The sequence below is a fragment of the Flavobacterium sp. W21_SRS_FM6 genome (assembly GCF_052119645.1).
In the GTDB taxonomy this organism is placed as follows: domain Bacteria; phylum Pseudomonadota; class Gammaproteobacteria; order Enterobacterales; family Alteromonadaceae; genus Paraglaciecola.
Genome location: NZ_JBGQOM010000009.1, coordinates 1 through 57,671, shown reverse-complemented (window position 1 = coordinate 57,671; position 57,671 = coordinate 1). Strand labels below are relative to the sequence as shown.

48 protein-coding genes, 1 tRNA gene and 1 pseudogene (1 of these 50 running past the window's edge) are annotated in these 57,671 nt (G+C 43.4%); 28 read left to right on the top strand and 22 right to left on the bottom strand.

Features of this window, described 5'->3' with window-relative positions; genetic code table 11:
* The 3 genes from betA to ACEN2L_RS15085 form a co-directional block, all read left to right on the top strand.
* Window positions 1-1,094 carry the 3' portion of a choline dehydrogenase gene (gene betA / locus ACEN2L_RS15095; protein ID WP_441744890.1) on the top strand. Its footprint begins 598 nt before the window's first position, so only the last 1,094 of its 1,692 coding nucleotides appear in the window; its start codon lies beyond the left edge, outside the window; its stop codon occupies window positions 1,092-1,094.
* Window positions 1,091-2,290 (top strand): BCCT family transporter, encoded by a 1,200-nt coding sequence (locus tag ACEN2L_RS15090; RefSeq protein ID WP_441744888.1) that lies wholly within the window; start codon window positions 1,091-1,093, stop codon window positions 2,288-2,290. Before betA ends, ACEN2L_RS15090 begins: the two co-directional genes overlap by 4 nt.
* Before the next feature lie 258 nt (window positions 2,291-2,548).
* Window positions 2,549-3,664, top strand: a complete 1,116-nt coding sequence (locus ACEN2L_RS15085) for a c-type cytochrome (RefSeq protein WP_441744886.1) — start codon at window positions 2,549-2,551, stop codon at window positions 3,662-3,664.
* A gap of 111 nt (window positions 3,665-3,775) precedes the next feature.
* Here the strand turns inward: ACEN2L_RS15085 and ACEN2L_RS15080 are convergent, their stop codons facing one another.
* Together ACEN2L_RS15080 and ACEN2L_RS15075 are read right to left on the bottom strand one after the other, a co-directional pair.
* The gene (locus ACEN2L_RS15080; protein WP_441744884.1) at window positions 3,776-5,005 is read right to left on the bottom strand and encodes a dipeptidase; all 1,230 of its coding nucleotides are present in this window, start codon (window positions 5,003-5,005) and stop codon (window positions 3,776-3,778) included.
* A 2-nt stretch (window positions 5,006-5,007) separates the two neighbouring features.
* Window positions 5,008-7,350, bottom strand: coding sequence for a TonB-dependent receptor (locus ACEN2L_RS15075; protein ID WP_441744882.1), 2,343 nt, complete (start codon window positions 7,348-7,350; stop codon window positions 5,008-5,010).
* 461 nt (window positions 7,351-7,811) lie between these two features.
* Between ACEN2L_RS15075 and ACEN2L_RS15070 the strand changes: the two genes are divergently transcribed.
* Together ACEN2L_RS15070 and ACEN2L_RS15065 are read left to right on the top strand one after the other, a co-directional pair.
* Complete coding sequence (locus ACEN2L_RS15070; protein ID WP_441744880.1) at window positions 7,812-8,363, top strand: hypothetical protein; 552 nt, start codon at window positions 7,812-7,814, stop codon at window positions 8,361-8,363.
* Window positions 8,333-9,142 carry a hypothetical protein gene (locus tag ACEN2L_RS15065; RefSeq protein WP_441744879.1) on the top strand — a complete coding sequence of 270 codons (810 nt, stop codon included), beginning with the start codon at window positions 8,333-8,335 and terminating at the stop codon, window positions 9,140-9,142. Before ACEN2L_RS15070 ends, ACEN2L_RS15065 begins: the two co-directional genes overlap by 31 nt.
* A 31-nt stretch (window positions 9,143-9,173) precedes the next feature.
* Here the strand turns inward: ACEN2L_RS15065 and ACEN2L_RS15060 are convergent, their stop codons facing one another.
* Complete coding sequence (locus tag ACEN2L_RS15060; RefSeq protein ID WP_441744877.1) at window positions 9,174-10,334, bottom strand: PQQ-dependent sugar dehydrogenase; 1,161 nt, start codon at window positions 10,332-10,334, stop codon at window positions 9,174-9,176.
* A gap of 232 nt (window positions 10,335-10,566) precedes the next feature.
* Between ACEN2L_RS15060 and ACEN2L_RS15055 the strand changes: the two genes are divergently transcribed.
* The 4 genes and pseudogenes from ACEN2L_RS15055 (at window position 10,567) to msrA (ending at window position 12,709) form a co-directional block, all read left to right on the top strand.
* Window positions 10,567-10,809 (top strand): hypothetical protein, encoded by a 243-nt coding sequence (locus tag ACEN2L_RS15055; RefSeq protein ID WP_306024009.1) that lies wholly within the window; start codon window positions 10,567-10,569, stop codon window positions 10,807-10,809.
* An 83-nt stretch (window positions 10,810-10,892) separates the two neighbouring features.
* The gene (locus tag ACEN2L_RS15050; protein ID WP_441744875.1) at window positions 10,893-11,627 is read left to right on the top strand and encodes a MauE/DoxX family redox-associated membrane protein; all 735 of its coding nucleotides are present in this window, start codon (window positions 10,893-10,895) and stop codon (window positions 11,625-11,627) included.
* A gap of 156 nt (window positions 11,628-11,783) precedes the next feature.
* A pseudogene (gene msrB, locus ACEN2L_RS15045) lies at window positions 11,784-12,206 on the top strand (peptide-methionine (R)-S-oxide reductase MsrB); the annotation flags it as partial.
* A 2-nt stretch (window positions 12,207-12,208) separates the two neighbouring features.
* Window positions 12,209-12,709: a peptide-methionine (S)-S-oxide reductase MsrA gene (msrA, locus tag ACEN2L_RS15040; RefSeq protein WP_306024006.1), complete on the top strand. Its 501-nt coding sequence runs from the start codon at window positions 12,209-12,211 to the stop codon at window positions 12,707-12,709.
* Between the two features lie 102 nt (window positions 12,710-12,811).
* Here msrA and ACEN2L_RS15035 read toward each other — a convergent pair whose 3' ends face one another.
* Window positions 12,812-14,038: an MFS transporter gene (locus ACEN2L_RS15035; RefSeq protein WP_441744873.1), complete on the bottom strand. Its 1,227-nt coding sequence runs from the start codon at window positions 14,036-14,038 to the stop codon at window positions 12,812-12,814.
* A 485-nt stretch (window positions 14,039-14,523) separates the two neighbouring features.
* On the opposite strand from ACEN2L_RS15035, the gene ACEN2L_RS15030 reads away from it, so the two are divergent.
* Window positions 14,524-15,645 carry a hypothetical protein gene (locus ACEN2L_RS15030; protein WP_441744871.1) on the top strand — a complete coding sequence of 374 codons (1,122 nt, stop codon included), beginning with the start codon at window positions 14,524-14,526 and terminating at the stop codon, window positions 15,643-15,645.
* A gap of 71 nt (window positions 15,646-15,716) precedes the next feature.
* Here the strand turns inward: ACEN2L_RS15030 and ACEN2L_RS15025 are convergent, their stop codons facing one another.
* Together ACEN2L_RS15025 and ACEN2L_RS15020 are read right to left on the bottom strand one after the other, a co-directional pair.
* Window positions 15,717-17,870, bottom strand: coding sequence for a tetratricopeptide repeat protein (locus tag ACEN2L_RS15025; protein WP_441744869.1), 2,154 nt, complete (start codon window positions 17,868-17,870; stop codon window positions 15,717-15,719).
* 348 nt (window positions 17,871-18,218) lie between these two features.
* A complete protein-coding gene (locus ACEN2L_RS15020; RefSeq protein ID WP_441744867.1) occupies window positions 18,219-19,196 on the bottom strand; it encodes an aldo/keto reductase in 978 nt (325 codons plus the stop codon).
* 135 nt (window positions 19,197-19,331) lie between these two features.
* Here ACEN2L_RS15020 and ACEN2L_RS15015 point away from each other — a divergent pair, with 135 nt between their 5' ends.
* The 4 genes from ACEN2L_RS15015 (at window position 19,332) to ACEN2L_RS15000 (ending at window position 22,355) form a co-directional block, all read left to right on the top strand.
* Window positions 19,332-20,204: a LysR family transcriptional regulator gene (locus tag ACEN2L_RS15015; protein WP_441744865.1), complete on the top strand. Its 873-nt coding sequence runs from the start codon at window positions 19,332-19,334 to the stop codon at window positions 20,202-20,204.
* A 334-nt stretch (window positions 20,205-20,538) separates the two neighbouring features.
* The gene (locus ACEN2L_RS15010) at window positions 20,539-21,093 is read left to right on the top strand and encodes a type 1 glutamine amidotransferase domain-containing protein (protein ID WP_441744863.1); all 555 of its coding nucleotides are present in this window, start codon (window positions 20,539-20,541) and stop codon (window positions 21,091-21,093) included.
* 27 nt (window positions 21,094-21,120) lie between these two features.
* The gene (locus ACEN2L_RS15005) at window positions 21,121-21,801 is read left to right on the top strand and encodes an SDR family oxidoreductase (protein ID WP_441744862.1); all 681 of its coding nucleotides are present in this window, start codon (window positions 21,121-21,123) and stop codon (window positions 21,799-21,801) included.
* Between the two features lie 95 nt (window positions 21,802-21,896).
* A complete protein-coding gene (locus ACEN2L_RS15000) occupies window positions 21,897-22,355 on the top strand; it encodes a hypothetical protein (protein WP_441744860.1) in 459 nt (152 codons plus the stop codon).
* Window positions 22,356-22,447: 92 nt separating this feature from the next.
* Here ACEN2L_RS15000 and ACEN2L_RS14995 read toward each other — a convergent pair whose 3' ends face one another.
* On the bottom strand, window positions 22,448-22,930 hold the full coding sequence (locus tag ACEN2L_RS14995; RefSeq protein WP_441744858.1) for an immunity 22 family protein: 483 nt from the start codon (window positions 22,928-22,930) through the stop codon (window positions 22,448-22,450).
* Between the two features lie 103 nt (window positions 22,931-23,033).
* Window positions 23,034-24,215 (bottom strand): DEAD/DEAH box helicase, encoded by a 1,182-nt coding sequence (locus tag ACEN2L_RS14990; RefSeq protein ID WP_441744856.1) that lies wholly within the window; start codon window positions 24,213-24,215, stop codon window positions 23,034-23,036.
* 322 nt (window positions 24,216-24,537) lie between these two features.
* Between ACEN2L_RS14990 and ACEN2L_RS14985 the strand changes: the two genes are divergently transcribed.
* Window positions 24,538-24,708, top strand: coding sequence for a hypothetical protein (locus ACEN2L_RS14985; RefSeq protein WP_441744854.1), 171 nt, complete (start codon window positions 24,538-24,540; stop codon window positions 24,706-24,708).
* 417 nt (window positions 24,709-25,125) lie between these two features.
* Window positions 25,126-27,072, top strand: a complete 1,947-nt coding sequence (locus ACEN2L_RS14980) for a hybrid sensor histidine kinase/response regulator (protein ID WP_441744852.1) — start codon at window positions 25,126-25,128, stop codon at window positions 27,070-27,072.
* Window positions 27,073-27,348: 276 nt separating this feature from the next.
* Here ACEN2L_RS14980 and ACEN2L_RS14975 read toward each other — a convergent pair whose 3' ends face one another.
* Both ACEN2L_RS14975 and ACEN2L_RS14970 read right to left on the bottom strand, forming a co-directional pair.
* The gene (locus ACEN2L_RS14975; RefSeq protein ID WP_441744850.1) at window positions 27,349-28,740 is read right to left on the bottom strand and encodes a sensor histidine kinase; all 1,392 of its coding nucleotides are present in this window, start codon (window positions 28,738-28,740) and stop codon (window positions 27,349-27,351) included.
* Window positions 28,741-28,870: 130 nt separating this feature from the next.
* Entirely contained in the window at window positions 28,871-30,631 is a 1,761-nt protein-coding gene (locus ACEN2L_RS14970; RefSeq protein WP_441744848.1) for an EAL domain-containing protein, read from the bottom strand.
* A gap of 401 nt (window positions 30,632-31,032) precedes the next feature.
* Here ACEN2L_RS14970 and ACEN2L_RS14965 point away from each other — a divergent pair, with 401 nt between their 5' ends.
* The gene (locus ACEN2L_RS14965) at window positions 31,033-31,617 is read left to right on the top strand and encodes a response regulator (protein ID WP_306020130.1); all 585 of its coding nucleotides are present in this window, start codon (window positions 31,033-31,035) and stop codon (window positions 31,615-31,617) included.
* A gap of 82 nt (window positions 31,618-31,699) precedes the next feature.
* Here the strand turns inward: ACEN2L_RS14965 and ACEN2L_RS14960 are convergent, their stop codons facing one another.
* Window positions 31,700-31,921 carry an RNA-binding S4 domain-containing protein gene (locus ACEN2L_RS14960; protein ID WP_306020131.1) on the bottom strand — a complete coding sequence of 74 codons (222 nt, stop codon included), beginning with the start codon at window positions 31,919-31,921 and terminating at the stop codon, window positions 31,700-31,702.
* A gap of 272 nt (window positions 31,922-32,193) precedes the next feature.
* Here ACEN2L_RS14960 and ACEN2L_RS14955 point away from each other — a divergent pair, with 272 nt between their 5' ends.
* On the top strand, window positions 32,194-33,243 hold the full coding sequence (locus ACEN2L_RS14955; RefSeq protein ID WP_441744846.1) for an MBL fold metallo-hydrolase: 1,050 nt from the start codon (window positions 32,194-32,196) through the stop codon (window positions 33,241-33,243).
* 58 nt (window positions 33,244-33,301) lie between these two features.
* Here ACEN2L_RS14955 and ACEN2L_RS14950 read toward each other — a convergent pair whose 3' ends face one another.
* Window positions 33,302-34,477 (bottom strand): aminotransferase class I/II-fold pyridoxal phosphate-dependent enzyme, encoded by a 1,176-nt coding sequence (locus tag ACEN2L_RS14950; protein WP_441744844.1) that lies wholly within the window; start codon window positions 34,475-34,477, stop codon window positions 33,302-33,304.
* Window positions 34,478-34,705: 228 nt separating this feature from the next.
* On the opposite strand from ACEN2L_RS14950, the gene ACEN2L_RS14945 reads away from it, so the two are divergent.
* Complete coding sequence (locus tag ACEN2L_RS14945) at window positions 34,706-34,834, top strand: hypothetical protein (protein WP_441744842.1); 129 nt, start codon at window positions 34,706-34,708, stop codon at window positions 34,832-34,834.
* 35 nt (window positions 34,835-34,869) lie between these two features.
* On the opposite strand, the gene ACEN2L_RS14940 is transcribed toward ACEN2L_RS14945, so the two are convergent.
* Both ACEN2L_RS14940 and ACEN2L_RS14935 read right to left on the bottom strand, forming a co-directional pair.
* On the bottom strand, window positions 34,870-37,602 hold the full coding sequence (locus tag ACEN2L_RS14940) for a M16 family metallopeptidase (protein WP_441744840.1): 2,733 nt from the start codon (window positions 37,600-37,602) through the stop codon (window positions 34,870-34,872).
* Window positions 37,603-37,807: 205 nt separating this feature from the next.
* Window positions 37,808-38,074: a DksA/TraR family C4-type zinc finger protein gene (locus ACEN2L_RS14935; protein WP_441744838.1), complete on the bottom strand. Its 267-nt coding sequence runs from the start codon at window positions 38,072-38,074 to the stop codon at window positions 37,808-37,810.
* A gap of 390 nt (window positions 38,075-38,464) precedes the next feature.
* Here ACEN2L_RS14935 and ACEN2L_RS14930 point away from each other — a divergent pair, with 390 nt between their 5' ends.
* Together ACEN2L_RS14930 and ACEN2L_RS14925 are read left to right on the top strand one after the other, a co-directional pair.
* Window positions 38,465-39,511 (top strand): NAD(P)-dependent alcohol dehydrogenase, encoded by a 1,047-nt coding sequence (locus tag ACEN2L_RS14930; protein ID WP_441744836.1) that lies wholly within the window; start codon window positions 38,465-38,467, stop codon window positions 39,509-39,511.
* 74 nt (window positions 39,512-39,585) lie between these two features.
* The gene (locus tag ACEN2L_RS14925; RefSeq protein WP_441744834.1) at window positions 39,586-40,614 is read left to right on the top strand and encodes an NADP-dependent oxidoreductase; all 1,029 of its coding nucleotides are present in this window, start codon (window positions 39,586-39,588) and stop codon (window positions 40,612-40,614) included.
* 89 nt (window positions 40,615-40,703) lie between these two features.
* Here the strand turns inward: ACEN2L_RS14925 and ACEN2L_RS14920 are convergent, their stop codons facing one another.
* Both ACEN2L_RS14920 and ACEN2L_RS14915 read right to left on the bottom strand, forming a co-directional pair.
* Window positions 40,704-41,183: an FKBP-type peptidyl-prolyl cis-trans isomerase gene (locus ACEN2L_RS14920; RefSeq protein WP_441744832.1), complete on the bottom strand. Its 480-nt coding sequence runs from the start codon at window positions 41,181-41,183 to the stop codon at window positions 40,704-40,706.
* Window positions 41,184-41,788: 605 nt separating this feature from the next.
* On the bottom strand, window positions 41,789-43,309 hold the full coding sequence (locus ACEN2L_RS14915) for an AMP-binding protein (RefSeq protein ID WP_441744830.1): 1,521 nt from the start codon (window positions 43,307-43,309) through the stop codon (window positions 41,789-41,791).
* A 246-nt stretch (window positions 43,310-43,555) separates the two neighbouring features.
* On the opposite strand from ACEN2L_RS14915, the gene ACEN2L_RS14910 reads away from it, so the two are divergent.
* The 4 genes from ACEN2L_RS14910 to ACEN2L_RS14895 all read left to right on the top strand — a co-directional run bounded on the left by ACEN2L_RS14910 (window position 43,556) and on the right by ACEN2L_RS14895 (window position 47,678).
* Complete coding sequence (locus ACEN2L_RS14910; protein WP_441744829.1) at window positions 43,556-44,191, top strand: 3'-5' exonuclease; 636 nt, start codon at window positions 43,556-43,558, stop codon at window positions 44,189-44,191.
* Window positions 44,192-44,361: 170 nt separating this feature from the next.
* Window positions 44,362-45,987: an FAD-dependent oxidoreductase gene (locus ACEN2L_RS14905; protein WP_441744827.1), complete on the top strand. Its 1,626-nt coding sequence runs from the start codon at window positions 44,362-44,364 to the stop codon at window positions 45,985-45,987.
* A gap of 454 nt (window positions 45,988-46,441) precedes the next feature.
* Window positions 46,442-46,834 (top strand): GntR family transcriptional regulator, encoded by a 393-nt coding sequence (locus ACEN2L_RS14900; RefSeq protein WP_441744825.1) that lies wholly within the window; start codon window positions 46,442-46,444, stop codon window positions 46,832-46,834.
* Between the two features lie 10 nt (window positions 46,835-46,844).
* Window positions 46,845-47,678 (top strand): hypothetical protein, encoded by an 834-nt coding sequence (locus tag ACEN2L_RS14895; RefSeq protein WP_441744823.1) that lies wholly within the window; start codon window positions 46,845-46,847, stop codon window positions 47,676-47,678.
* Window positions 47,679-47,771: 93 nt separating this feature from the next.
* Here ACEN2L_RS14895 and ACEN2L_RS14890 read toward each other — a convergent pair whose 3' ends face one another.
* Complete coding sequence (locus ACEN2L_RS14890; RefSeq protein WP_441744821.1) at window positions 47,772-48,635, bottom strand: hypothetical protein; 864 nt, start codon at window positions 48,633-48,635, stop codon at window positions 47,772-47,774.
* A gap of 23 nt (window positions 48,636-48,658) precedes the next feature.
* On the bottom strand, window positions 48,659-49,357 hold the full coding sequence (locus ACEN2L_RS14885) for a hypothetical protein (protein WP_441744820.1): 699 nt from the start codon (window positions 49,355-49,357) through the stop codon (window positions 48,659-48,661).
* Window positions 49,358-49,925: 568 nt separating this feature from the next.
* On the opposite strand from ACEN2L_RS14885, the gene ACEN2L_RS14880 reads away from it, so the two are divergent.
* Complete coding sequence (locus ACEN2L_RS14880; protein WP_441744818.1) at window positions 49,926-50,717, top strand: glucosaminidase domain-containing protein; 792 nt, start codon at window positions 49,926-49,928, stop codon at window positions 50,715-50,717.
* A 123-nt stretch (window positions 50,718-50,840) separates the two neighbouring features.
* Here ACEN2L_RS14880 and ACEN2L_RS14875 read toward each other — a convergent pair whose 3' ends face one another.
* Genes ACEN2L_RS14875 through ACEN2L_RS14865 form a run of 3 tightly spaced genes read right to left on the bottom strand, consistent with a single transcriptional unit; the run spans window position 50,841 to window position 54,003 of the window.
* Window positions 50,841-51,560, bottom strand: coding sequence for a LytR/AlgR family response regulator transcription factor (locus tag ACEN2L_RS14875; protein ID WP_441744816.1), 720 nt, complete (start codon window positions 51,558-51,560; stop codon window positions 50,841-50,843).
* Window positions 51,545-52,588, bottom strand: a complete 1,044-nt coding sequence (locus ACEN2L_RS14870; protein WP_441744814.1) for a sensor histidine kinase — start codon at window positions 52,586-52,588, stop codon at window positions 51,545-51,547. The genes ACEN2L_RS14875 and ACEN2L_RS14870 overlap by 16 nt, the downstream gene beginning before the upstream one ends.
* Window positions 52,585-54,003 carry an alpha/beta hydrolase gene (locus tag ACEN2L_RS14865; protein WP_441744812.1) on the bottom strand — a complete coding sequence of 473 codons (1,419 nt, stop codon included), beginning with the start codon at window positions 54,001-54,003 and terminating at the stop codon, window positions 52,585-52,587. The genes ACEN2L_RS14870 and ACEN2L_RS14865 overlap by 4 nt, the downstream gene beginning before the upstream one ends.
* Window positions 54,004-54,523: 520 nt before the next feature.
* On the opposite strand from ACEN2L_RS14865, the gene ACEN2L_RS14860 reads away from it, so the two are divergent.
* Both ACEN2L_RS14860 and ACEN2L_RS14855 read left to right on the top strand, forming a co-directional pair.
* Window positions 54,524-55,291, top strand: coding sequence for a DNA/RNA non-specific endonuclease (locus ACEN2L_RS14860; RefSeq protein WP_306023404.1), 768 nt, complete (start codon window positions 54,524-54,526; stop codon window positions 55,289-55,291).
* Between the two features lie 718 nt (window positions 55,292-56,009).
* Window positions 56,010-56,522, top strand: a complete 513-nt coding sequence (locus tag ACEN2L_RS14855) for a hypothetical protein (RefSeq protein WP_441744810.1) — start codon at window positions 56,010-56,012, stop codon at window positions 56,520-56,522.
* A gap of 992 nt (window positions 56,523-57,514) precedes the next feature.
* On the opposite strand, the gene ACEN2L_RS14850 is transcribed toward ACEN2L_RS14855, so the two are convergent.
* Window positions 57,515-57,604 (bottom strand) — tRNA-Ser (locus ACEN2L_RS14850).
* Window positions 57,605-57,671: the final 67 nt, after the last annotated feature.

Below are 57,671 nucleotides of genomic sequence, written 5' to 3'. Positions count from 1 at the left end.
CCGCTAACGCCTATTTAAGACCCGCCATGCAGCGTCCTAACCTTGTGGTAAAAACCGGTGTGCAAGTCAGCCGAGTGTTACTGCAAGATAAACAAGCTATTGGTGTAGAGCTTTACCACAACAAAAGCAAATCGCAGTTTTTTGTCAATAAAGAAGTTATCTTAAGCGCAGGCTCTATCGGTTCGCCGCACATACTGCAACTCTCAGGTATTGGTAAGCCCGACACCTTGCTGGCTGCGGGCATCAATTTACATCATGAGTTGCCCGGCGTAGGCGAAAACCTGCAAGATCACTTAGAGTTTTATTTTCAATACCAGTGCAAGGAGCCTCTGAGTTTAAACAGTAAACTTGGCCCCTTGAGTAAGCTCGCCATTGGTGTGCGCTGGATTTTGTTTAAAACGGGTTTAGGCGCAACCAACCATTTTGAATCATGTGGTTTTATTCGTTCAAAAGCGGGGGTTGAATGGCCTGACTTGCAGTACCACTTTTTACCCGCAGCGATGCGTTATGACGGCAAATCTGCTTTTGACGGTCACGGTTTTCAACTGCATATTGGGCACAATAAACCCAAAAGCCGAGGCTGGGTCAGAGCGACAAGTGCAGATCCTTTTAGCCCACCTAAAATTCAATTTAATTATTTACACCATCAAGAAGACATCGAAGCGTTTCGCGCTTGTGTCAGGCTGTCTCGTGAAATCATCGCTCAACCCGCGATGGATGCGTATCGAGGTGAAGAAATTCAACCAGGGAGCGATATTATCAGCGATGAGCAAATCGATACCTTTGTACGCAGTGCAGTAGAAAGCGCTTATCATCCTTGTGGAAGTTGCCGTATGGGAGCAGCTGATGATCCCAACGCAGTGGTTGACCCACAGTTGCGAGTGAGAGGGTTAACAGGTCTACGGGTTGTTGACTCCTCGGTGTTTCCAACCATCCCTAACGGTAACCTCAATGCCCCCACCATGATGGTGGCAGAACGAGCCGCAGATATCATTAAACAAGACTTATTAGCTGGCGCAACGGCCAAGGTGCATCAGGATCCACTTTGGCAAACACGTCAACGCATGCATAGTGCTAAACGAGTAACGTTATGATAACCCTCGTCAGCTTTGGCATGCTATTTTTTATGGCATTGGTGGTATTTATTTTAGTGCGCTGGGGCCGACTCAGGCTCAATGGTCGCTACCCTGTATCCACTCTGACCTTTATCGCTATTTTATTTACCTCTGGTTTAGATGTGGGATTAATAATGTTTCCGCTGACCGAATTTCCCGTCTATGCCAACTTGAAAGAAAACAGCGAATATACGTTTACCAACCCACTAGCCATTGAGTTTGGCTTTTGGGGTTTTTTAGTTTGGGCCATCTACTTTGTAACCTGTTTTTACTTTTGCGCCATTGAGCCTAAAGTAAAATTTTTTGAAATTACGTGGGTTAAGTGGATCAACAACTTAGTTATCATTGGTACCTGCGCGTTTACTGCGCATTTACTGTATGCCAACCTAAGTTGGTATTTACCCAGCATTGCGGTTGAGAATAGCTTTCCGTGGTATTACGCCCTCATCGTAGGCGCCACCATTTTATGCGCGGTGTACTCAAGCACTGATCTGAAATACGTAAAAATTCTGAGCCTGTCTTCTGGCTCGCTATTTTTTGCCTTAATCATAGGCTTAGGCGCGATTGCCCTGATGTCTACTAAGGTTTCAGCGCCTGACTATTTTGATACCTTGCCCTTGCTGACAGACTACTTTGCTCACTTAGACCGCTTTATCTTACCCATTAATGACTACCATGCGTTTTACTTATTTTGGTGGTTTGCGTGGAGCATTATGATCGGCCAATTTACCTCACGGTTTGTGGGTAATATGCGCACCGTGTGGTTGTTTTTATCCATGTTGATTTGGCCTTCTTTAGCCATTGGCTTGTGGTTTAGTGTGTTGTATTTATTTTACAACAATGGCCTTAAAACCTCCGGTCTGATCAACTTAACTATGGTCTTTGTTGGTGTAGTGTTTGTGATTAATTCACTCGACTCTTTAATCCGCCTTTACTCAGACAACCTGAATTTAACCGTGGCGCGATTTGGCAAACAAAAGTACATCGCCTTGCATGGCTTTTTGATGATGCTACTGACCGTGTTATTCAGCTTACAATTTATTCAGATTCAGTGGGTGGGTGCTTTGGTTATTGGCTTAGGTTTGTGCTGTTTTGTGTATATTTTGCTTGGAAAACAACGTTATCCTTTGCCCAAAGCGGATGCCCTAATGCCCCTGCAAACGAAAGACAAATAAACCGTTTAACCTCAATTCTTAATTTGAAATGTCGTTTAAACTTCGTATTTTTATCTAAATCAATGTGTTGGCCCTGTTTACTCTTCATGGGTAAGCGGAGGTTTTATCAGTTACACCTAGCTAATGCTTCTTTTTAATTGGCTATCGATAACATAAGGTATTGATAGCCAGTTAGAAGTAGCTGCCTAAAGAGAGAATTGTCTATTTCGTTGCGGTAGCGCTAATATTGAACAAACGATAGACAAAGGGAATTTTCAAATGAAAGGCATGATTTACCTATCGGTAATTTTGGCTATGTGTTTAGGTGCAGCCTCTAAGGTGAGTGCAGAACGTCACTACGAAAAACAAGAGCCTCCTCGTCAACTTACCGCACAACAAGCCAAAACCGCCGCCAGTAATTATCAAAAGTATTGTTCATTGTGTCATGGCGACGATCGCGAAGGTCATAAAAACGACCACGCCCCTTCGTTACGCAGTAAAAGTCTGTTTGAGTCGGGTGTGCCCCATTCCATATTACGCCCGTTGTCATACGGACGTCAGGGTACTGCAATGGGTGGTTACCTAGATGAAATTGGCGGCCCAATGACCTTAGATGAAACGTGGGATCTCACCTATTGGCTATTTTGGCAATCAGGTGCCGAGCGAGTCAAACTGACTGAAAACCCAATAGCAGGCGACATCGTTCGAGGTGAGTCAGTTTATCAGCAATTTTGTAGTGGTTGTCATGGTCAAAAGGGAGAGGGTATTACCGCACCAGCCTTAGCCAATCCGTCATTTTTGGCCCACAACAAAGATGATTTTATTCGCTACGCCATCGAACAAGGCCGCCAAGGTACGCCTATGGCATCTTTTGCCAATACCTTATCCGCTGAGGATATCGATAACGTCACCGCGTTTATTCGCAGTAAAGCCAGTGATGCCAAAATCACGCAGGTACAACTGCGTACCCTGCCTACACCCGATGAATACGTGATTAATCCACAAGGTGAGGATCCACATTTTGATTTGCAAGACGGGAAATTTGTTTCATCGGCTGATTTGTATCGCGCCATGCAAGCCAAACAACGAATGGTATTACTTGATACCCGAGTAAGCTCGGTATGGCAACGCGCGCACTTGGCTGGCTCCATCCCTTTTCCATATTACTCAGATTTACAACAACGCGTAGCTGAACTACCTAAAGATGTACAAATTGTAGCCTATTGCTCATGTCCAAGGGCCGCTGCCGAATACGTCACAAAGCAATTAACTGAGCTGGGTTTTGATAATACTGCAGTACTTTACGAGGGCATTTTTGGTTGGATGAATCTGGGATATCCGGTTGTCAGAGCAGAAGGTTTATTGGCACAAGAAAATCAAGAAGCCCAACACTAAACTTGAGCGCCGGTGCTTTTATAGACTCACCCTCTACCATGACTCGCCTCGTTACAGGCAAGTCATGGTTGAAGCTAAGGATGTATTGATTGATAACTGTTATCTCAAAAATTACTTCTTTACACTCGCGGCATAGTCTTGTGCTTGTTGTAAAACTCGCAGCGCATTCGCCCCCCAAATATCAACCAAATCGTCTTTGCTATAACCTTCTTTCAGTAAACGTTGGGTAATCATCGGTAAGTTAACCACATCCATCATTTCATTTACCCCACCGCCACCATCCCAATCAGCACCAATTCCTACGTGTTTGGGCCCAACGATTTTTAGTGCGTGTAAAAAGTGCTGCATATACACATCAAATGATGCTTTTACTGCGGGATGTTCATGTTCAATTTCGCGACGTTTCTCGAGTAAAACGTCATGATCACTGCCTTGCTTGTATAAAGCCATCAAGCCTTTTACCGCTGATTGACGGGCTGGATCTACCGGCAAAGCTTCAAGGTATTCGCTGTACGCATTCATTTGAATCACGCCGCCCGATGCAGCCAATTGTTTAAGTAAGGCATCGTCTATATTACGAGGATGATCATAAATAGCCTTGCAACCCGTGTGCGACAAAATAATTGGTGTTTTAGACAAACGGATCATGTCTTTTACTGTTTCGTCGTGAGCATGAGAGCCATCGAGCACAATGCCTAAACGGTTCGCCTCAGCCACCAGCTCTTCACCTAAGGGCGATAAGCCATCCCATTGGCTACCACTGGGGTCGGTTGAACTGTCACCAAACTGATTATTTTTAAAATGTACCGGTCCTGCCATGCGCAGCCCAAATTTATAAAAAGTTTCCAGTAGACTGATATCAGTGCCCAGCGGATACGAGTTTTCCATGCTCATATACACTATATGCTTAGCCTGCTTTTTAATTTCCTGAGCATCGCTGGCCTGCGTAGCGAACTCAAAAATGTCAGGGTTTGCCGATACCATTGTTCGAATGGCCAAAGCTCGCAGCAACGCGGTGTCTCGGCTTTGCTCATAGCCTGTTTTACTGAGCTCTCCTTGAGGGGTATAGATGGCCCAAAAGCCCCCGTCTAAGGCACCGTCTTTCATTCTAGGCACATCGACCTGTGTAAAATCGTGACCATAAGAATGACGTTCAAGAATATTAAACCCAGGTACAAGCAAATTGGCCGGCGTATCTAGGTGGGTATCGAGCGTGATCAGGGTGCGCTGTAGCGCCGTTGCCTCTTCAAGCGTTACTGCTCCTGCACTGTGCCAAAGTACTAAACTTAGGGCGATGGTGCTCAGTTTTTTATTGCGTTGATGCCATATGTTTTTTGTCATTATTAGAATGCCACCGTTAAGGACGCTTGAAAATTACGCGGGTTTAAAGGGCGATAAAAAGCCGAGCCGACAAAAGCAAAAGACAGGACTTCTTTGTCAAAAAGATTGTCTACGTTAAAACGTAAACTCACATTTTCAGGCATGCCAAAGGGATTAACGCCGCCCAAATCGATATAGGCACTTACAATGGTGTAGCTGTCCATTTCGTAGGTTTCGGCGTAGTCGGTAAAACGGCTACTGGTGTACTTTGCTGAAACGTTAGCAACCAACCATTCTGTTGGCTCATACGTAATGCCACCGGTCATGATCCAATCTGGGCTATCGGCGAGTTTGCTTCCTTCTGGGTTAGCACCAAAACCGTCAATCAAGGTAGCATGTTTGTATGAAATATTAGCGTTAAGATAGAGGGCTTTTTCAAACATTTCAGGCTGATATACACCACTCAATTCAAAACCATAGGCCTCTGACGCCCCGCCATTAATATAAAAGGCTTCTGGTTGTTGCGTAGCGGGATTAAGCACGTTACTCGCGAATAAGCGGTTGTCAAAGCGAGTGTAAAATAAGGCCAAGGCCGCGTTAAAGGTTTCTTGGTTAGTTCGATAACCTAATTCAACATTATCCGCCTCTTCACCCTCGGGTGTTTCCGGCTCAAAGCTAATCGCAAGACTGTAAATATCATCTGTACCTTGAGGCAAGGCGTAATTTTGAGAAAACGAGGCAAAAAGCTGATCAGTCTCATTTACGCTATAAACTGCGCCTATTGAAGGTAAAAAATGCTTACTAAACTTACCGCCGACAGACTGCGGACCATAACCCACTTGGCTATTGATTTCGTAATCGTTGTAGTCACGGTAGCCGTCTAAGCGGTAATCAACGCTCAGCGATTTAAGACCCACTTCAAGTTTTAACGCGTCATCTAACAGGCTAATGGTATCTTTTAAATACAGTTGAGTGGTTTCACGCACTGAGGTGTAATCGCGGCGGTAGTAAGCCACTTCATCAGAAATAACTTCACCATCAGCACTGCCACCGGTTTTGTTCAGCCGTTTCTGGGTACGGTTATAGGTGTCTTTTTCACGCCACGCGCCAAACTCAATATGGTTGTTATCAAGCTCCAAACTAAAGCCAGCAACAAGACCTTTGCGATCCCCGCCTACAGACGATAGACCATACTGCACACCGCGAGGATGCACTACGTCTAAGCCTGCAGCGGCTTGTCTTTGGTAAATGCCCAAAGTATTGGTGTATGAATCGGGCGATACCCCATACCCGGCTTTATCTTCGAAATAATACGTGCCAGTAAACTGCAAATTATCGGTTATGTAGGTATCAAACTGCAGTGAGTATAAAGTGTCATCACGCACATTCACTCTGTCTTCGTAATAACTCGTGCAGTTACTACCTGTAAAAATAGGGGTAAAATCGCTGTCGTCGATGCTGCCGTCTTGATTAAAATCATACACTTGGGGTTGAGCTGAAACACAACCCTCAGGAATTGACTCGGCATAGCCATAATAATAATCGTTGGCAAACGTGGCAGCCGTTGCTGAAGGCGAGTCATAATCAAAAAAGTCATTTGACACGTAACTAAATTCTAGCGATGTCTCTGCGCTAAATGCATAAACGGCTTTGCCTTCAATGTGTTCTCGGTCAATCGTTCCTGGGCCTCGCCATAAATCACTGTCGGTTTTTGACCGGCTAACATAAGCTTTAAAGCCATCAATATCACCCGTTTCTAATTTAACAAAAGAGCGTTGAAGATCATCATCACCAACCGTTAATGACATCATGCCGCCCATTTGGCCTGAGGGATCAATCGAATAATAAGAAGCTATCGGCCCTAAGGTTGAATAGCTAGGCGCGGATACATCTCCGGCCCCTGGAGACGCGACCACTGAGGCTAAATTTTCGTTGTCCACATAGCGAAAAATAGGGCTACCGCCAAAGGCATCAGAACGTCCCATAGGCACGCCATTTAATACAAAGCCCATTTGGCTTAAATTAAAGGCCCGCACATTAACTGAGTTACCAAATTCATAAAGACCTAAGGCACCGTCAGTTTGCACGTTAAAGCCGGGCAAACTTTCGAGCATTTTTAAACCGGAAATGCCGCCCGGCGCAGACAATAAAGCTTCTCTGGTTACGGCTAGGGTATTGGTCACTTCACCGGTGCCGATGGCTATTTCGGTTTCCGAAATTCGGCGACCTACGACTTGAATTTTTTCTGCTGACTCTGATGTATCTACACTGGCTGCTTCTTGTGAAAAAGCAGGAACTACGGTGAACATGGTAGCAAGCGACACACTGAGTAAAGTAGGTCGAAATATCGTTTTAGTTACGTGCATGAGTAGTATTCCTAATAGGTTTACGCTGGTGATTTGCTTGTTCAAATGCATCCTTTTTTAAGGACTCGATTTTTACATCACAATAAACGTACCAGTCTCACGCTTGTTACTTAATAAACCGCAATATTCTGCAGTAACTTAATAATTTTCAGAAGGTTACAAACTTACCTAAACGGAATAACTGGCATAATATATTGAGCTAGTTGGCATAATCGAAGGTAACAAACGTCAAGTTGCACCATAAAGAATAAATACGCACTATTTTTGACATATAAAAGAATAATAAATTCACAAAAATTTAACACCTGCTAATCGTCATGCTAAAAATGTCTCTGCTGGCACGGTTATCATGCCAAGGGAACTTATCAACCCTATGATTTATATCTACTTTCTATTTTTAAAAAGTGTGATAAATTCGCTCACCAACACGCTCTATGCGCTGACTTAAACAGGGCTCACCCATGTGGCAAAAATTTATAAAGAACCAACAAATTATCGTCAGTATTGCCGAACTCATGGCGTCGTTTGTGACCATCATCGGCATCATAGGGATTTATTTTGTTTATCAGCAACTCAAGATGAACGAAGACGAAATTGCGCTCAATACCGTGGGCCAGGTTTATAGCCAAATGGTTGATATCGATAAAGAGTTTATGAACCACCCCGATGCGCGTTTATACATCTACGGTAATTTACGACCCGAAGATGTTTATCCTGATGCCACGCCTCATGAATTACGTATGCATCAGTCGCGGGCTGAAGCCAGTGCTGAAATGATGATGGACTTCTTTTCACAACTTACCCTCGTGCAAGACAAGCTCGGGCCTGCGGCGCAAAACTGGGTTGATTTTATTAAAGATATTTATAAATGCAGCCCCGTAGTGCGTGAGCGTTATGCCAGGAAAGAAGCGTGGTATAAAGATGAAAATGCCGCCACCATTATCAATCAAGCAAAAGCAGAGATCAGTGAAGGAGGCTACACGTGCGACGCCATGGTCATCCCCAAAACCTAACTACGCATATTATTTCACGCAGTGACGATGAACTTTTTGAACCTGCGTACACCGTATTAAACGACTATTTTGGCAGCCGCAACGAAATGGAAAGCAAGGCCGTTATTAGCGCCCGTTTTAATTGGCGCACTAATGAAGTCATTGATGGCTATTCGATGCTGTATCAGTTGGCCTATATTACTGACGAAAACGATGCATTGGCGGCAGTGGGCGATTACAGCGTTGTGATTAACCACAAGGCCTGTGAAAGCGGTCAGGCCGTTGTGGTGCATTTGTCGCATATTTGGGTTAACCCACAAAAACCAGGGCGTGGCATTGTCAAACACTTGATGCATAGCCTCACCACTGAGGCGGCCGAATTAGCCATCAAAACCGCGCAACTTGCTCCAAACACCCCTATCACCCTCGTGGGTGAAATGGAGCCTTATGAGGCGGGCAATGAAGAGCGCGTCAGGCGTATCAAAGTCTTTTTATACAATGGCCTGCGCTTGGTGGACCCAGCAAGTATTCCCTACTGTCAGCCTGATTTCAGATCATCAAAGGAGATTGCTGCAGCGCAACATTCTAGCCCAGTGCCTCTGTCTTTGATGATCAGGCGGGTCAACCGGGAAGAACAACAAAACACCAATGCCAAAGAAATAAAACATATTGTAGCGTGCCTGTACCACATGTACGCCCAAGGGCTCAGCCCTAAAGCCATTGAAGATGCCAATCTAACCTTAGAGACTTATCCAAGTGATGGGGAATCAGTCGCACTGCTTTCGCGTTTACCAGCATAAAAAGAAGGCATCGCGCCTTCTTTTATTAATTTTATTGCTTCATCGCTTCGAGTTTTAATAAACGCCCGCCCGTCGCGTCTTCTAATACATAGATTGCACCTTCAGGCCCTTGTTCAATTTCTCGAACGCGCTTACCCCACTCATAACGTGCCGCTTCTTTAGGCTTTTTATCCGCGCCTTGGGCGTTTTCACCTAAGTCGACTCTGATCAATGCTTGTGATGATAGACCCCCAATAAACGCATGGCCTTGCCAATCGGCAAATTGCTCACCTTGATAAATAATTAAACCTGCGGGGCTTATAGCAGGAACCCAAGCAAGATCAGGTGCTTGAAATATCGGCATTGAGGCATGGCTTGGGATCGTCGTGCCGTTGTAATGCTCACCCTCTGATACAAAGGGGTAACCATAGTTAGTGGCTCGCATAATACGATTTAGCTCATCACCATGACGCGGTCCCATCTCATGAGTCCATAAATTGCCCTGTTGATCAAACGCGATCCCTAAGGGATTACGATGCCCTAAAGACCAAACCTCAGAGGCAACCCCACCACTACCAACAAAAGGGTTGTCAGAAGGAATACTGCCATCGAGATTTAGGCGAATTACCTTACCTAAGTTCATCGCCATATTTTGTGCAGGATTAAATTTTTGTCTGTCGCCTGAGGTGATAAACAAATAGCCGTCAGGGGAAATTGCTAAACGATGACTGTAATGCCCGTTGCCAGTTACTTTAGGGCTCTGCGTCCACACAATAGTGCGATCTGACAAGCTAGCGCTATCTTGACTTAAGGTGAGTTTTGCTCGCTCAACCACCGCACCACTTAAGCTATCATCTTTGGCATCGCGCTCAACATACGACAAATACACCCTGCCTGAGGAGGTAAAATCATTGGCTAAAATGATGTCACCCATACCGCCTTGTCCGCGGGGAGTGACATTGGGTGACTGAGATACTTTTGCTATCTTTTCACCCCTTTGGCTAAGCAACCAAATATCACCGCTTTTTTCACTGACGAGCGCTCTTGCGTCAGGTAAAAATGTCATGGCCCAAGCGCTATCAAAAACAGCTAAGGGACTGGCTTTTATTTTGCTGCCATCGTTGCCCTCAATAACGAAACTATCGCTTTGGGCTGAAGCGCTTTGAGTGGCTAGCCACATGCTTAAAAAAAGGATGTTCACGACTGTTTTCATTTCTCAGATTCCTTATGATTTTTATTGCCTTTAATTACGCACAATCTCTATATTCGATCAAGCTGTGCTGTGCTTCACTTAGCCATGTAAATATTACACTACCCCTCCGTATGAAGTACAAAAAGCCAACAACAATTACTAAAAAACAATTTATATTCATATAGTTAGCTAATGGCATATTTTTAGCTTTGTCTTGAGTCTATCTTTTAATTTACGCAAATGGAAAACGACTATGCTAGCCAATAATAATTCGAATGTGCCAAACGAAGCCGTCACAGCATGTGTTTATGATGAAAACCAATCAGGAGTATGGTTGCTTTTTACCAAAAACTTACCTGAATTTGTGCCTGATATCGACAAACAGGCTTATTCACAGACCCTCAACTATATGAATACCTATTCTTCAATGCGCAGCAATATTCATCGTTTTTTCGATGCTCTCAAAGCCGGCCACTCCCAAGGTTTGACAATGTGAGGTCTTTTACGTTGGCTAGCCAACTGACCACCTTGCAGCCCTAATGTAGAATATGTGCTTACGCTTTGATAGGAGTAACCATAATGAGTAGACGCGCTATTTTGTATCGTATGGACAGTGAGCAACATATTTGCCCCTTTGGTTTGCGCTCAAAAGATTTATTGCAGCGCAATGGCTATAAAGTAGAAGATCATAAATTGACGTCTCGGGCAGAAACCGACAACTTTAAGCAACTACACCACGTTAAAACGACACCACAGACCTTCATCAACGATGAACGCATTGGAGGTTACGAAGACTTGCGTCAATACTTCGGAATGAGTCAAGCAGGTCAAAATGGCACAACCTATACACCGGTTATTGCGCTTTTTAGCTTAGCCGCTTTGATGGCTCTTGCTGTGCAAAACACCTATCATGCAGCGCTTTTTTCCATGCACACGCTGCTGTTATTTATTGCGATATCGATGGTATTGCTTGCCTTACAAAAACTGAAAGATTTATACAGTTTTACTAACTCGTTTATTACCTACGACTTACTGGCCATGCGCCACTTGCGCTATGCTTATGTCTATCCGTTTTTAGAAGCTTATGCCGGTCTTGGTATGTTAGCGGGTTTGCCAGCTATTTACGTTGCTCCCATCTCATTATTCATCGGTACTGTGGGAGGCATATCAGTTATCAAAGCAGTGTATATCGATAAGCGTGAATTAACATGCGCCTGCGTTGGTGGTGACAGTCAAGTCCCCTTAGGATTTGTTTCACTGACAGAGAATCTATTCATGATTGGCGCTGCAATATTGATGCTTTTACTGATGTAGCATCGCCCTTTGCCAGTATAAGCCACGACTAAAACACCAAAAGTGATCTTTATCTCACGCTTGCAATAAAACACTATGAGCAGGTCTGTTACACTTAAATCTGCACCTCTTATTCATAACACAGAGGAAATAATGAATAGATATCAAAAATCGCAAGACGTCATCGCAGCCTTAACACCTGAGCAGTTTCGCGTAACCCAAGAAAATGGTACAGAGCGTCCGGGTACGGGTGCATTATTAGATAACAAACAAGCAGGCATCTACGTTGATGTAGTATCTGGTGAGCCTTTATTTGCCTCTTCAGCCAAATACGAGTCAGGCTGTGGCTGGCCGAGTTTTACTAAACCTATCGAGCCAACACACATCAACGAAATTACCGACACCACCCATGGCATGGTGCGTACGGAAGTGCGCTCTGCCCATGGCGACAGCCATTTAGGTCATGTTTTTCCTGATGGACCTAAAGATCAAGGGGGACTGCGGTATTGTATTAATTCGGCTTCCTTGCGTTTTATTCCTCTTGAAGAAATGAAATCCCAAGGTTACGAAGACTATATCAAGCAAGTTGGGGAGCGTTAATCATGGCAATTGAACGAGCGGTGCTGGCGGGTGGGTGTTTCTGGGGAATGCAGGACTTGATCCGCAAGCGCCACGGTATCGTGTCAACTCGCGTGGGATATACCGGTGGTGAAGTACCCAACGCCACCTATCGTAATCATGGTAATCACGCCGAAGGAATTGAAATCATGTTCGATAACGAGATAACAAGCTATCGGCTGATATTAGAATTCTTTTTTCAAATTCACGATCCTAGTACGCCCAATAGGCAGGGAAACGATAGGGGCGCCTCTTATCGCTCGGCTATCTACTATATTGATGAAGCGCAAAAAGCAGTTGCATTACAGACTATCGCTGACGTTAACGCCTCGGGCTTATGGCCCGGTAAAGTGGTTACTGAAGTCGAGCCGGTAGGTGATTTTTGGCAAGCTGAGCCTGAGCATCAAGATTATTTAGAAAAACGACCCAACGGTTATACCTGTCATTTTCCAAGGCCAGATTGGACGCTCTCCCCTACCCAGTAAAACACTTGATATTGATTTACCCGATAATCGACGCTAACACCAATTAGGGTTGCCAAGATTCATGGGCATGACGACTAATAGGCCCCCAAAGCATCGGGGTCTTTAAGCAAGGGGCTTAGACTCTTCTTCAAGCCCTACCTCAACAATTTCTTGGGTGGTATTGCGCATAGCAACAAAAGGTTCGTAGTGATCTCGTGCCACATCGTGAAACTTGATTCGATATAATGTCCAAGCCGCTAAAAGTGATAACACAATGGCTGAGACAATAAACAAGGCATGATGGGTATAACCAATTAAAATCGAAACCAGCAAAGGGCCGAGAATACTGCCAAAGCTATTCATCATCAGCACGCCACTACCCACTTCCATCATCGATAAATCAGTATTGTCATTTGCATGGGCTAAACACAAAGAATACAGCGGAAACGTTAGCCCGCCAAAAGCAAACATAGTGATGTAAATAAACCATGGATTAATGCCATTGAGTAAAATAGCCCCAATACTGGCCAACACACCAAACCCAGCTAAGCCAGTGATGACGTAACGTCGGTCAATTAAATCAGATAAGCGACCCACCGGAAATTGCAAGGCCGTACCACCTAATATGGTAACCGCCATAAAAATTCCCACCTGACCGGCGCTTAAGTCATTGGCATTGGCGACCACAGGCCCTAAGGCCCAAAAACCACCAGTGACTAAACCGCCTAAAAAGGCACCAACCATGGCCACCTGCGATACCGCAAAAATCCGACGAAAACTAAAGCGTACTGCTGGAATAGGTTTAGGTTCAGAGCTTGATGTGAGGCCAATGGGTACAATGCCAAGTACCAGCAACGCTGCCGCCAGCATAAATAAGCCTTGATAGCCCAGCTCAAAGCCCACTAACAACTGCCCTACACAAATAGCTAACAGCGTAATAATGATATAAACCGATAAAATTCTGCCCCGGTGCTCCGCAGAGGTCCGTTCGTTCAACCAGCTTTCAATCACCATGTAAATACCCGCCAATGCCCAGCCTGTTAAGCACCGTGCCACTAGCCAAAGCGCTAGATTATCAACCAAGCCAATCATTAACATTGAGGCCGTTGTCAGGGCAATAAGTACGGTAAAGACCCTGATATGCCCGACCCGAGCAACCAAGCGCGGTACCGTTAAGCAACCCAATACAAAACCAGCAAAATAACTCGAACCAATGTATCCGATTAAAGCAGGAGCCCACGCTAAGCTCACCGCATAAAGCGGCACAAGAGTGAGTTGTAAGCCATGCCCCACAAGTAAGATGGCTGCTGAAGACAGCAAAGCGAGCATGGACCGCAATAGGATACGCATAAGACTTTCCGGTTTAATCAAGGCAACAGCTGTTATTGCTATCGCCTATGTAAAAATTAAAAAAAGAACCGCTTAGGCTCATCAACTCCGTGATTATACGCAGCTGTTTCTTGATGTCAGTAACAGTGACTACAAACCCACTATTAATGCATCCACTTCCACCACATGCAGCAAAGCCATCACGTTGAAAACCTACATTAACAGTCGATATGAATATGAATACGTCGCCTACCTACTCATAAAAAAAAAGACGACCACTTAATCTTAAAGCAGCCAATAACTGTCATTATTTTTTACACTTCGACGATTAGCTCACTGGTCTGGCCAAACAACACCCTGATTATTAGAGCTAAAGTTTAGTTGGACTGTTACTTGCTGTCTTTTTTAGATATCAAACACATTGATTTCACTCCCTAACTTTTTGCTTAGTTGTATCGTTCGTCAGTGAATGTCACGTTCAGTGCATTAGTACCTAAGGAATCTTTATGTCAGTTAAAATTCACCCTATCGCTTTACTTTTTTTAGCCCAGTTTTTATATGTTCAAGTTGCAGAAGCGGGTTTACTCAGAAGTTCGGGTCGTGGCTCACAGAGTAGTCAAGTCGAAACACATTACTATTTTGTAAAAAACCAAGATCTTGTTCAGTTTTCAGACTCTTCATTTGGCATCAGTGTCGAGGCTTACGCTGCTAATTCCATCCTAGGATTTGAATTTACCAATACCATAGGCGGTGGCGGGCGTGGTATTTCAGCGGTACCGACTTCAGGCCCAACTGCAAGCAACTGTAATGGCGCCTACAACCAAGATCAGGTCGACACGATTCAAGATGATATTGATTATTGGGCCAGCAGCAGTGACGCTAACGCACCTGCCGAGCTAGCTAATGCGCAAAATGCGTTAGACTTTCTCATCAATGGCTCTCCCTGCGTTTGGGAATTTGAGCAGGGAGAAGATCTTTTGGCATTTGGCGCTTTTAGCATGTTTTTTGATACCGCCTTGATCGAGCACCAAGTATTGTGGGAAATCACAGGAAATGGCCTAAACGAAACGCTAGCAGGTAGCATAAACGAAGGAGGCGACATCATGACTCCCGATGGCATAATATCAACGGGACAGGTGATGCTTAATACTACGGCTCCTGCCAACCTGTTGGTGGGTGATTACGAAATAACTGCGGTTGCAAATTTAACCAGCAGTGCCGGTCAGTTTTTCTTTGAACGCACTAATACAGGTTCAGGTAGTTCTGCAGAAGTGGTTACCTTAGGGTTTTATGAAGAGTACAATCCTGCGTGGGATGTTTGGCGAATTGCTTATGAAGAATGGCAAAATAACGTGTTGTATCCTTGGCAGGATGACCCAAACAGAACGGGAAGCGAACCGGTATTCACGGTGCCTGAACCCGCGCAAACTATTAGTGGATATCGTAGCGTTAATGGTCAAGACGAAGTGAGAACAGCGGAGACCTATTTTCGCTCAGAGCCCGAAATGTTAAGAATTGTCGCTGCAAACAATACTAGTAACCCAACGTCGGTCAATGCGCCATTCTCCGCGTTGCTACTCTTGTTTGGACTTGTTGGTGTGTGGCTGCGGAAACGCCAATATTCATAATAAGGTAAATACCATTTGCGATATAAGAAGGAGGTAGGGTACCTCCTTTTTTATTGAGTGATAATCAATGATTACCTCAAAAATAGGCGTTTCGCCTCTTGTCTTTGTCTTGCTAAGTCGTCGTCAATAATTTTTATTTGAATCTGGTATTCGTCCATGCCTCTCAGGCTTTCAAGTAAGGGGTCATATTGAGTCCACCATTCGCGCCAGCCTTTATTGATCGCCTCAGATAGTGCTTCTAAGGCTTCAACTGATTTACCTTCTAGGGCAAAAATACGTGCGGCCAAATAATAGAGTTCAGAATATATTATAGAAGCCTTTAGTTGCTCTTCCATCAAGGCTTTGCACGTAGTCAAATTACGCACATAATTTTCGTCGGCACCCAGTTCTTTTTGCGCCCACGCTATCTCAATCGCCGGTGAACAATAAGGCATACCAAACATTTCTATTTCTTCAATCAAACTAAGTTTTTCAGTCAAGAGGCGAAGTGCCTTTTTTTTATCACCAAACATCGCATTATACCAACCTGCCTCAAAGGCAACCCAGTAATCATCTGGATTCGCTGCGACTTTAAAATTCATTCGTTCAAATAAAGTATCGTAATTTTTCTCAAAAATTAAGATATTTTCAAAATAGTATTCATATGCACCAACCCAAGACGGTTCTGACGCTTTTTCTCGCACAACCTCGGTTAAGCCTAATTGAAGTAGTGGACCTATCATTCTGAAAGCTAGATCTTGATTATCGGGAGAAAGTTTTACTGCTTTTTGACCTTCGCGAATGGCGCCCACAAAGTCGCCAGTGCTAAAGTATATATCTGCTAATCCTTCATGAGGAAAGGTAGACTTCGGAAAATCAGTCTGCAGTTGAGTAAAAATATTTTTCGCTTCTTCAAAACGGCCTCTTCCGGCTAAAACAACACCTAAATTATAACTATTGGTTTGAAACAATGGATCAAGTTCCCGTGCTTTTCTAAGCGCAGTTAAAGATTCATCGAAACGTTGTAATGCTTCGAGTGCAAGGTTCTTCCACATGTATGCAATAGCCAAACTTGGATTTAACTCAATCGCTTTGTTGTAGTCTGTTATGGCATTGTCAAAATCGTCTTGCATAAAAGCAATATAGCCTTTTACTGCAAATGCCTCAGCCATATCAGGCTGCCGTACCAAAGCTTTGTCGATATTCTGCTGAGCTAAGGCAGCAGCTATGTCAGTTTTTAGGACGCCAAAGCGCGTATCTCCCTCAGCTAATAACACCAAAGTATCTGCTAACCCAACATAGCCTTGGGCATATTCAGGGTCCAGTGCCACTGCTTGCTCGAAAAATTTACGCGCGGCTTTCAACGACTCGGTAGTTTGTTTGCGATATTCCTCGCGACCTTTAAGGTACATAACATAGGCATCGGTGCTACTTGTTGCCGAAAAGCTGGTTAAATCGCCGGTCTCGGTATATTTGTCTTGTAATAGATTCACCACTGAACGGCCAATTTCGCTTTCTATGGCAAAGATGTCTTTGAGTTCGCGAGAAAAAGTCTCGGTCCATAAGGTATGGCCGTTTTCGGTGTCTAATAGTTCGACCCGAATTTTTAAGCGCTCGCCCGTCACTTTTACCGTGCCGGTCAGCACGGTAGCAACGGCTAAGCGACGACCTATCTCTATGGGAGCCAGACCTTTTTCAGTCAAAATCTGGCTAGAGCGTGAGGCGGATACTTTAAAGTTATTCGAACGACCCAGTAAACTGGTAATTTCTTCTGATAGACCCAAGGCTAAGTAACGTTGGTTTTTACTCGGACTTTGGTCAATAAAGGGTAATACCGCGATAGAATCGGCTTTTTTAATCGCAGCTAAACGCTGTTGTGCGGCCACCTGCTCACTTTTAATAACACTAAAATACTGTATACCAACAAAACCACTGACGACCACAATTGATAACAGGCCTAGCCAATTCCACAGTCCAAATTTTTTTAGCGTGGGATTATCGTCTTTATCGAGACTTGGCGTGCGTGAAATGCCCTTAAAACTGATGTCAAAATGCCAGCTAATATAGGCAGTAACAGGAAAAGCGCAGACCAATAACAACAATACTCCCGGAGCCACCATGGAATGAACAGGCATCACGCTTGATACCACCGCCACCACCTGTAACAGCAGCCACGTTAGTCCTGCATAAGCAATCATAGTGCTGATCACATTGCGTCGTATTAGTTCACTGAAAAGCCATTTCACAATTGCTTAGTTCCTAGATTTTAACGGTATATAAGTCCGCTTTTTTCTTACAATGACACACAAAAAGCACCTTAGTTGACTGTTTGGGTATCGTTAAACAAATATGTTCAAAAAGCATACAACATGAAGAGTAGTTATAAGTACTTTAATCGCACTTTTTCGAGACCACTTATGCAAAAACAGCGATTGGGTCCTAAGCAGAAAATGAAGGCACAAGTGAGATATTAGCTATTGAGTAAATGAAAAGCGGCTTGCTTTGATAATGAAGGCCGACCGCTTAACACGGTAAACCTCATTCTCAAAATGAGTGACAGGATAAATAAGCCTAAGAGAAAATTTGAACACTGTTTAGGGTAATTCATTACCTCGTGCAGCAACATAAAGTGCATACCAATGTTCACGACTTAAGGTAATTTTCTGAGCTTGTGCGCAGGCTTTTATTCGGTCTGGTTGAGTTGTACCGATCACAGGTTGAATATTCGCGGGGTGACGCATTAGCCAAGCAAGTATAACGGCTTCTCGACTGACCTCATATTCAGCAGAGAGGGTTGCAACCAAATGCGCGGTTTGTTGCACGGCGGGGTTTTCTTGACTCACATCACGGCCTGAAAACAGACCTTGACTCAAACTACCCCAAGATTGTAATTGCACATGGTTTGATTGGCAGTATTCAATAGTACCCGAAACAAAATTAGTAGCGCCATAGCCAGAACAACCACCACTGACACCTTGTTCAAGCCAAGCCAAATGACTCAAGCTTAATTCAAGTTGATTACACACTAAAGGTTGCGAAAGAGCTGACTGCAAAAATGCCATTTGCTGATGCTGCATATTTGACACACCAAAATGCGCCACCTTTCCACTGGCATGCAGTGATTCGAACACAGTGGCCACTTCTTCAATGTCCATCAAGGGATCGGGGCGGTGCAACATCAGAATATCTAATTGTTCTATACCTAGGCGCTGCAAACTATTGTTTACTGAATACTCTATCCATTGCTTGGAAAAATCATAACGTTTAGGCATGGCTTGCTCTTCAAAACGAATGCCGCATTTGGATTGGATCGTCATCTGATTACGTAGCTCTGGGCGCTGCTTTAACACCTCTCCAAAGACCTGCTCAGCCTTGCCAAAGGTGTAAATATCGGCGTGATCAAATATGGCAATGTTAGCGTCTAATGCTGCATCAACTACCTCATGTGCTTGCTGAATATCGCTAGCAGTGATGGTGTGCTTATTCCAGCCGCCACCTAATCCCATGCAGCCATAAATTAAGGGGCTACTGTGTTTAACGATACTGGCCAATGGATAAGACGTTGATTGCATATTAACTCCAAATTCTATTTGCTTCGATAAGGTAAATAACCTCTACAGGGGGCCGTATTATAGGCATTTTCATAGCTCTGAAAATATGACAAAATTAAATTAATTATTTGATATACCAAACAATAAGCGTAACCGATGTTAAAAGTACATAAAAAGCTAGAGCGGCTTATGTTGTTTAGTGAGGTGGCTCAAACTCTAAGCTTTACCCTTGCAGCAAATAATCTGGGCATTTCTCGCGGCCACTTATCCACGCAAATAAAGCAACTTGAAAAAGATATGGGGCTGCCCTTATTGATTCGTTCAACTCGAAATGTACGTTTAACCGCTACGGGTGAACGCGTAATGCAAGGCATGGATAAAATCCAACTATCGGTACTTGAACTCGAACGAAGTGCAGAACATGAGGGGCACGCCATTGATGGGCTAATCAATCTGACTGCCCCGAATCAGTTTACTCAGCGGTTTTTATTAGACATTTGTGCCGAATTCAAGCATTTGCACCCTGGCATAAAATTCACTATCGACAGTAGCTCAACCCAATATGATCTTAACCGCTGTCACTATGAACTGGCCTTCCGGGCTACCGAACTACCACCTGAAAACATGGTGGCCAAACCGATCCTGACTTACCGGCATTGTTGTGTGGCTTCGCCCCGTTATATTGAGCAGTTTGGTATACCTTTTGTTCCTGAAGATATTATTCAGCACCAATGTTTACGCAGCCAGAATCAGGACTATTGGCAGTTTGACCACCAACAAGTGAGCGCCGAAGGCTGGTTACAAGTCAACGATAATAATATGTTGAAACACCAAGCACTGTCAGGGCAAGGCTTAATTAGAGTGCCTCTATACTTAGTGGATAAAGAAATAGCCGAGGGCACACTAATTCAAGTCCTTGAACCCTACATGCAACGCGAACGAAAAATTTATATGGTTTATCCGCCATCCTTACACCATTCAAAACGTGTCAGCGCCTTTATTCATTTTATTCGCGCAAAGTTTGCTTAGCGCCAAGCGCCTTGCCTAACATATAACAATGGCTATATTTTTTAAGTAAAAAGAAGAGTACTTATTACTCGGCTAGGTACGATAAATCAGTCAACAGTAGCAGATACGCTCCCCAACCGCCTTCACCATGAAAATTTTACAAACTGCCTAAAAGATCTATCTTGTTGTGTATGCAGGTACCCGACTCACTCTTTGGTTTCCTCCGTTTTTATTGGCCTGCGCGCTTATTTGTCATGTGGTATGGCTGTTGCTTTCATTACGTTAAGCAACATCGCAGCGAGTCAATTTAAGGTGAATCGCTGTTCACTCACTTGACGCAAATAATGGAGGAAATATGTCAAATTCCACAGCATTAAAAAATAAGAGGCTGGCGATTATTGCCACCAATGGTTTTGAGCAAAGCGAATTACTCAAGCCCAAACAAGAGCTGGAAGCGCGGGGAGCCACCACTCATGTTATTTCTATCAACGGTAACGACTCTATCCGTGGTTGGGATGAAAAAGAATGGGGCGAGACAGTCAAGGTAGACAAACAAATAGAAGAGGCAGATCTTGCAGACTATGATGCGATTGTGCTTCCTGGTGGACAAATGAACCCCGATATCCTACGTACAAATGAAAACGTGGTGGCGTTTATTAAAGCGGCGGCAGAGCAACGTAACGTGAAGGCTATCGCAGCAATTTGTCATGCGCCTTGGTTATTGGTTGAGGCCGGTTTGGTCAAAGGTAAGAAGGTAACCTCTTACCCCAGCATTAGCACCGATATGAAAAATGCAGGCGGTGATTGGCAAGACATTTCGGTGGTGACAGACGGTAAATTGATCACCAGCCGAAACCCTGATGATATCCCTAACTTTGTTGATGCTATAGCCCAAAAGTTAAGTAGTTAACCTAGCGCTGACCTAAGGATGAACTTCATGAAAGACGAAAAAATAGTCCTCATAACAGGTGCCTCTAGCGGCATCGGCGCGGCCACCGTTGATAAGGTAGTCGAAGCGGGCCACAAAGCCGTTATTACGGCACGAAGCACCGACAAACTTAACGAAATAGTGAAACGCTGGGGCTCAGAGAAGGTATTCGCGGTCACCGCTGATGTCTCTGTTTTAAGTGAAGTGCAGCACGTTGTCGCGCAGGCTCAAGATAAGTTTGGTCGTATTGACGTTGTCTTCGCTAACGCAGGTACAGGAGCCAATACGCCAGGTATTGAAAAAGGCGATCCTGAGGAATGGAAAACCATGCTTGACGTTAACATCAACGCTTTACTTTACACAGCCAAAGCCAGCTTATCAGCCTTAAAAGCCAGTAAAGGGCATTTTATCATCACCAGCTCAGTTGCCGGCAAAATCACTTTGAAAGGCTCGGTTTACGGTGCTTCCAAATGGTTTGCCTATGGTTTTGGCCAAAACTTAGCCGCCGAAATGGCTGAATGGGACGGGCGCTGCACCACTATTTGCCCTGGTATGGTCAACACCCCGTTTTTTGATGAAGCCAAGCCCGATAAATTGGACCCAAGCGATATTGCTGAGGCGGTGCTCTTTGCTATGTCAGCAAATAAACGCTGCGATGTCCGCGAAATCACCCTTATGCCAACCAAATAATCGACATAATGCATGGCGGCCTTTCGTTACCAACAAGACTGCCAAGCACAAACCTAGCAGACTGCTAGCAGCACGTTGAAAACCGGAGATATACCATGAATAATTTCTCTACTGTCTATGATTTTTTGCTACACAATCAGAAACTACATGCTCGTATTGCAGAGTTTTACCGCGCTTTGCAATTAGAAACCAGTGACGAACGCGTCAATATGTTACTGACAATTTTAGTGAAACATGAGCTCGCTTTACTTAATTCAATGCGCAACTACATTGAGCAAGCAAACAACAATATCCTTGATACTTATGTGCAATTTGATCGAGAAAAAAGCGTTGAAAACCTATTTTCAGTAGACTTTGACCGCAGTGACATCAGCACTGACAATGTTGAACACCTTGCTCATCGTTTCGATCAGTATTTCAGTGAATTGTATGACGGCATGTCAACGGCGACTGAAAATGAGCAAGTGACAGAGTTATTCGATAACTTATGCCAATACATCAGTGAAGAGAAAAAGCGTGTTTCCAAGGATCTTAACTCGGTTCAAGACATGTAGATCGCAAGCGTAAGCAAAGCACTATCGTCCTCTAACACAGAGCTGTTAATAAATACGTTCGCAACAGCCCTGTGTCTATCTCATATTTTGGCTTATTCGGGGTCATCAGATTCAAATAAACTATCGCTTAGGGCATCATAATTAAACGCGCCTAAAAATGTTGTGTATTCGTCTTTATCCACACCGCTGAGCTTTACGCTGTATTCCTGTTCAAACAACAAAATGACCCATGTCACCTGTTCCATTTTATTTTTCTTGGCTTTACTCATCAAATTAACAATATACGAGCTTGAACAAGAACACTGACCAGCGGCGGTACGAATATCAATGGTGCCGGTATGCGCTCCATTGGTTTCCATTTGGCTTGGCACAAAATAACGAATGTTATAATTATCGGCCCAGCGATTTCTGGCTCGGGTGCCATTTTTGAAAAACGTTTCGGCAAAGTACTCATCAGGAATATCAGCGTAAGGATATTGAGAAGCCCACACCGACACTTTATTTTTTTTATTAAACAACAAAGCCTTCTCAGGCACTGGGTGATTGTCTTGCATGACTGGATTCTTTTGATTCATTTTAACGACTGCCTTTAGTTAATAACCTGCATTGTACATGAGACTCCAAAATCACGCCTCAGCCTTGCATTTAAATAAAAACTTACTCCCTTTATCGCGCATATCAACGCTTGTTTTTAGGCACATAATTTAGGATTGACACCGGTACCGTTTTTCTGACTTCAAAACCATCGAAGGTTTTACGTGTAATAACATGACCAAGATGACTTTCAATTGCGCATAGGTTTCTAAAATTATCTTTGGCAACAAATGAAATTGCTTCACCGGCAGCGCCCGCACGGCCTGTTCGGCCTATGCGGTGCACATACTCTTCAACGTGGTCCGGCAAGTCATAATTCACTACCCGCGAAAGGTTTTGAATATCAATACCTCGGGCGGCCACACCAGTTGCCACCAAAAATCGAATCTTACCTGACTTAAAGTCTGCTAGGATTTTTTCGCGTACCGCTTGTGTTCTATCGCCATGAATACTGTCTGCAATAATGTTACGTTTGGCTAATTGACTAACTAGCTTTGCCGCTCCCTGTTTGGTTTCAATAAAAATAAGTGCCTGATCCCACTCTAAGTATGTAATCAAATGACTCAACAAGGCCGATTTGGTGTCTTTGTCTACCGTGACTAACCACTGTGCTATTTTCGGGCCATCAGCAGCATCGTGCTGAATGGCGATTGAAACAGGATTGTGGATAGAGCGTTTTGCTAAGTTGCGCACTTCATCAGACATTGTCGCTGAAAATAATAGGGTTTGCCGCGACTCAGGCAGGCGCTCAATGATTTTATTGATATCTGCAATAAACCCCATGTCCAACATTCTATCGGCTTCGTCTAATACCAACACCTCAAGCTCATCAAAGTGCAGAGCCCGTTGATGGGCCATATCGAGTAATCGCCCCGGCGTAGCAATCAATATATCGATCCCGCCAATTAAACGCTGCTTTTGTTCTTCTGCGTCAATCCCGCCATACATGGCCATTGAACTGAGGGATAAATACTGTCCATAGGATTTAACACTTTGTTCTACTTGCAGCGCGAGCTCTCGCGTCGGCACGAGTATCAGAGCACGAATACGTTTGCCCCGTAACGTATGCTCGGTATTCAGTTTTTGTAAAATAGGTAAGACAAAGCTGGCGGTTTTACCGGTGCCCGTTTGCGCCGCAGCGATGACGTTATTACCTGCTAAAATCACCGGAATGGCTTTTTCTTGAATCGTAGTTGCTTGGGTGTAATTCAAGTCGCTTAGCGCTTGTAGAATCGGACTGGATAAATTTAACGCTGAAAATGACATAGTTTGCCTTATGAAGGAATTCAATTGAACGCAATCGAAAAACGCTCAATCGCTATTTTAGTTTTGCTAACGACAGTGAAGCGTCCACCGCCAATCAATATTCATGGCGGCATTCTATTCTAGTGGCACATTAATAGCGAAAAAGAGTACGAAAAAATGCCAATAAGGGCAGCAAGGTCCAAAACAGCAGCACTATGTTTAATACAGCAAAAAACAATTTTTTCGGCTTATCTATTGTTATTCGCCATCCAAAATGATGTGAAAATCTTTACGCTAATACGGTATATTGCGACCATTAAACGTCACAACATGCGAGCGGGCCATGGCTGAAAAGAAAGTAAGATTTGAGTTTGAAAAAGAAAACAAAAATAGCGTGCGGTATAACGAAATCCCAGAAGAGGGTATGCCACCGGTTATTGGCAGTATTTACGTTCAAAAATGGTTTGCGGGTAACAGTAAAAAGATTGAAATAACCATTGCTAAGGTCGACTAAAACTTGAATTTAAACCGCTAGTGATATTTGTAGCATTGCTGCGGGATCATTCCAATGGCCGTTATCATTTTTTGAGATGATCAAAAAATAAAGATGGCTTGGTCACATTAAGCAACTAAGGGCCTAAATTAATGGGCGTTTTGGCCCTAACTAGATGGATATAAAAGCGGCAGTCTGCTTATTTACAATAAGGCTTTAGTCGAGGGACGCATTTGTATAAGATAAGGTTTTACGCAGCGGCGAAATATCACTTAGGCGAAGTTTGACTTCGCTCTACCAGAATGTGGAACTCGCTGATACAACCATTATTGTGAATCCATGGACCAATATTGGTACCTTCGCCAAGTTGGATAATAGTCAATGTCAGTAGAGTTTACGTCTAATACACAGTTAAATTTCCTTTCAGACGGAGGGGAAATGGGTGCACTTATACGCGCCTACGACTGGAGCTCAACGCCATTAGGCCCAGCTGAAACATGGCCTCAGCCATTAAAAACCAGTCTTCGTTTATTGTTATCAACTGGCCACCCGATGTTGATTTGGTGGGGCCCTGACCTGATTCAATTTTATAATAATGCCTATGCACGTACCTTAGGTCCGGAGCGTCATCCCAGTTCTTTAGGCCAAAGAGGTCAAGAATGCTGGAGCGAAATATGGTCTGACGTCGAGCCACAAATTACGCAAGTTTTAACCGGCAAAGGGCATACTTGGCATGAAAATCAGTTACTGCGCATTACTCGTAATGGTATTCGAGAAGAAATGTATTGGACCTATAGCTATAGTCCAATTGATGATCCCAACGCGCCCCTTGGCGTGGGTGGAGTATTGGTTATCTGCTCAGAAACAACGCAACAAGTATTAGCTGAGCAACATATGAAAGCGGCGGAAGCTCGGTGGCGTGCCCTGTTTGACCAGGCTCCGAGTTTTATGTGTATATTAAAAGGCCCTGAGCATCGTTTTGAGTACGCTAACTACAACTATTTAGCGATCCTTGATCAAGAAAACATCTTGGGTAAAACGGTACTGGAGGTGATTCCAGAAGTTCGAAATCAAGGTTTTATCAATCTTCTAGATAAGGTGTATCAAACCGGCGATACTCATCATGGCGTCGCAACCCCCTTAAAAATAGGGTCAGGTCAGGCTAAATATTTAGACTTTATTTACCAGCCAATACTTGAACCTGACGGACAGATCACTGGCGTAATGGTCATTGGTTACGATGTATCTGAACTTGTTTACACCAGCCAATCTTTACGTGAAGAACATCGCCGCAAAGATGAGTTTTTAGCGATGCTAGCCCATGAGCTACGCAATCCTTTGGCACCTATCCGTAACCTAAGTGAAATGTTGACTCAGTCTGTGCAGCAAGACAGTAAAATGCAAAACATTGGCAATATTTTGTCACGCCAATGTACGCAATTGACTCGTTTACTTGATGACTTATTGGATATTTCACGCATCAGTCATAATCGAATTACGCTGCAATTCGAAGCACTCAATATTGCTCATGTTCTGAGGCTGGCCATAGAAACGCTAGAAGATAAAATAACGCATAAAGAACATACCATTCAATTTATTGATTCCCCAGCCCCATTATTCGTGAAAGGCGATATGACGCGCTTGATGCAGTGTTTTACTAACGTATTGAGCAATGCGATAAAATACACCGCCAAGGGCGGGAAAATAGTGATTCAGCTTTATGATATGGGCGATACTGTGGATATCACCATAGCCGACAACGGCTGTGGCATAAGCCTTGAGATGCAAGAAAAAGTGTTTGAGTTATTTGTGCAATCTGAACAAACCTTGGATCGCTCTCAAGGTGGCTTAGGCATAGGCTTAAATATTGTTCAACGTTTAGTGCAAATGCATGACGGCAAGGTCAGTGTAAGTAGCGATGGTTTAGACTGCGGCTCAACGTTCAGTATTAGTTTGCCAAAAATCGCTTTGCCTCTCAATGTTGAGCAGCCTACACACAGTGTTAAAAATCCCAATAAACGTGTATTAATGGTGGATGACAATAAGGATGCCGCTGATACCATGGCTGAATTATTAAAACTGCAAGGCCATGAGGTTATCACCGCCTACACGGCAAGGGATGCCCTAGACTATGCAGAAAGTTTTACGCCAGAAATTATCTTATTAGATATTGGCTTGCCAGATATGACAGGTTATGAAGTAGCCCAGGCCATTCTTAACAAAAACATGCAGACGAGCTTAACCTTAGTGGCATTAACTGGCTATGGTCAACCTGAAGACGTTCAACGAGCCAAAGAAGCCGGTTTTGATTTTCACTTCACTAAACCCGTCGCCTTTGGCGATTTAAAAGAGGTTTTTAGTGTCCCTGAGACAGAGTCTGAATAAACGTTTTAATGCTGTTCTAATGCACCAAGCATTTGTGGCTAAGGCGCTTACAGCTTATTCAGAGCCGCTTTTGCCCCACGTAGTCAGAGCGTAAACCCACTGCGTATTGTGTGTTTTCATGAGCGCTTAGCACACCTCATCAAATGCCCCAACAACGTTTATGCTACGTTATCGCTATTTAACATTTCTGCTTAACAAAGTCGTGGTCCAAAGACGCTGGATGCATTCTGAATGCGCAATTATCGATACTAAACGGCATTACAACACGTAAACAAACTACAACAGTTTGAACTTTAAGTGAAATTGCGTGCCGCTGCCTAACTCTGATTTAACGCTTATGGTGGCGTTATGCGCCTCTAAAATAGAATGGGTGATACTCAAACCCAAACCAGTGCCAGAACCTACGGGTTTAGTGGTAAAAAAAGGAGTAAAAATTTGACTTAAATGCTCTGGTGCTATACCACAGCCTGTATCGCTTATAATCAAAGTCAGTGACGTTTCGTCAAGGGCATGAGCAAAGGTCAAAGTGCCCCCTTCAGGCATGGCATGCATCGCATTTACCATAAGAATAACAAATACTTGCTGGAGTTGACCGACGTTACCGTGAATGGCAGGCAATACCTCAGGCAATGTATTTTCCACTACATGCAAATATTTAAGTTGATTGGCAACTAACTGCAGTGAAATTTTAATGCAGTCAGCTAAACAAACAGGGCCCTTTTTTAACTCGCCAGGATGAGAAAAAGTACTAAGACCAGAAACAATATCTTTAATTCGACCAAGACCATCGTGATTGGCTGCCAATATGTCATGCATATCTGACAGGATATAATCCAATTCATATTGTTGATAGATACGCGTAAACGCCTCGCTACTTGATGATCTATCAAGGCATACATCGCGCAGTTTTTTTACACACTGTTCTAAATCACTGACGTACTCTTTTAAAATATCAGAGTTGGCACTGATAAAACCAACTGGATTATTGATTTCATGAGCAACCCCCGCCGCTAATTGCCCTAGGGACGCCATCTTTTCTGAATGAATGAGCTTTGCTTGCAAACGTTCTAAGTCAGCCATGCTATCTTGCAATAACTGATTGCGCTTCACCACTTTTACCTCAAACAAACGTCGCTTTAAGCCACTGATAACTAAGTCCCTAGCCGTGTTTAAAATGGTTAAAAAATCCATATTCAACTCGGTTCGAGCTAGATCAAAACACACTAAATGCCCTCTTACGTGGTTGTCGCTTAAGTGAATAAATAGACGTCCTACTTGGCGCTTTCCATCTGATGACAGATAAGGCTTCAATTGCCATTCATTGTCTTGTTGTATGACTACGGTACTTAAAAAAGCGATAGCTTCCTTACCCTCTTGTATACAATCATTGGCTTGTTGTGATTGACACCATGTATGGGTTGGATTGGAAATTATCTTTCTTTCATGGGTCAGTAGGACCAAAGCAAACGTGGCTTTAAAAGTGCTCGCAAATAAATCCAACAGTTTTACAAGGACTTCTTCGTAGGTGCTGTCCGACACGATTTGATGAGCTAATACGTTTAGAAATTCGAGCTCTTCTTTACGACGTTCAGCCATTTTAAGCGAATTAGCGATAGCAACATTTGCGTGATACAGTGCAATGGCTTGTTCTTTTAATTGAGTATCCATACTCTGCCTGACATTTACTTCTCTTTGAGCTAAGTGCAACATCCCACTAAGCTTTTTATCCAAAAAAGACATATTAAACCGTGACTTTTTGACTTAAGGTCTGCATTTTTGATTACCTATGCAATATGTTTCAACACAAGAGCAATCCTGAGTCTTTCCCTTCCTCATTCTGAGGTTTTACTTTTCGAGCAAAGGGCTGCATAACGATTAATTTTTCAAAATCTTTCGGCTGTAAGGCCCGACTAAATATAAAACCTTGCACCTTGTTGCAAGCCATTGACTCTAAAATGTCTAAGGTTTTTTGATCCTCGACACCTTCAGCAACCACGTCGATATTTAATGAATGGCAAATATCGATCAGGCTTGCTACCAATTTGCACTTACTCTTGGAAAAAGACAGATCCTCAACCAAACATTTGTCTAACTTTAGTGTGTCAATGGGCAAGGTAGTTAAGAAGCTGTAAGCCGTGCCACCCGCGCCAAAATCATCAATACTGATATGCACGCCGAGCATTTTCACTTGCCACAACACGGTTTGAATATAATTAGGATCTTCGGCAATACAACTTTCTGTAATTTCAATCTCTAAAGCGCAAGCATCAACATGGTGTTTTTTTAGCAAACGTTGCAGGTCTTCAACAAAGTCAGGTTGATACAACTGCCTGGCTGACACATTAATCGACAGCGATTTGATATCGGGACTAAAGCGCGTTAAGCGTGATATTTGCTGAATGCCGTTTTCGAGTACCCAACTGCCAACACGGTTAATTTGACCATCAAGTTCGGCTAAACGAATAAACTCTGTGGGTGATATCCAACCTAACGTAGTATGTTGCCACCTCAACAGAACTTCAGCGCTTTCTATTAGCTTGGTAGCAAGGGTCACCTTGGGTTGGAGCACCAGTGTAAATTGACCGCTGTCTAATTCAGGTGAAATCGAAGCTTTAATTTGCTGTTCACGGCTAAGCTTAGTTTTTAGCGCTTCATCAAGGTATATTAAGGGGCGCAGCGCATTGGCCGATTGAATGGTTTCCTTTAATTGTTCAACCAATAATTCTGGTGAAAGTAAGAAATCATCCACTACATAAAAGGCAGCCTTGAGTTCAAGGCGACAAGAGTTAACCAAACCAGCTACTTTTTCAATCATGGCAGCCATGCCACCAGTGAGCATTAAGGTGAGTTGGTCTTTTTCGAGACATGCTGGTGACGTGATTAATAATAAGCCTGGTTCATGATAAACAAACTCCGTACCCGGTGGTAATGCTGCGGCAATGACATTTACCAGCTTGATCTGAATTTTTTCACATTCTTGCTGACCAACAATTCTGGATAATGCAGCGATGTTTACATATTTGATAGCCGCCACAAAATGAGCTTTGCTACGAATTTTATAGCGATAAACAATGCTTGCAAAATCTTGGTCATCTTCAAAGCCTGCAGCACGATTGATTCGTTTTAACCATGTACTATGGCTACTGGTTTCATACAGGTTAAACGCTTTCTCAATGGTCTCCACGATTTCGTGGTTTGACCAAGGTTTTTTGATAAAGCGCATGGCAGATTTATCGTTGAGCAATCGAATGATCTGGTCAAAATCAGCTTGCCCGCTGAGCATAATTGAAATGACATTGGGGTATGAATGCCGAACGGTTTCAATCAGCTCTGCTCCTGTCATCTGAGGCATTTTGTGATCGGTTAGCATCACTTGCACATCGTTTTTAGACAAAATATCTAGGGCCTCAAGAGCCGTATTGGCAGACAAAATTTCACACTCTTTTTTACGCAGTAAACGCTGCAGAGCCTGTAAAATGTGAGGTTCGTCATCAACCAGCAAAATTTTCGGTTTATGTAGTGAAACAGCAACTTTTGGCTCTGCCGTGTAGATACCCATACCCTTTCCTCAAAACTAAAATGAATCGCTAAGATTTATCACCTACTACTTAATCAGGTCCTTGCCTAGTCGTGTCTCGAGCTCACATCAACAACAAGTGCGCTATATAGAGAACACAATACGGACGCTACCTGGTGACTGCCCATGTATCCTGACAACAATGGTATGAACACAGTACTCGAACTGAGTCAAAAACCTTCGTTTTTGACAAATTTCAATGTATGCACTTGAAAACAGCGTCAAGACCTGCGCCCGACAAAGCGGTTTTCACAGCAGGTGAAGCAAGCGTATTTGCAGTATACACAATGTCGCAATTGTCGCAAGTGATTCATATGCCTTATTTGCTGTAAAATCAATTGTGCGGTAATATTCTGGCTCAGTTAGTTATGGATTAAATTGTCATGGGTTCAGAACTTCGTTCACTCACTTCCGGTGAGATAGCCAAATATTGTAATGTTAACCTTCGCACGGTTATTCGCTGGTTAGAGTCAGGCAAGTTAAAAGGTTACAAGTTACCTGGTCGAGGTAATAATCGCGTTTTGATCACTGATTTTATTGATTTTCTTAAACATCATAAAATGCCCATCCCCAATGAGCTAGGAGACTCTGAAGACCCTGCTGTGTTGATAGTCGATGACGAATTATCCATGGCTAAGGCCATTCAGCGCTTAGCACGTAAGGCAGGTGTGAGAAGTATCATTGCTGACAATGGCTTTCATGCAGGCCTTATGCTCAGCGCCCATAAACCCCAAATGATGACGCTAGATTTAAGCATGCCGGGCTTAGATGGCTTTGGCGTCATTAGTTACACACGCTCACAAGAAGCCTTTAAGGATATGAAGATCATTGTGGTATCCGCCCTAGACCAAGCTAGCCTAGATAAAGCCATTAGTATGGGCGCAAATAAAGCCTACTCTAAACCTTTTGAACCTACGGATTTAATGGCAGAGTTTGAAGCGCTGGTTGGTAATAATAGACAGTCGTGACGAGTTGCCAAAGTAGTTGAGCTTGACACTGTTACCTTGGGCGTTTTTTACACATCGAAAGTAGACGCCTTCGTAAGTGCTGTTAGGGATTGTGCTTCAGCACAATCTCAAACTGTTGATTTTCGAATTCAATAACATCACCCGATACCATTTTTTTACGCCGTCTGGTTTCTACTTCGTTATTCACTGATACCTGGCCTTCATCGATAAGTACTTTTGCTTGACCGCCACTGGATACTAGGGATGCAAGTTTTAACAGCTGATACAAGGCGATAGGCTCTTGATAAATTTCAATATACTTCATCTAGTCGATTTTTCTTCTTGGTGTTTGACTGGTGTGGCAATGGCAAGTGTAGCTCATAAGCCCTTTTAACAAACAAGATAAGCGTTTTTACCGGGTATATCCTGTGCGTTTCGGCAACAGGATAATCATAATGACTTGATATTACTACTCAGCAAAGTCTAAGGCCTGTTGTTATTCAAAATGTTGATAGTTAATGATTCATCGTTGTGGGTGGTGCTTTGACTAAAAGTTGATTGTAATACAACAAAGCAGTTTGTGGAGTATGCCCAACGATGGTTGAATTTATTGATGTAGCGATACCTGAGCCGGGTGATTGGCAGCAAGTATCACCGGGCATATTATGGTTACGTATGCCATTGCCATTCGATCTTGATCATATCAATTTATATTTAATCGCTGATGTCGACCCCGAAACCCAAACCCACGGCTATGCCTTGATTGATACAGGCATTGGTTTACCGAACACTCAAAGTTTATGGGATACGTTGCTAGCTAAACTTGATGCCCCGCTGACCAAGGTCATCGTGACGCATATGCACCCCGACCACATTGGTATGGCTGGCTACTTAGTTGATAAATATCGTGTGCCTTTTTACATCAGTCATTCAGAATATTTTGTTGCCAGAGCAATGTGCGCAGGCAGCAGAGGTGCATCAGATTGGCAAGACAACGAATATTTGGTGCGCTGTGGTATGTCGGCAGAGTATGTAGAAACAGCGAGCGCAAAACGCAAAAACAATAAAGGCGTAGGGCAAGTTATTCTGCCAATTCCTCTGCAACATGAAAGATTACAAGAGGGTGATACGTTAAAGATTGGCAACGACTATTGGCAGGTCATGATTGGCCGAGGCCACTCGCCTGAGCATGTTTGTTTGTATAACCAACAAAGTGGCGTATTGATATCGGGCGATCATATCTTACCGGTGATCACGCCCAACATTGGCGTTTATAGCACTGAGCCAAATGCCAACTCCTTAAAAATGTATTTAGATACCTTGCCGCAATTTAAATCTTTACCAGCAAACACTCTAGTGCTGCCCTCTCATAAACAACCTTTTACAGGTTTGCATACACGGGTTGATGAATTAATTGCCCATCATCACGAGCACCTAGAACATCTAAAAGCGTTTTGTAAAGAGGGCAAAACCATCAAGGCTTGCTTACCAATATTGTTCAAGCGAGAGTTAAATGAACACAATCAATTTTTTGCTATTGCCGAGGCCTTCGCACACTTAAATTACTTGTATTTTTCTAAACAAATGAGCCGTGAAGTAAACGATGAAGGCCATTATATCTTTACCCTAATCACCGACACAGAGTAGAAAGGCACGAACGTTTCAGTGTGGCTGGTTTACCTTAACAGCTTATAGGGTATGGCAACTAGCTCATTAAGCGCTGCATAAATTGTGCTAAGCGCGCCAAGCCTTCTTCAAGCTCCGCCTCTGCAGAGGCAAAAGACAAACGCACGTATTGATCGCCTTGGTATTCACCAAAATCGTTGCCGGGCGTCAACGCAACATAGACTTCTTGTAATACTCTTTCACAAAAATTCATGGCTGATAGACCCGTTGAGCTCACATCAATGTACACATAAAATGCACCATCAGGCTGGACAGGCACGGGCAAGCCGCACTTGCTTAATCCAATCAGTACTAATTTTTTACGCGCTATCAACGTAGCGCGCCGAGACTCACACACTGCAAGTGAGCTTGGGGTAAAGCATTGTAAAGCAGCTTTTTGCGCGAGCGTCGAGGGGCAAATATAATAATTCTGCGCCAAGCGTTCCATTACATCCACCGCTTGCTCAGGCACCACACACCAACCTAATCGCCAACCTGTCATGCCAAAATATTTTGAGAAACTGTTAATGACAAAAGCGTCATCATCAAAGGCCAAAGCACTCTTTGGCCTTGAACCAGCGTCGCCATGGTGTAAATTTAGATATATCTCATCCACCATGCGCCAAGCACCTTTACTTCGGGCAAATTCACACATGGCAGCAAGTTCTTCTGGTGCAACCGCCGTGCCTGTAGGGTTAGACGGAGTGGCTAACATTAATCCTCGTGTACCACTTTGCCAATGCTGTTTAAGCAGTGCTAAATTAAGTTGAAAACGAGAATCTGCTTGGGTCGCAACTAATTGCACCTTACCACCAAACCCTTTGATAAATTGCCTATTGCAGGGGTATGAAGGGTCCGCCATGATGACATTATCACCTTCATCTACAAAGGCAGCGGCCAGCAGTAACAAAGCAGCGGATGCCCCTGCCGTAACCACTACGCGCCTTGGGTCTATGTCTATTTGATGCGCACTTTGATAAAAGTCGGCAATAGCGCTTCGTAATGCTGGCAGACCTAAAGCCGAGGTATATGGCATGGTTGCCGTCGTTGCAAGCCCTTGCATTGCCAATAGCACTTCGGGCGGCGCACCAAAATCAGGCTCGCCGATATTAAGTTTTATCACGTGTTTGCCCTGCGCTGTTAAACGAGCGGCTTTTTCACTAAAAGCCATGGCAAAAAAGGGAGAAATAGCGTTGGCGCGTTGTGAATACTTCAAATGATACAACTCAACTTTGTGGAAAAATGTGGAAACGATCTACGGTTATTTTGCCATTTGTCATCCAGTAACTCACCTACTAAAGCAAAGATACAAGCACAACGCCTAAGTTAGTTTATAAAAAGCCGTTAAGTTAGCACCAACTGATGTGGGGTAAGCGGTGCTTCTTGAAACAAAGCTTGTTTGGCTTAGCTGCTGATCAGAGTGAATGAAAAAGAGCTGGCGAATATGCAATTGAGCATGATTAATGTTGGCGAAGATAAAGACTTAGAAAAAGCCTTTAAAAACGGCGCAAAGAAGCCAAATAACCCCTCTACTGCGCAGCTAATAATAAAAAATGATGGCGTAACGCGATAAGCTCAGTTGGATTATCGTGCCGCCATCTCTATGGCTTATTGCGCTTTTGCCTTAGTCATATCCCCTGCACTGATTAGGGTAAAGGCATCAACTGTGAAGTATTTTTTCATGGCTTTATGTACATCTTCGGCACTTAAGGCGGCAAGACGATTTTCATAAGCCTCATACCATTGCATATCACGCTCAAGACGGATATTTGATTTGAGTGTGCTCACTAACTCTGGATCCTGAGCGCGGCTGACTTTCTTCTCTTGCAACATGCCCGATTTAGCAGCTGCGATTTCCTCGTCAGTGAAGCCGTCTTTTAGTACTCTGGCTAATTCTTCTCTAAAGCCCACTTCAACCGCGGCCAAGTTTTGTGGCGCGCAAATAGCGTAGGCGCCAAAGGTTGATTTTTCATCTTCGCCACTTTGACTAATAAAAGACCCAGCCCCATAACTTAAGCCATCTTGTTGGCGTAATCTGGTGGCTAAACGGCTGTTGAGAAATCCGCCTCCAAAAATATAGTTGCCCAGTTCTACGGCTGCGGCATCGGCATGATTTTGACCAATGGGTAGCATTAACGCGGCAACAAAGGTGGCATTTTCCTTATCCGGCGTATCAAAGGTAAGTGTTTGAGGCTTCACCTTTTTATAGGGGTCCGCAATGTCAGCATAAGGTGTTTGGTTGTCCCAACCGGTAAATAAGCGCTGGAAGGTAGCAGTCACCTCTTCTTGTGAAAAATCACCGACGATGGCCACATTTAAATGGCTAGTGCCATAAAAGCGTGTATGAAAATCACTTAATTCGGCTAATTTAAGATTTGCTAGATCTTCTAAGTACTCTGCAAATGTGGGCGTGTAGAAAGGATGGCCTCGTTCATAGGGATATTGGGCACGGCTATAAGCTGTAAAAGCTAAACTTTGTGGGTCTTGCATGCTCTGCTCCATATCCACTTTCTGAGTACTTTTAAACTGCTCAAATTCTTTCGCATCAAAACTGGGCTGTTTGAATACTTTAGACATCAATTCAAGTACCGCAGGCAAGTTTTCTTTGGTGGTGTTGATTCTTGCGGTCACATTAGTGGGTGTGCTTGATACCCTTACTTGTGCTTTAAGCTTGTCAAATTGGTCTTGCAACTGTTGACGAGTAAAGCCCGCTGCACCCCGCATCAACATGTCACCAGTCGCCTCGGCAATAATTTGCTTACCCTGTAGGCTTGCAAGATCGCCCATGTACATACTCATGTTAACCGAAACAGATTCACCGCGGGTAAGCTTGGGTAATAAAGACAAAATAGCACCGTTTTCGAGTACTACTTTTTGGGTGCGCTTATCAATGTTATCAAATGATGGTTCAAACAACTCCCCTTGCGCTATGGCAGCACGGCCCTGATAATTTTTTACCATATTCTCAACGCCTAATACCTGCGGAATATCCACTCGAGCAGGGGTATCACTTGGAATAAATTGGCCTAAGGTGCGGTTATTTCTAACTAAATAGGCTTCAGCAACGCGTTGTACATCTGCCACGCTTACCTTTTCAATACGATCGCGGTGCAAAAAGAACAAGCGCCAGTCACCCATGGCTAACCATTCGCTAAGCTCTAAGGCTATTCTTTCTGAAGAATTAAACGACAAATCAATATCTTTAAGTAAGCTACGTTTAACTCTGTCAACTTCATCTTGCGTAATGGGATGCGTTTTTAAACTTTCAACCACAGATAATAATGCATCTTTGGTCGCAATCAGGTCCGAGTTTTTATCTACCTCTGCAAAATACATCGACAAAGTAGGCTCTTGCCATTGAAAGTTAAATCCGTAGGTACGACTCGCCAACTTGCCCTCAACAAGGCTTTTGTGCAAACGCCCACTAGGCGTATCACCCAACACCTGGCTCAATACGGTTACCGCGGCAAAGTCTGGATGTGAACCCGCAGGAACATGATAAGCGGCACCCACTATTTGCGCATCACCCACTCTGCGCACAGTAACACTGCGCTCACCTGCTTTTGCTGGCTCAGAGGTGTACAGGGTTGGCAAAATGCGTTGGGGTTTTGGGATCGCGCCAAAAGTGCTTTGAATACGTTCAAGCATGTCTTGTGGCTCAAACTTTCCTGCAACAATTAGGGTCGCGTTGTCTGGCTGATAATATTGCTTATAAAAAGCTTGTAGACGGTCGATTGGCACATTTTCTAAATCAGAACGTGACCCAATGGTCGATTTACCATAATTGTGCCAATCGTAAGCCACACTCGCCATTTGCTGTAAGGTCACTCTAAACGGGCTGTTTTCACCCATTTCAAACTCATTTCGCACAACGGTCATTTCACTATCGAGGTCTTTTTTGGCAATGAAGGAGTCCACCATACGACTCGATTCCATGGACAATGCCCAATTGATATTTTTATCGGTCGCGGCAAACGTCTCAAAGTAATTCGTACGGTCGGTCCACGTTGTGCCATTAGGACGCGCCCCTGCAGCACTTAATTCAGCGGGAATATCTTTGTGCTTGGGTGTCCCCTTAAACACCAAGTGCTCAAGCAAATGTGCCATCCCTGTTTCGCCGTAGTTTTCGTGTTTCGACCCCACATGGTAGGTTACATTAACCGTCACCGTTTCTTTGGTTTGATCAGGAAAAAGTAATACTTGCAAGCCGTTGTCTAAGCGATATTCGCTAATGCCCTCAACGCTATTTAGTACGGGTAAATCTGTTGCGGCTAGGGCATTTTGACTTGAGAAAAGTGCAGCACTTATTAACAGACTGATCCTTATCGTTTTGTTTAACATGCAGTGTCCTTGTTTTAGTAGCTTATTGAGTTAAAACCATGTTGCGAAACAATGTTATAACAAGCTTCATCGACTAAAACAACGACTAAGATTTGGGGATTAAATTTATACCAATTTAAGAGTTTAAAAGCGACTAAAACACCAACTCAAAAGCACTGTTCAAACAAAGTATTAGCCCCAATAAATAGCTAAAGCATTTGTGTCACTATCTTAATTGGCTATCTTTACTGCCACGTCGATTGATACTCGATTGCGCTACTGCATGTTTTTCTAACTCGACTTGGCAGTTAATACACAGTTGCACACCCGGCACTGCAATACGCCTTGCTTCAGGAATAGGTGCATTACATTCTTCACAGGTTTGTGCACTTTTGCCCTTGGGTATTCGACTTTTCGCCCGTGCGATGGCTTCATCAACACTTGCATCGATTTGATCCTGCACCGCGCCATCTTTTGCCCAGCCACCAGCCATGGATATCTCCTAGTTATCTTTAATTGGATATCACAAAGCTAAAATCACACCAGTTTTTGTCAGCCCCTTTTTTACCACGCCTTAGGTACTGAAACTGAGGTTGTGTCTATGTTGCAGCACAATGAGGTAAAGCAAGTTAACACTTAGCAGCAAAGGCTTTTTGGCTGTCATAAGTAAGCCTTACAAAAGCCATTGAAAATATTTCATCAACAGGGTGGCCCATATCTAGCAAACTTTTATCTTTTATATGTCTATCAATACCTTAGGTAAGTGGCATGAAATTCGGATTAACACTTCAACGATAAGATGAAGGCAATAGCTGAGACAGATTTTATCGAATCGAGTTTAGATACCAAACACTCAGATTAACTAACACGCTAAGGAGTTCTAGTGACGACTATTTCGGCTTATGCCGCCAAATCCAGCGATGGTAAAATGCAGCCTCATTCAATTGAACGTCGGGCCCTAAAAGCCAACGATGTTTCAATCGAAATTTTACACTGTGGTGTGTGCCACAGTGACTTACATGCCGTAAAGAATGACTGGGGCAATTCGCAGTATCCCTTAGTGCCTGGCCATGAAATTATTGGCGTAGTCAAGGAAGTGGGTAAAGATGTGTCGAAGTATAAACAAGGTGACACGGTGGGAGTAGGCTGTATGGTTGATGCGTGCCTAAGCTGCGAAGCCTGTGATGATCACCTCGAGCAACACTGTTTACAGCAGCCGACTATGACCTACAACAGCGAAACCGACGATCCCGGCGGCATGACTTACGGTGGTTACGCTAAACGCATTGTTGTCAGAGAAGAGTTTGTATTAAAAATCCCCGAAAACCTAGACAAAGCCGGTGCAGCCCCCTTACTGTGCGCGGGCATTACCACCTACTCACCTTTGCATCAGTACGGGGTCAAAAAAGGCATGACCGTGGGTATTATTGGCCTAGGCGGATTAGGTCATATGGGCATAAAATTGTCTGCCGCTATGGGAGCGCACACCGTTATGATCACCACTTCTGAAGGTAAGGCCAAAGATGCCAAAGACTTAGGAGCTGATGAAGTATTGATTTCTAGCAACAAAGACGACATGAAAAAATGGGCTGGTAAATTTGATTTTTTACTCAACACTATTCCTGTCGGCCATGACATTAACCCCTACTTAACGCTATTAAAATACAATAGCACCATGTGTTTAGTCGGCGCAATTGAGCCACTAGACAGTGTAAACGGTGCGCTCCTAGTGACAGGACGAAAAGCGGTAGCGGGCTCGTTTATCGGAGGTATCAAAGAAACCCAAGAGATGCTGGATTTTTGTGGTGAACACGATGTTGTGGCCACTATTGAATCCATCAAAATGAGTGACATTAACGATGCGTTTGAGCGCATGCAAGATAACGATGTGCGTTATCGCTTTGTGATTGATATGGCGACCTTAGACTAACAAAACATCCATGTGCTCGCATATCCTCTTAAGGCTTGCCTGAACATTAATTAACACGAATTTTGGAGAATAAAATGACGGTAACTTCTCGCCAATTGGTATTGGCTTCTCGACCAAAAGGCGCACCTAGCAAAGAAAATTTTGAACTCAAAAAAGTCGATTTACCTGACGTGGAAAAGGGTGAGGTTTTACTTCGAACTATTTACTTGTCCCTAGACCCCTACATGCGAGGACGCATGAGTGACGCTGAATCCTATGCCAAGCCCGTTGAAATTGGTGATGTGATGGTTGGAGCAACGGTCTGCCAAGTCGAAAAGTCTAAAAACGATAAGTACAAAGAAGGCGATTGGGTCCTTGCCCAAACAGGTTGGCAGGATTACGCCATATCTAAGGGTGAGGGCTTAACGCAATTAGGTAAAAACCCAGCCAACCCTTCTTATGCTTTAGGGATACTAGGCATGCCTGGCTTTACAGCTTATATGGGCTTACTGGACATCGGCGCGCCTAAATCAGGCGAAACCGTCGTGGTTGCCGCGGCAACTGGACCGGTAGGCGCCACTGTTGGGCAAATCGCTAAAATCAAAGGTTGTAAAGTGGTCGGTGTGGCGGGCGGCTTGGAAAAATGCCAATACGCCGTTGAAAAACTTGGCTTTGATGCCTGCATTGATCACAAAGCGGAAGATTTTGAACTGCAACTTAAAAACGCTTGTAAGGATGGCATTGATGTCTACTTTGAAAACGTGGGCGGCAAGGTATTTGATGCGGTGATGCCCTTACTCAATGCCCGTGCACGCATTCCGTTATGCGGTTTAGTCTCGCAATACAATGCTAGCAGCCTACCCGAAGGGCCTGACCGCATGTTTATGTTAATGGGGCAACTACTGCGAAAACGCATCAAAATGCAGGGATTTATCATCTTTGAAGATTACGGCGATCACTACCCCGAATTCAGTAAAGAAATGCAACGCTGGTTAAAAGAAGACAAAATTAGCTATCGTGAGCACATGGTTGAAGGGATTGAAAATACCATCGACGCCTTTAATGATATGTTAAGTGGCAAAAATTTTGGTAAGACCGTGGTCAAAATTAATAGCCCCCTGTAAGCCAGTAAACATTAAGCCAGCAAATAAGCTGGCTTAATCATGTATGTTACTTAGGACTACAACTGAACAGATGCAGCCTTATTACCCGCTTAGTGGTGATGGCCGCCTTCACCATGCACGTGGCCATGAGCAAGCTCTTCTTCTGTGGCGTCTCGTACCTCAATCACCGATCCGCTAAAGTTTAAGGTTTTGCCCGCTAAAGGATGGTTGGGATCAACAGTAACCTCTTCACCTTCAACTTTGGCAACCACAAGTTGCACTGGGCCATTTTGAGTTTGTGCAGTAAACACCATACCAGCTTCGACTGTTTCAACACCTTGGAATGCCTCACGGGGCACCACTTGTAAAATTTCTTCATTGTAATCCCCGTAGCCTTCGGCTGGCTCAACGGTAACATCAAATTCATCGCCTGGGGCCTTGCCTGTCAGTGCGGCTTCTAAACCGGGGATAATATTTTTTTGGCCATGTAAATAAACCAAAGGCGCACCACCTTCAGAACTATCAACAACTTGTCCATCGGTGTCTTTTACGGTGAAGTTTAACGATACTACTTTTTGATCTGCAATCATTTGCTCGTCCTTTTATGTTGGTCGATTAGTTTCATAGCGAATGTGGATGCCCACCTTGTTTTAAGCCACACAAAAACAGACGCATGCTAAATGTTCGATTAGGAGAGTTTGGGGCTATTTTTATGAAAACAAGGGTGTGTAAATGCTATTTAGACAAAGATCTCAAGCGGCAAAGTATCGATAAAAAACTAAACTTAGGGTCAAGTTGGGTCGATACAACGTAAATTTAGTTAATCAATTGGTGGCAAAATGAGACTATCATCATGATAAAACCGCTAATTAAAGCGCTGCTAATAACAATCTTACTCGCTTCATTTAGAGCGGGCGCCCAAGGCGAACCAATATGCCGAAGATTAGCCTGTGCCACTTTTTCGATTAACGAATATGGGATCTCAGAGGTGTATTTTACCTCGAGAGTAAGACAGGAGCTCGATTGTTGGGTAAAAGTGCAAGACGCAGCCGTTAAATTTACATTACAGCGAAAGTCCCGAATATTTAGTGCAGGCTACGGTTTTTCATCCGCGCAATTCTTATGGCGTTGCGACTTACCCTTGTAGCGCTGTTGAGTTGACATCAATAAGCCATGCACACGACATGTACCGCCATCAAACATAAGCGACTTTTAACCGATGTTTAAATATCTTGCCACTGTCTTCTCGCGGCAATGAGTCATGTATCTCGAGTTTTTTGGGCCATTTGAATTTAGCCAATTTCCCCTCTAAAAACTCGTGAACTTGTTGCATCGATAACGCTTCGCCTGCAACGCATTGCACGGCAGCAATCACCATTTCCCCAAATTCCGCATGAGGTGCACCAAAAACGGCACAATCAACAATCTGTGGCATCTCAATCAGCAGCGCTTCTATCTCGGCTGGAAAGATATTAGCGCCACCTGAAATGATCATGTCTTTTTTGCGATCATTAATATACAAAAAACCGTCATCATCTACGTAGCCCACATCCCCTAAGGTGGTATGGCCTGCAACATGCAAGTCATCAATATTGCCCTGAATATTGGTATAATTAAACGGTCCAAACATTGGTAGATAAACGTAAATCAAGCCAGATTCACCACTGGGCAGTAGCTGCTTATTCTCGTCTAGAATTTTTATCGAACCACCTGGGATAATTCGACCTACCGAACCCGGCTTTGCAGTTGACTCAGCAGACGAAATAAGCGTCATAAAACCTAACTCACTGGCACCATATGATTCAAAAAAAATGGGACCAAACCAGTCAATCATGGCTTGTTTAACCTCGGCGGGACAAGCAGAACCGGTTGACAGGGCATAGCGCAGGCTTGTTATATCGTATTGCTGACGGACTGCTCTTGTGAGCTTTAATAAGCGGATCATCATGGTTGGTACAATATAGGTATGAGTGATTTTATGTTGTTGCACATCGGCTAAAAATCGCTCCGGGTCGAATTTTGCTTCAACAAACACCTCAATATTACCTGCGGCAAGGCAACTTAAGGTCAAGGCATGGGGAGCACTATGATACAGCGGTGCGGCAATGTAAAAACGATCGCCACTATCAAGTTGCAGCAAGCTTTTTGCGAGACCAGCAAATACGGCAAAAGGGTCGGGGCTTTGCTCATTATAATCACGCTTTATCCCCTTCGGTTGACCGGTGCTACCTGAAGTGTAAGAAAACATCCCTCTGAAGCGCAGTGGCTCAGATTCAACCATAGGACTGTGTGCCAGTAGTGGATATAAACGCTCTATCGCGTGATCTGCACTATTGTCTGACGTGTTTTTTACAGCATAACGCTCTGCGATCACGCTCGGTGTGTCAACCACGAGTACCGCAATACCTACAGGTAGCGGAGCTAGAAAGTCGGCCAATAAATCGTTGTGAGCCACCAGCACTTTAGCCCCGCTGTCGAGCAAAATCGGCGTGAGTTCAGCTTGGGTATTATGCCAGTTTAAGGCAACGTAATATGCGCCAACGTAACGACATGCCAGCACAACTTCGAACATCGTGGGATCGTTTCTTAGCAAAACAGCGATTACATCGCCCTTTTTCACCCCTTTTTGCTGCAAAACATACGCTAACTTTTTTGCGTGTTCCAACATCAACTCGCGTTTAATTGGTGTTCCACTCAAATAAAAATCACCCGACATTCATTGTTTCCTAGCAGGTAGCTCATCACTCGAGAATAACGCACACCGCGCTTACTTTTTCATCAGTTATATAAATACCGTTCTATTATTGATATGAATAATTGGAGGGCATAACAACATTAAGTAGGCTGCCTCCTCCCTTACTTCGCTCGTCAACTCCCAGCCAGTCGTTCAACAAAATCATTAAATGGTGTTCTGAACTCAATTATTGCGCTTATGTTTGATAACATAAGCGCCTTATAGAAAATGGGTATTTCTGACATGATGCAGCACTGCGCCGACTCTCTTGTCGTGCTTGATTTTGAAACCACAGGTTTATCGCCAGATAGGGGCGACAGGGCGATTGAAATAGGCGCGGTGCGTTTGGAAAAAGGCGTGGTGGTTGAGCGTTTTCAAGCGCTAATGAACCCAGGCAGGCGCATCAGTGGTTTTATTGAAAGCTACACCGGTATTACCAATAAAATGTTAAGCAAAGCGGCACCTTGTGATGAAGTGATGACTGAGTTTGCCAGCTTTTTGGGTAACAGTAACGTAGTGGCTCACAATGCATCGTTCGATAAACGCTTTTTAGATACCGAACTAGGCCGTATTGCTCGACCATATAGCGGCACATTTGCCTGTTCGTTATTAGTTGCCAGACGCCTCTATCAACAGGCCCCAAGTCATAAATTAGGTTCCCTCATTAGTTATAAAAATATCCCCTCAGAGGGCGGCTTTCACCGAGCATTGTTTGATTCAGAAATGACCGCAAAATTGTGGATGACAATGCTGCACGACATCCGTCTGCAGACGACTCTTGTAAGTGTGCCCTTTACCCTCATTCAGACGCTCTGTAGTACCCCGAAAAATAGCGTAAGTAAATTATTGGCTGCACATAAATAATTCATCACGTATTGGCGAAGGCTAAAGCCAAGTTCGTAGCCAATACGTGTTATCTGATGTCCTGTTGATATTGGTTTTTTTCTGCGTCCTAAACCCACAGTGATAGACTTGAAATGATGTTTTGAAGGGTTTACCGTAGACTCACAACAGGCCTACATGAGGTTAACTTTATGCTTTCTCGCAAAAAAATCGCCATTGTAGGTGGCGGAATGTCTGGCTTAGCAGCCGCTTTTGAACTGAGTGAAGATGAGAGCTTAGAGATCACAGTAATCGAAGGCAGCGACAGCTGTGGCGGTAAGATGAAAGGCTATTTTAACCCCCACACTAATCACTTTGAAGAACATTCCATCCGGGCACTAAGCTCTACGTACTTTGCCTTGTTTGATATTTTTAAGCGGGCAGGCATTTTAGATATGCTCTTACCTGTCGAAAACTATCATTTTTACGAAAGCAAAAGCGGTAAGAAAGTCGCCATTGACCGCACCGAATCAATTAAATTAGAGGCAGTAAAAGCGCTTATCGACACCTTTGATTTGTCGGTAAGCGATATGTTGTCGCTAGCGAAAAAGATAGCCCACCACGTTAATGCCAGCGATGAAGAGCGCGAGCAACAAAAATACCAAAAAGCCGGCAGCGTCATGGGTATCGATGATTTTAGCCCTCGTACCCGCGAATTTATTATCAATTGGTTTGGTATATTGACGGGCGCTCGCATGGAAAGTAAAGCCGTAGACATCATGGACAGTTTTGTACTGATGTTTTTACCCATGATAAATAGCCCTAATTTACCGCAAGGTAAAACGTCAAAATCTTATTGTTTTGACCGCCCTACCTCTGAAATTGTCGAGGCGTTAGTCAACAGACTGCAAAAACGCGGCGTGACCTTTACCTACCAAAGTAGACTACAAAACTACCAACAAAATACGACAACTGGTGCCATACGTTTAAGCACCTCCAATCAAGCACTAGATGATATTGAATTTGACGCCTGCATCTTTGCCGTTCCTCATGAGGTGATATGGAAACTTGGCATGCTCGAAGGGGTGAAAAAGCCCTTCAACGATGAATGGTCATTTGGCACCCAATTTCCTATGACATCAGTGCCACACGCTTTAAGCCACTTTACTGGCAAGTCATATAATTTATGTTTTGACGCCCCTTGGAACATCGTGTTTCAAATTCAGCACCAAGGTAGCTTTTGGCGCAATGTGAGATTTCCGACTGAGTATGCTTACAATTTATCTGCCACCTGTAGCTCCCCGTTTAATGAAGGGGCTTTGTACAAAAAACGCTTTATGCAATGCACACCTCTTGAGGCTAAACACGAGATTTTATTCCAGTTAGGTGTGACCGACGAAACCCTTAGAAACGACTTGGTTAAAAACGCCATTATCGACCCGATATATTTAGATTATACCGACCAATGGCAACATTACGCTGAACTTGAAACCGCTGAACTGGGCATTATTCAAGCGAACCAAAAACGCTGGGTAGATTTATCTCAAATTTACGTGCGCTCTGCAGAGGATAAAGAAATCGGTGTTTGCTCCCCCATCAGTAATATTTTTCTCGCTGGTGAAGTAGTCAGTGTGCCAGGGCGCTGGAAAATCCCTACCATGGAGCAAGCCTCGATGTCTGGTAAACAAGCTGCCCAGCAGATTTTTAACTATTTTGATATCGCCACACAGGTAAACATGGACTACGCCACCCTTGAAAACACCAAAGGTTATACCCTCATAGAAGGCTTACTTAGCGGCCTAAGTGCATTGGCAAAGCTAATTCCCGACAGGAAGTAGCAAAGTTTAAAGGCCGTTAAGAACAATAATAATGACAAAAAATGAGGGTATAAATTTAAGCTATCCCCTGTATTACAATCTGTGTTAGCAAATACCAGCTACGACAATACGTGTAGCGTAGTACTAGTAACCACCAATATTGCAGCGCGTTTTACAGACCGTGTTTTAGCTAGTGAGCGGTCGTTAACATGAACGTGTTAGTTACGCTGTTCACCTTAGCTGTTTTTGCATGTTACTTACTACTTCATCTTGCTGGCTTTTAAACCCCTCTCGACAATCAGTAAGGTATCCTGAACCACTGAAACACCCACTACCTCATTTAATTTAAATCAATCAAAAACAAATACTTGAAAACTTATTCAAGAAAATTCATTTATTCAATCAATGTACCACTTGACTAGATGGTACAAATAAACTTTAATTGTACCATCTTGACGAGAGGTACAAGACTAATATGATAACAATCGATCTCGATTCTGCAGACCCTTTGTTTAACCAATTGGTGAAACAAATTAAACAGGCAATCGAAAACAAACAGCTTAGGCCAAGCGATGCCTTGCCATCGATCCGTCAATTGGCAGCAGACTTAGACATCAATGCTAAGACGGTCGCCAAAGCCTATCGACTGTTAGAACGCGATAACGTGATCGAATCACAAGGCTACCGAGGCACTTTTGTCCGCGCAGACGCAGAAAAAAACATTCAAGTGGATATCAAAGCGTGGCTAAACCAAACACTTGCTGAAGATATTGAAAAGTATCGCAGCGCTGGGCTGACTGATTCTGAAATTAGAATCGCTTTTAATGCCGCGCTATCTAATACATCGAGCAGCACACCAACAAACTAAGGAATTCAGTATGTCCAACTGGCTTACTCAAGCAAATTATTTGATGATGATAATACAGGTGGTTGTCACCCTTGTGTTGGTGCCTATTGTGAGTTTTAACATGTTAAAGGGCATCGCAAATAACTACGGCATCCATCGCTATCCTCAAGCGGCAACAGAGGTAAAACAATGGTTAAAAAAGGCAGGCCGTAGCTACTGGCTGGTTGTTTTGACCACCTTTGTACTGGCTACTGGTATCGTTTTACATGCCATCATCAACGATACAGAGTTATTAAACTGGGACGACCAAAGTGGATTATTGGTGATATATCTACTTTCTATGATCCCTGTTGTTGTAATGGTATTGATGCACAAAGCCCTTTTTTCGCTTTTTAAAAAATACTCAGGCAGCATACGCACAGCCTCGCTGAGAGTGCGCACATGGCGTGAATATATTTCGGCGCCCTTGGCGGTGACAATCGTTTTTGCAAATATCGTATTTATTGCCACCGTTTTGTATTTTGTAGCGCACCCTTTCGATGGCTTTGCGGGCTACGGTAATTTAGTCGGCTTGGTAATACTCGATAGTCTATTTATCGGTATTATTGCCGTAGTGTATCGCGACAATAAAATGCAGGGCTTAGCGCAACCAGTGCACCGCGATGCTCTCAAAAAGCGCGCCATTCACATTAACATGCTGATATTGGCTATCGCGGTATTTCACCTATCCTTAAGTATGTGGCTCCAAGGCACTGAACTCATCAATTATAAATTGCTGCTGCAGTCTTTATACTTTCAAGTGATATTAATCATTACCGCGCTGTGCTTAACCTTGCCAAAATCGGTGTTTGAAAAAGAACGCTAAAAGAGCAAAAGAATTGGCGTCAGATTGAACGCCAAATACAGCCTAGGTCATGGCATGATGGCCTAACAATACGAATTATAGGGCACAGGATTGTTAAATGTTGCAGGCCACCAACGACTCTTTTGGCTCAATAGGAATGGCAATAAACCATGAGTGTAAATCTTGAACAACTTGATAATCACAGTTTTCCTCGACCACAGAACCACGGATGACTCTAGTCTTATTGTTTTGTTCAATAAAAAAAGAGGCCTGAGCCCCATTGGATTTTTGATACACTCCAGTCACATCATTCAGCGCGATTTGTACGGCTTTTTTAAGCATCACCGCCAGCGACTGCGCTAATACATCACCTTGCTTGGTATTGTCATCGAGAGCTGTCACAGCAGCAAATTTGCCCCCATGCACTTCAATCATATTTTGGTAGAGAGATGTATTCTTGCCGCCTTTCGGATGGGGTATCCAGGCAACTAATTTAAGCATCAGTTGGCTCATGTCTGGCTCACTAAAAAAAATCGGTCTTAGTCTCAATGTTTGCGTGTTAACGGTATCCCTTGTCACCAGTTTTTCACCCATATCATCAAGCAATAAAGGTAAGGATAAACGCTGAACCTGATCGATAAGAGTCTGTATTTGGGCATTCGCTTCTTGTTGCGCTGAAGCCAATTTGTCATCGCGAGTTGAATCTACCAAACTAGCATGAAGGCCGATTTGAGCGATTAAACCCACTAAACCTGCACCTCCTTGATACAAGATTGCCGTCTGGCCTACTTCGTCATCACCGTCATAGTGCCCTCTTAAATCAACACTGTCTCCACCGTCAAAAGTAAAGGTAAGGGAACTTGCTTCATTAAATTGATTCTTGACTAAATTAACATGCTTTGTGTAATCGTCTCTGTATGGAGTGCTTCCGCACCCCGCCAAGACCATAATAAATACTAAAAAAGTAAATCGCTGCATCTGTCCTGCCTTGGCATAGCCAATTAAATGGCTTCTTTTAACTTAGCTTTTACGTTTTCAATCGCTTGATAATAAGCCGTCGTCACACTTGGAAATGCAACTGGCTCATCCCACTCACCGGCAGGTTGAACCTTCTCATCTATTTCAAGATATTGCACATAGGCATTCGTATCTAAATCTATAGCGAAAAGCGTTCCAGCCACATATCCCTGTGGGTCGCCATTAGGTACGTAGCTGCTAAAACTGCGATATGCGCCGTGACGATATAACTGCAACACAACTAACACATCTAAGCCCATAGTTTGCTTTAACACGCTGAAATCTTTGCTAGCGTAACCTAACTCACCTTTAAACTTTTTGAGTTTATCAATTGGCATAGGTAATGTTACTTCGGTGATTGGGGCTTTTTCTGCGTATTGAGCAATCACTAAATTTTTAATATTGGCTAGCTCATCCGTTGAAATATTAGCTTCTAAATGGGTATCTAATTTACTTGTTAAAGAAGACGCGACGCCATAACACAACAAGCAACCCGCACCATAAATATGCGTAGTCGCGTTTTCTTCAGGGGCTATATAAACAAAGCCAATTTTTATGTCGCTCTTAGCTAATATATTGCTGTTTAGCGCAACAGTTTGTTGCGGTGCACTTGCACAGGCGGCTAAAAAAAGTGACAAGCCAATTACCAATACGTGTTTGAATTTTTGTCCAAATAAAGTCATTACTTCATCCTTTGCTACTTAAATTATTATATTTTTTATGGTGTAACATCTGTAACAAGCCCAAATACCATGCTCTGCTACAGGGTGTTAAAACATCTCCCCTCGCTCAAATAATAACGACTATACTCACCCAGTTGTTTTTTGAGCGCGCCAGTATAAAACGAATATGAGCAAATATTCCACAACTGAATATGTGCATTATTCACTGATTAAATTTTTAAAAACAGCGTTAAAATAAACACTTAGCTCAGCCAACAACATAAGGGGCTTAGTAAACTAGCGATATCCACTGCCCTCTTTACATGTTAATCACCTGCAGTGTTTTTGCCGCGTAACCAAACCTGACGTCTTACAGTCGGTTGATCGGGTTGGTAGGCTGAAGCGTACAACTTTTATCAATATCGACCACGCACCCTTGATGTCAGCAAAGGTCAGCTACACTCATCTTATGGCGGTGCAAACAAAACACTACTTAAATCAACAAGACGCTGTTGAAAGCATTTTTGTGTAGGGGTGAGAGTGTTTTTTTGTAATAACACGATAGCGATTCAAGGCTCAGAGGGCTTCAATGAAAAAATTCAAACCCCAAGCGATATCATTGGCATTTGTGCTCGCGCTAATAGTCGGTGTCTTTCTAATTCAATCGAGTAAAAATACCGTCAATAACTTTCCCTATCTTGAATACGGCGGCGAGCCTGTTCCAGACTTCAATCAATATGAGCGAGTACAAGACAAAAAGCGCGCCTTTTTTAATTATTTAACCCCCGTTATTGTTGCCCAAAATGAATACATTTCTTCGGTTAGAACACTAATTAGAGCACTTCAAACTTTACATTTAGCGGATCAATCACTCACGACACGTCAACAAAAAGAATTAGACTGGCTCATCACAGAGTACCGGGTGAAAGACATCGAAGCGCCCGAGGAGATATTCACTAAGTTATTACGCCGGGTTGACGTGATTCCCGCAGAATTAGTTTTGGTGCAAACCGCCAACGAATCAGCTTGGGGCACCTCTCGCTTCGCGCAAGAAGGCTATAACTTTTTTGGCATTTGGTGTTTTGACAAAGGCTGTGGCTTTGTGCCCACCAAACGCAATGAAGGCGCTGCCCATGAAGTCGCAAAATTTGATGACTTAAATGAAGCCATGTATGCCTACATGCGAAACCTAAACAGCCATCCTGCCTACACAGAACTTCGCGCTATTCGTTCAGCCTTAAAAAAGAGCGACAAAAAAGTGACTGCTAACGCTCTGGCAGCGGGATTAATCAATTATTCAGAACGACGAGAAGCATACATTGAAGAGATACGCATGATGATCAGAGTGAATCAAAAGTTCATGTCTTCACAAGAGGGTTAAGGCTTTGGCACCGTTACAAACCATAAAGCACTGAATGTAAATAGCGCTTTTGCAATGCTCAACTATCTAGCACCTTCCTTATTCAACAAGATAAATGCGCTTAACTCAGGGCCGCTTCCGAGACTACAAGGCGAAACGCTCCTTAAACAAACTCGTCTGACGACGGGACACCTCCACTTTGGCACCACTTTGCATGGTGAGTTCTAATCCGCCAGAACTGCAAGCTTGTACGTAATTGACCTTGTCTAATTGCACAACGTGACTTCTGCTTACCCGAAAAAAATGCTTTTCGGGCAAACGTTTTTCAATTTGTGCCAAGGTTTTATGTAACATCGGATGCTTATTGTCAAAATGCACTTGGGTGTAATTTCCCAATGACTCGAAACGCTCTACTTGAGCCAATGGAATTAACCAACATTGCCTTCCGTCTTTAACAAAAAAACGCTGCTCCATGGTCATTAACTCATCTGCTGAATCCTGCATATCAGTCGCGTCATCAACAGATAAACGTTCACACGCTTTGGTCAAACGAGCTTGGGTAATAGGCTTCATTAAATAATCAACCGCGTTATTATCAAAAGCGTCTAGCGCATATTGTTCGAAGGCAGTGGTAAAAATAACTTTTGGCGCAGGCATTAATTCTGTCAGCAACTCAAAGCCATTACCGTCAGGCAAATTAATGTCTAAAAAAATCACATCGACTTTGTGTTGCTGCAAATACGCCCGGGCACTTGCAAGGTTTTCAGATTCAGCGACCAGCTCAATATTGTGAATATTCGCTAATTGAGACTTTAATTCTAGGCGTCCTAACCTAGAATCTTCAACTATCATTGCGCGCAACATTTGGCTTCCTCTAGTACAATTTTCGCTGAAACTAAGTGTTTATTTTCAGATATGGTAAAACGCGCTTTATCGTTAAATAACAAATGCAATCGTTGCTGAATGTTGGTTAGGCCAAGACGCGTAGAACTATCGCTTGAGATAATGCTACCAGGGTTAGTCACTTCAAGGATCAAACTGTGATTGGCCGTAACATGGATGCTAATTACGCCACCTGTAGCGCTGTTGCCAATACCATGTTTAATGGCATTTTCTACTAATAACTGCAGTGACAAACAAGGCACATTCCAATGCGCTAGTCTATCCCCACTTATATGCCAAACGACTTCTAATCTTTGTTCAAATTGCAGCATGTTTAACTTGATAAAACTCTTAGTTAATTCAATTTCTTGTTCTAACGGCCACAGTTTATCTTGCTTGGTCTGTAAGCTTACCCGCAAAACATCCGAAAGTAGCGCAAGGCTATCTCTGGCTTTATCGGCATCTTCTAAAATTAACGCGCGAATATTGTTAATCGCGTTAAACATAAAGTGAGGATTGAGCTGATTGAGCAGCAAATCCATCTGACTTGTCGCCAGTTGTTCTCTTAATTGTGTTTCTCGAACATAGGCCAGCCTCAAAGATTTTTGACGCTTAATGAGTAGGTAAACGGCTGACCAACAAAGCAAAAACAGCAATATATTTGGGTACGAGATTAATAATTGCAACAGCGCCACATTGCTTTGTTGACCGAATAAAAACGCTTGGTTAGGCAATAAAACCAAACCGATAATCACGATTGCAGCCAGCGACGCTATCACACTTCCAAGAACAGCTTGGCCGATGCCTTTGGGTAAGGAGTCTGTTTCGCGGTCTCGATAAAAACGACGTAACACACCAGAGGCAACCATCATTGAGACAAACAAGCTAAGAGAATTGATTAACTCGCCAAATTTAAAATGACTAAAATAACCTCGTGCAAACAAGTTGAGCAGCGTTAAGCTGCCCCAAATGCTTAACTGTATGCCCCAAAACGTGAAGGGTATTCTCATAGTTGTGCTAACCAAAGGCTTATATCCTTAACCACTTCAGGCGATACAGTGGTATCAATAGATGCATACTCAGCAGGCAAACCTGTATCCGCCGGCTGCAATAAGTGGTTCAAATTCGGATAAATCTTATAGCTTAACCACTGTTTATCAATAGATTGGATGAATCCATCAATATTTTTTTGCGCTGGCACTTGCAGATCTTTGCCACCACCAATGACGAAGGAAGGAACGCTGATTTGAGTTAAAAATGTTTTCGGGTCTGTTTTGATAAAATATTGCATCCATGGTGAGCTTAACTGTGCCAATTGCCCCTCTATTTGTGTTGTCGACATACCACTTTGAGCAAGCAATTGTTTTAGCTCTTGCGCTGGCGTATCGTTAACCACTGCAGCGATAATTTTGCGTTGCTGCACATCATCTTTTTCAAGTTGCGAGCTATCTTGCCCCTGCACTTTTTGAATGAGGTATGACTGATCAATCAGTATTTGCCCACCAGTGGTACTTGGCCCTGCAAGTGAAACAAAAAAATCTGCTTTCTCGTAATCCTTATTTGCCATGGCAATTGCGGCAATTAGGCTTCCCTCACTATGCCCTACATAACCTAATTTACTTTGCGCAAAACGGGGGTCAGAGTGCATAAACCTCAGGGCCGCTTCGGCATCGCTGGCAAAATCCATACTCGTAGCGGTAGCAAAGACACCACCAGACTCCCCGACACCTCTATCATCAAATCTGAGCACGGCAATGCCACTTTTTGTCAATAAATCAGCCAAAACAGCGTATAGCTTGTGACCAAAAACGTCTCCATCTCGTTCAGTCGGACCAGAACCTGATACGATTATTACACCATGTTTTATGGGGCCGTTAGGAATCGATAAGGTACCCGCTAAATGATGTCCGACTCGATGATTTTTAAAGCTCACTTGCTCAACGCTATAATGTGGTGAAAGGCTTGGATCCTGGGGTTTAGCTTTGCGCACAGCAGCAGTTTGTGTTTTGACCAAAGTAACAGGCGCGTGAAAACCTCCCTGCTGATATTCGCCTTTAATTTCTCCATTCACTAGTTCTCCTCGATATTGAATACCCGCGGCAGTCAGCACTAGCGTAAGGGCGTTACCTTCTTGGCTTACATCATCAAAATCCAAGCCAAATTGATTTTGCGCAGGCACATCTAATGATGCCTCCAAACCATCCGATGATTGCTTAAAGTTAAAGACAAATTCGACACTTTGCTGCTCACTTACTTGCAGTATGCCCCGCCAATGCCCCTCAAAAACAGGCGTTTGAACAACTGCACCCGTGTGTTTGGCTGGCATAATAGTTTGAGTGCCAGAAGCAAACGATTCGCCCGTGTAAGCCAAAGCCATGCAACTAGATAACAATGTAGCGCTAAAATATTTTAAAAAGGGTTTCATTTTGTTTCTCCGTGATTGAGTTGCCCTAATCTAAAACACGCACAAACTTACAGACCGCTTTTTATATAAGCGGTCGTTTAATCATGTAAACGGTATGGATATGAATTGCGAAGTCAGAGGCAATGAAAATAGAGAAGCGAGAAAAGCTGATTAAATAATGTCATTCGGTCGCATTTTAAGGCTTGCTAGCAAGAGCAAATATCCGTGTCGCTGCCCTTTTGATTTATACAGATACCATGCTTAGTTTGTTTTGAATCCCAAAGAACACCAACAAGTAACAACGCTGTTTTTGACTCACCCATTTTCGCATCAAAACCCATCAAATTTTGCCGTCTCACTCCTGTTAAATTGGTGCAATTTCGGCCAAATCAGTGCAAATAATAGTCATATTTTGTTTCATAAGCCTTAAAGACAGACCAATTAGTCCATATTTAAAGGCCGCAACTCAAGCTACTCAATTTGGCATGCTTCCTGTTAAGTGAATTTTGAGCAACGAACTCAAACTTAAAATAGGAAACTTATGAAATTACGACTTTTTACTGCTGTAACATTAACCCTTTGGAGTGCAATCAGTTTTGGAGCTAATTGTGTTTATAATTGTCCCACCGGAGTATCGGGCCAGGTGGTAACACGTTCTATCTACACGCTAAGCAATAATGCCAACACAAAATTCGCCGACTGGGTTGCATATCATGTAACACCCTCCACCATTAATGGACCGACACGTTCTCGTAATTGGAAAGCTGACCCCAATATTGCGTCATCAAATACCTTAGAGCCAGCTGATTACACTGATGCAAATGCAATATTAAAAACTGACAGAGGCCATCAAGTCCCCCTTGCCTCATTCAGCAACACAGCAGATTGGGCAACCTTAAATTACCTTTCCAACATTACCCCTCAAGCATCAAATTTGAATCAAGGTCCTTGGGTTGATTTAGAGACCGCAGTGCGAGACTTAGTGGCGACAGGACAAGATGTGTATGTCGTTAGCGGGCCGTTGTACGAATGGAACTTTGGCACCCTGCCCCAAGCGGATGAAAGCCATACAATACCTAGCGGTTATTTTAAAGTCGTGATTACAGATGTGAACGGCTGGGTAGAAGCATCCGCGTTTATCATGGAACAAAATGCAGCGCGCTCTGATGATTTTTGCGACGCTGAAGTGACTATCAATTCTGTCGAATCCCGTTCGGGATTGAATATCATGCCCTCCTTACCTTCCTATAAAGAAAGTGCAGTAGAAGGCCAATTGGGAGGCTTAACCAGCGCCCTTGGCTGTAATTAAACGAGTTGGTCTAACACGTGTTAGACCGCTTCAGCCTTAGCACTTTCGCTCACTATCGGCACTACGTTTCAAGCATAATAATTTGTGGTTGGCTAGTGCTCTTTTTGTCAATCGTTCTTTCATTTCTTGGCCCAATAAACTGCATAAACTTTCAACAATTTTATCAGTATCCGTTCAACCTAATATTCACTTCTTCGTTGTAGTTTTGCTCAATTTTCATGTCTTTTAATCCCCAAAGTAAATCATTCATATAGTGTGGCGGCTGCCTGCAGCCATTAGGCCGCGCTTACTGAGTGATAACGAAGAGGACTAAGACACTGAATCGTATCAATGAAATAAATCGCCCGTAGGGTCGCTTGCGAGGCGTCCCCTTTGGGGTTCCGATTTATGTAATTTACGCGATTATGGGTTGTGTCATTGGGGTCTTACTGCCTTTCGCGGCGAGCGAACCTTGCGGGAGCATAGTGCTTTAATAATCAAACAGGCCACGAAGCTATTATTCACCAAGCAGTAATGGTTGCTAAAGACATAAGACAAACACAGGATATTACTGAGAAGTCTCAGTAATATCCGTGCTTAAAGGTAATTAATATTCACAAAATGCTTTTTAACTTACTGTTTGTGTGGCAGATTATCGTAAATTAGTATGTGTAGACGCTGGTGTGTTACTGAGACTTCTACATAATAAGCGTTAGGCACTGAACTGAGTTGAGCAGACATGGTTGATCAACCAAAGAAATTTATTTCTGAAACTTTGCTACCTGATTACCCGCCAAAAGTACCTTTGCTTAAAGCGAATTGGTCGGGGCTCGCTTTCGATCGTAATGTTCATTCTGATCTGGCTCCAGCTAACGTATGGGATGCGTTATTGTCGTTTGAGGATAATAGCGAAGTTGCAGTCATTTCATTCAGAGATCTGGAGATGGATATATTACCTGTATTTGTTCAGCCTGACCGTGAATCGCTCTTAGCATATTTAGGTCATGATTTTCGTTTTACAGCAGATCACTATGTCTTTTCTCAAGAGCAAAACTGGATTTGTAGGTTAGATCAAGATGTTACACTTATCGCAGGTGAAACTAAGTTGATTCAGCAATTAGTAAACTGTTGTGATGGATTTGAATCTGTGATGAAAATAATGTCTCATGACTTTGATTCAGGGCCTAATGATGAGTGTGGTTTGGAAAAATATTTAATAAATTTGACTCGAGGGCTCATAAATCGTGCCTAACAATACGCATCACTCGCTCCCGTTGGTCACTGGGACGCCAAACCCGCTATCGCGTTTTTGTCGCCCGTGTGCTTCGAGTTGAGGCTGTAGAAAAAGGTCGGAGCCAAAAAAACATCGTGTTCTACGTTAAATTTATTTTCTGTTTGATGGTTTGACCTATCCAGATTTCACGTAGCAACGCGTTTTAAAAGGTTATTTTGGCTGATTTTGTTGTTTAATTTTAAGTTGAGGGTTTTTCTACACCCTCGTTAGGTTTACTAATCAACTAAGGACAGAAAATTGAATTATTCAAACTGGTTAAAAAAGACATTTCCTAAATTTGGTGATACTTCAGAGGAAACAGTTCACTCATATATCAGTGAAGCAAAATCTAGTAGTCAACTGTTGAGGGAGTTCATAAAAGTATTAGGCTTTTTACTTTTCGTTATACCATTTAATTTGTTTCTTTTGGCTTCAGGGGTTCAGTCGCCATTATACTGGGTGTTCCTGCTAGCATCTTTCTTAGTTGGTAGCTTTGTTTCTCTCTATTGTGATCAGCTATTAATTAAAAAGCGTTTACGCAAAATAGTTGCATCAACGTAAACCATACAAAAACATCATGGTGGGAATTTTCTCGCTGAAACAGCGCTCCTAAAATCCCCAGAGATCAAGGGGTCAGAGGATCAAGGGGTCAGAGTCGTTGAAAATCCAAAGACCCTGTGAACAACATTGTTGATTTTAATTCGATGGACGGTCTGACACGGGACAAGCGGAGAGAGGGATTCATTCGTATCATCCATGATACTCACCCTTCGGGCAGCCTGCGGCTGTGCTAATCGCTCCCGGCGATTTGTGCGAAGATACGTCCGTGTATTTCGTCGCTTCGCGACCAGCCTTCGGCTGTCCAAATTTGTTCCAGACACATTTGTCGAACCGCGAGGTTGCTCATCTCGAATCTAATCCGCTTAAACAAAAAAGGCCCTGCGAACTGCGCAGGGCCTTTTTTGCTTAATTGGCGGAGAGAGAGGGATTCGAACCCTCGTTAGGTTTAACCCTAAACACACTTTCCAGGCGTGCGCCTTCAGCCACTCAGCCACCTCTCCAAATTTTTACTCTACTCTTCGATTTAATCCCAGAGTTAACACGTCCATGATGATCTGCACCCGGATT

Excerpts from the sequence above, each read along its gene's own strand:
- ACEN2L_RS15050 (WP_441744875.1), top strand. The coding sequence starts at position 10,893 with ATGAGTAGACGCGCTATTTTGTATCGTATGGACAGTGAGCAACATATT.
- ACEN2L_RS14905 (WP_441744827.1), top strand. The coding sequence starts at position 44,362 with ATGCTTTCTCGCAAAAAAATCGCCATTGTAGGTGGCGGAATGTCTGGC.
- msrA (WP_306024006.1), top strand. The coding sequence starts at position 12,209 with ATGGCAATTGAACGAGCGGTGCTGGCGGGTGGGTGTTTCTGGGGAATG.
- ACEN2L_RS14985 (WP_441744854.1), top strand. The coding sequence starts at position 24,538 with ATGGCTGAAAAGAAAGTAAGATTTGAGTTTGAAAAAGAAAACAAAAAT.
- ACEN2L_RS14945 (WP_441744842.1), top strand. The coding sequence starts at position 34,706 with ATGCAATTGAGCATGATTAATGTTGGCGAAGATAAAGACTTAGAAAAA.
- ACEN2L_RS15055 (WP_306024009.1), top strand. The coding sequence starts at position 10,567 with ATGCTAGCCAATAATAATTCGAATGTGCCAAACGAAGCCGTCACAGCA.
- ACEN2L_RS15000 (WP_441744860.1), top strand. The coding sequence starts at position 21,897 with ATGAATAATTTCTCTACTGTCTATGATTTTTTGCTACACAATCAGAAA.
- ACEN2L_RS15090 (WP_441744888.1), top strand. The coding sequence starts at position 1,091 with ATGATAACCCTCGTCAGCTTTGGCATGCTATTTTTTATGGCATTGGTG.
- ACEN2L_RS14995 (WP_441744858.1), bottom strand. The coding sequence starts at position 22,930 with ATGAATCAAAAGAATCCAGTCATGCAAGACAATCACCCAGTGCCTGAG.
- ACEN2L_RS14935 (WP_441744838.1), bottom strand. The coding sequence starts at position 38,074 with ATGGCTGGTGGCTGGGCAAAAGATGGCGCGGTGCAGGATCAAATCGAT.
- ACEN2L_RS15030 (WP_441744871.1), top strand. The coding sequence starts at position 14,524 with ATGTCAGTTAAAATTCACCCTATCGCTTTACTTTTTTTAGCCCAGTTT.
- ACEN2L_RS14860 (WP_306023404.1), top strand. The coding sequence starts at position 54,524 with ATGAAATTACGACTTTTTACTGCTGTAACATTAACCCTTTGGAGTGCA.
- ACEN2L_RS14980 (WP_441744852.1), top strand. The coding sequence starts at position 25,126 with ATGGGTGCACTTATACGCGCCTACGACTGGAGCTCAACGCCATTAGGC.
- ACEN2L_RS15085 (WP_441744886.1), top strand. The coding sequence starts at position 2,549 with ATGAAAGGCATGATTTACCTATCGGTAATTTTGGCTATGTGTTTAGGT.
- ACEN2L_RS14925 (WP_441744834.1), top strand. The coding sequence starts at position 39,586 with ATGACGGTAACTTCTCGCCAATTGGTATTGGCTTCTCGACCAAAAGGC.
- ACEN2L_RS14895 (WP_441744823.1), top strand. The coding sequence starts at position 46,845 with ATGTCCAACTGGCTTACTCAAGCAAATTATTTGATGATGATAATACAG.
- ACEN2L_RS14955 (WP_441744846.1), top strand. The coding sequence starts at position 32,194 with ATGGTTGAATTTATTGATGTAGCGATACCTGAGCCGGGTGATTGGCAG.
- ACEN2L_RS14855 (WP_441744810.1), top strand. The coding sequence starts at position 56,010 with ATGGTTGATCAACCAAAGAAATTTATTTCTGAAACTTTGCTACCTGAT.
- ACEN2L_RS14865 (WP_441744812.1), bottom strand. The coding sequence starts at position 54,003 with ATGAAACCCTTTTTAAAATATTTTAGCGCTACATTGTTATCTAGTTGC.
- ACEN2L_RS14940 (WP_441744840.1), bottom strand. The coding sequence starts at position 37,602 with ATGTTAAACAAAACGATAAGGATCAGTCTGTTAATAAGTGCTGCACTT.
- ACEN2L_RS15060 (WP_441744877.1), bottom strand. The coding sequence starts at position 10,334 with ATGAAAACAGTCGTGAACATCCTTTTTTTAAGCATGTGGCTAGCCACT.
- ACEN2L_RS14880 (WP_441744818.1), top strand. The coding sequence starts at position 49,926 with ATGAAAAAATTCAAACCCCAAGCGATATCATTGGCATTTGTGCTCGCG.
- ACEN2L_RS14920 (WP_441744832.1), bottom strand. The coding sequence starts at position 41,183 with ATGATTGCAGATCAAAAAGTAGTATCGTTAAACTTCACCGTAAAAGAC.
- ACEN2L_RS14960 (WP_306020131.1), bottom strand. The coding sequence starts at position 31,921 with ATGAAGTATATTGAAATTTATCAAGAGCCTATCGCCTTGTATCAGCTG.
- ACEN2L_RS14885 (WP_441744820.1), bottom strand. The coding sequence starts at position 49,357 with ATGACTTTATTTGGACAAAAATTCAAACACGTATTGGTAATTGGCTTG.
- ACEN2L_RS14870 (WP_441744814.1), bottom strand. The coding sequence starts at position 52,588 with ATGAGAATACCCTTCACGTTTTGGGGCATACAGTTAAGCATTTGGGGC.
- ACEN2L_RS15020 (WP_441744867.1), bottom strand. The coding sequence starts at position 19,196 with ATGCAATCAACGTCTTATCCATTGGCCAGTATCGTTAAACACAGTAGC.
- ACEN2L_RS15075 (WP_441744882.1), bottom strand. The coding sequence starts at position 7,350 with ATGCACGTAACTAAAACGATATTTCGACCTACTTTACTCAGTGTGTCG.
- ACEN2L_RS14875 (WP_441744816.1), bottom strand. The coding sequence starts at position 51,560 with ATGTTGCGCGCAATGATAGTTGAAGATTCTAGGTTAGGACGCCTAGAA.
- ACEN2L_RS14890 (WP_441744821.1), bottom strand. The coding sequence starts at position 48,635 with ATGCAGCGATTTACTTTTTTAGTATTTATTATGGTCTTGGCGGGGTGC.
- ACEN2L_RS14970 (WP_441744848.1), bottom strand. The coding sequence starts at position 30,631 with ATGGGTATCTACACGGCAGAGCCAAAAGTTGCTGTTTCACTACATAAA.
- ACEN2L_RS14975 (WP_441744850.1), bottom strand. The coding sequence starts at position 28,740 with ATGGATACTCAATTAAAAGAACAAGCCATTGCACTGTATCACGCAAAT.
- ACEN2L_RS14900 (WP_441744825.1), top strand. The coding sequence starts at position 46,442 with ATGATAACAATCGATCTCGATTCTGCAGACCCTTTGTTTAACCAATTG.
- ACEN2L_RS15070 (WP_441744880.1), top strand. The coding sequence starts at position 7,812 with ATGTGGCAAAAATTTATAAAGAACCAACAAATTATCGTCAGTATTGCC.
- ACEN2L_RS15080 (WP_441744884.1), bottom strand. The coding sequence starts at position 5,005 with ATGACAAAAAACATATGGCATCAACGCAATAAAAAACTGAGCACCATC.
- ACEN2L_RS15010 (WP_441744863.1), top strand. The coding sequence starts at position 20,539 with ATGTCAAATTCCACAGCATTAAAAAATAAGAGGCTGGCGATTATTGCC.
- ACEN2L_RS15015 (WP_441744865.1), top strand. The coding sequence starts at position 19,332 with ATGTTAAAAGTACATAAAAAGCTAGAGCGGCTTATGTTGTTTAGTGAG.
- ACEN2L_RS14990 (WP_441744856.1), bottom strand. The coding sequence starts at position 24,215 with ATGTCATTTTCAGCGTTAAATTTATCCAGTCCGATTCTACAAGCGCTA.
- ACEN2L_RS15005 (WP_441744862.1), top strand. The coding sequence starts at position 21,121 with ATGAAAGACGAAAAAATAGTCCTCATAACAGGTGCCTCTAGCGGCATC.
- ACEN2L_RS14915 (WP_441744830.1), bottom strand. The coding sequence starts at position 43,309 with ATGTCGGGTGATTTTTATTTGAGTGGAACACCAATTAAACGCGAGTTG.
- ACEN2L_RS14965 (WP_306020130.1), top strand. The coding sequence starts at position 31,033 with ATGGGTTCAGAACTTCGTTCACTCACTTCCGGTGAGATAGCCAAATAT.
- ACEN2L_RS14910 (WP_441744829.1), top strand. The coding sequence starts at position 43,556 with ATGGGTATTTCTGACATGATGCAGCACTGCGCCGACTCTCTTGTCGTG.
- ACEN2L_RS15035 (WP_441744873.1), bottom strand. The coding sequence starts at position 14,038 with ATGCGTATCCTATTGCGGTCCATGCTCGCTTTGCTGTCTTCAGCAGCC.